The sequence below is a fragment of the Stutzerimonas kunmingensis genome, assembly GCF_002929225.1.
Taxonomy (GTDB): Bacteria; Pseudomonadota; Gammaproteobacteria; order Pseudomonadales; family Pseudomonadaceae; genus Stutzerimonas.
The window spans coordinates 56,041-110,311 of record NZ_PISM01000022.1; the positions used below are offsets into that span (position 1 = coordinate 56,041).

At 65.1% G+C, this 54,271-nt stretch carries 59 protein-coding genes (2 of these 59 running past the window's edge); 22 read left to right on the forward strand and 37 right to left on the reverse strand.

All coding sequences use genetic code 11. From position 1 onward, the window contains the following. From CW305_RS19540 to CW305_RS19550, 4 genes are all read left to right on the forward strand, one after another. Positions 1-20, forward strand: the final stretch of a protein-coding gene (locus CW305_RS19540) for a LysR family transcriptional regulator (RefSeq protein WP_104098696.1). It extends 883 nt beyond the left edge of the window; the window shows 20 of its 903 coding nt (coding positions 884-903); the start codon falls outside the window, past its left edge; it ends in the stop codon at positions 18-20. A gap of 300 nt (positions 21-320) precedes the next feature. Next, a complete protein-coding gene (locus CW305_RS23810) occupies positions 321-896 on the forward strand; it encodes a S8 family serine peptidase (RefSeq protein ID WP_245891010.1) in 576 nt (191 codons plus the stop codon). Continuing rightward, positions 877-1,707, forward strand: a complete 831-nt coding sequence (locus tag CW305_RS23815; RefSeq protein WP_245891011.1) for a S8 family peptidase — start codon at positions 877-879, stop codon at positions 1,705-1,707. Before CW305_RS23810 ends, CW305_RS23815 begins: the two co-directional genes overlap by 20 nt. 170 nt (positions 1,708-1,877) lie before the next feature. Continuing rightward, on the forward strand, positions 1,878-2,378 hold the full coding sequence (locus CW305_RS19550) for a DUF3060 domain-containing protein (RefSeq protein WP_104098697.1): 501 nt from the start codon (positions 1,878-1,880) through the stop codon (positions 2,376-2,378). Positions 2,379-2,408: 30 nt separating this feature from the next. Here the strand turns inward: CW305_RS19550 and galE are convergent, their stop codons facing one another. Continuing rightward, positions 2,409-3,470, reverse strand: coding sequence for a UDP-glucose 4-epimerase GalE (galE, locus tag CW305_RS19555; protein WP_104098698.1), 1,062 nt, complete (start codon positions 3,468-3,470; stop codon positions 2,409-2,411). 420 nt (positions 3,471-3,890) lie between these two features. On the opposite strand from galE, the gene CW305_RS19560 reads away from it, so the two are divergent. The 6 genes from CW305_RS19560 to CW305_RS19585 all read left to right on the forward strand — a co-directional run bounded on the left by CW305_RS19560 (position 3,891) and on the right by CW305_RS19585 (position 9,933). Next, positions 3,891-5,075, forward strand: a complete 1,185-nt coding sequence (locus CW305_RS19560; protein ID WP_104098699.1) for a glycosyltransferase family 1 protein — start codon at positions 3,891-3,893, stop codon at positions 5,073-5,075. Further along, positions 5,063-6,289 carry a UDP-galactopyranose mutase gene (gene glf, locus CW305_RS19565; protein ID WP_104098700.1) on the forward strand — a complete coding sequence of 409 codons (1,227 nt, stop codon included), beginning with the start codon at positions 5,063-5,065 and terminating at the stop codon, positions 6,287-6,289. The genes CW305_RS19560 and glf overlap by 13 nt, the downstream gene beginning before the upstream one ends. A gap of 89 nt (positions 6,290-6,378) precedes the next feature. Continuing rightward, a complete protein-coding gene (locus CW305_RS19570) occupies positions 6,379-7,533 on the forward strand; it encodes a glycoside hydrolase family 1 protein (RefSeq protein WP_104098701.1) in 1,155 nt (384 codons plus the stop codon). Next, positions 7,530-9,335 (forward strand): ABC transporter ATP-binding protein, encoded by a 1,806-nt coding sequence (locus tag CW305_RS19575; RefSeq protein ID WP_104098702.1) that lies wholly within the window; start codon positions 7,530-7,532, stop codon positions 9,333-9,335. The genes CW305_RS19570 and CW305_RS19575 overlap by 4 nt, the downstream gene beginning before the upstream one ends. Further along, a complete protein-coding gene (locus tag CW305_RS19580; protein ID WP_041013851.1) occupies positions 9,332-9,547 on the forward strand; it encodes a KTSC domain-containing protein in 216 nt (71 codons plus the stop codon). Before CW305_RS19575 ends, CW305_RS19580 begins: the two co-directional genes overlap by 4 nt. Before the next feature lie 170 nt (positions 9,548-9,717). Then, the gene (locus CW305_RS19585; RefSeq protein WP_014818555.1) at positions 9,718-9,933 is read left to right on the forward strand and encodes a dodecin; all 216 of its coding nucleotides are present in this window, start codon (positions 9,718-9,720) and stop codon (positions 9,931-9,933) included. 20 nt (positions 9,934-9,953) lie between these two features. Here CW305_RS19585 and CW305_RS19590 read toward each other — a convergent pair whose 3' ends face one another. The 4 genes from CW305_RS19590 to CW305_RS19605 all read right to left on the reverse strand — a co-directional run bounded on the left by CW305_RS19590 (position 9,954) and on the right by CW305_RS19605 (position 13,406). Then, positions 9,954-11,306: a cation:proton antiporter gene (locus tag CW305_RS19590; RefSeq protein WP_104098703.1), complete on the reverse strand. Its 1,353-nt coding sequence runs from the start codon at positions 11,304-11,306 to the stop codon at positions 9,954-9,956. A gap of 125 nt (positions 11,307-11,431) precedes the next feature. Beyond that, on the reverse strand, positions 11,432-12,430 hold the full coding sequence (locus CW305_RS19595) for an LLM class flavin-dependent oxidoreductase (RefSeq protein WP_041013852.1): 999 nt from the start codon (positions 12,428-12,430) through the stop codon (positions 11,432-11,434). 40 nt (positions 12,431-12,470) lie between these two features. Then, complete coding sequence (locus CW305_RS19600; RefSeq protein ID WP_104098704.1) at positions 12,471-12,887, reverse strand: PA0061/PA0062 family lipoprotein; 417 nt, start codon at positions 12,885-12,887, stop codon at positions 12,471-12,473. A gap of 93 nt (positions 12,888-12,980) precedes the next feature. Beyond that, positions 12,981-13,406, reverse strand: a complete 426-nt coding sequence (locus CW305_RS19605) for a PA0061/PA0062 family lipoprotein (RefSeq protein WP_104098705.1) — start codon at positions 13,404-13,406, stop codon at positions 12,981-12,983. Positions 13,407-13,551: 145 nt separating this feature from the next. Between CW305_RS19605 and CW305_RS19610 the strand changes: the two genes are divergently transcribed. From CW305_RS19610 to CW305_RS19620, 3 genes are all read left to right on the forward strand, one after another. After that, entirely contained in the window at positions 13,552-14,610 is a 1,059-nt protein-coding gene (locus CW305_RS19610) for an aminopeptidase (RefSeq protein ID WP_104098706.1), read from the forward strand. Positions 14,611-14,827: 217 nt separating this feature from the next. Then, complete coding sequence (locus CW305_RS19615; protein ID WP_104098707.1) at positions 14,828-15,997, forward strand: hypothetical protein; 1,170 nt, start codon at positions 14,828-14,830, stop codon at positions 15,995-15,997. Between the two features lie 10 nt (positions 15,998-16,007). Then, positions 16,008-16,727 (forward strand): ferritin-like domain-containing protein, encoded by a 720-nt coding sequence (locus CW305_RS19620; RefSeq protein WP_104098708.1) that lies wholly within the window; start codon positions 16,008-16,010, stop codon positions 16,725-16,727. Positions 16,728-17,675: 948 nt separating this feature from the next. Here CW305_RS19620 and CW305_RS19625 read toward each other — a convergent pair. The 3 genes from CW305_RS19625 to CW305_RS19635 all read right to left on the reverse strand — a co-directional run bounded on the left by CW305_RS19625 (position 17,676) and on the right by CW305_RS19635 (position 21,198). After that, on the reverse strand, positions 17,676-18,083 hold the full coding sequence (locus CW305_RS19625; RefSeq protein WP_014818563.1) for a DUF1850 domain-containing protein: 408 nt from the start codon (positions 18,081-18,083) through the stop codon (positions 17,676-17,678). Next, entirely contained in the window at positions 18,080-20,107 is a 2,028-nt protein-coding gene (locus CW305_RS19630) for a TRAP transporter permease (protein ID WP_104098709.1), read from the reverse strand. Before CW305_RS19630 ends, CW305_RS19625 begins: the two co-directional genes overlap by 4 nt. A gap of 137 nt (positions 20,108-20,244) precedes the next feature. Beyond that, entirely contained in the window at positions 20,245-21,198 is a 954-nt protein-coding gene (locus CW305_RS19635) for a TAXI family TRAP transporter solute-binding subunit (protein ID WP_104098710.1), read from the reverse strand. 352 nt (positions 21,199-21,550) lie between these two features. Between CW305_RS19635 and CW305_RS19640 the strand changes: the two genes are divergently transcribed. Both CW305_RS19640 and CW305_RS19645 read left to right on the forward strand, forming a co-directional pair. Next, on the forward strand, positions 21,551-21,979 hold the full coding sequence (locus CW305_RS19640) for a DNA methylase (protein ID WP_104098711.1): 429 nt from the start codon (positions 21,551-21,553) through the stop codon (positions 21,977-21,979). Positions 21,980-22,050: 71 nt separating this feature from the next. After that, the gene (locus CW305_RS19645; protein ID WP_104098712.1) at positions 22,051-22,293 is read left to right on the forward strand and encodes a hypothetical protein; all 243 of its coding nucleotides are present in this window, start codon (positions 22,051-22,053) and stop codon (positions 22,291-22,293) included. A 255-nt stretch (positions 22,294-22,548) separates the two neighbouring features. On the opposite strand, the gene phnP is transcribed toward CW305_RS19645, so the two are convergent. The 13 genes from phnP to phnC all read right to left on the reverse strand — a co-directional run bounded on the left by phnP (position 22,549) and on the right by phnC (position 33,134). Then, positions 22,549-23,298, reverse strand: a complete 750-nt coding sequence (phnP, locus tag CW305_RS19650) for a phosphonate metabolism protein PhnP (RefSeq protein ID WP_104098713.1) — start codon at positions 23,296-23,298, stop codon at positions 22,549-22,551. After that, complete coding sequence (phnN, locus tag CW305_RS19655; protein ID WP_104098714.1) at positions 23,289-23,852, reverse strand: phosphonate metabolism protein/1,5-bisphosphokinase (PRPP-forming) PhnN; 564 nt, start codon at positions 23,850-23,852, stop codon at positions 23,289-23,291. Before phnN ends, phnP begins: the two co-directional genes overlap by 10 nt. 98 nt (positions 23,853-23,950) lie before the next feature. Further along, a complete protein-coding gene (locus tag CW305_RS19660) occupies positions 23,951-25,096 on the reverse strand; it encodes an alpha-D-ribose 1-methylphosphonate 5-triphosphate diphosphatase (RefSeq protein ID WP_104098715.1) in 1,146 nt (381 codons plus the stop codon). Next, positions 25,086-25,790 (reverse strand): phosphonate C-P lyase system protein PhnL, encoded by a 705-nt coding sequence (gene phnL, locus CW305_RS19665; RefSeq protein WP_104098716.1) that lies wholly within the window; start codon positions 25,788-25,790, stop codon positions 25,086-25,088. The genes CW305_RS19660 and phnL overlap by 11 nt, the downstream gene beginning before the upstream one ends. An 11-nt stretch (positions 25,791-25,801) precedes the next feature. Beyond that, a complete protein-coding gene (phnK, locus tag CW305_RS19670; protein WP_104098717.1) occupies positions 25,802-26,614 on the reverse strand; it encodes a phosphonate C-P lyase system protein PhnK in 813 nt (270 codons plus the stop codon). Beyond that, complete coding sequence (locus CW305_RS19675; protein WP_104098718.1) at positions 26,611-27,480, reverse strand: alpha-D-ribose 1-methylphosphonate 5-phosphate C-P-lyase PhnJ; 870 nt, start codon at positions 27,478-27,480, stop codon at positions 26,611-26,613. The genes phnK and CW305_RS19675 overlap by 4 nt, the downstream gene beginning before the upstream one ends. Next, positions 27,477-28,586 (reverse strand): carbon-phosphorus lyase complex subunit, encoded by a 1,110-nt coding sequence (locus tag CW305_RS19680; RefSeq protein ID WP_104098719.1) that lies wholly within the window; start codon positions 28,584-28,586, stop codon positions 27,477-27,479. The genes CW305_RS19675 and CW305_RS19680 overlap by 4 nt, the downstream gene beginning before the upstream one ends. Further along, entirely contained in the window at positions 28,586-29,194 is a 609-nt protein-coding gene (gene phnH / locus CW305_RS19685; RefSeq protein WP_104098720.1) for a phosphonate C-P lyase system protein PhnH, read from the reverse strand. Before phnH ends, CW305_RS19680 begins: the two co-directional genes overlap by 1 nt. Further along, on the reverse strand, positions 29,194-29,640 hold the full coding sequence (phnG, locus tag CW305_RS19690) for a phosphonate C-P lyase system protein PhnG (protein ID WP_104098721.1): 447 nt from the start codon (positions 29,638-29,640) through the stop codon (positions 29,194-29,196). Before phnG ends, phnH begins: the two co-directional genes overlap by 1 nt. Positions 29,641-29,651: 11 nt before the next feature. Beyond that, entirely contained in the window at positions 29,652-30,359 is a 708-nt protein-coding gene (gene phnF / locus CW305_RS19695; RefSeq protein WP_104098722.1) for a phosphonate metabolism transcriptional regulator PhnF, read from the reverse strand. A gap of 34 nt (positions 30,360-30,393) precedes the next feature. Further along, entirely contained in the window at positions 30,394-31,188 is a 795-nt protein-coding gene (gene phnE, locus CW305_RS19700; protein ID WP_104098723.1) for a phosphonate ABC transporter, permease protein PhnE, read from the reverse strand. A gap of 63 nt (positions 31,189-31,251) precedes the next feature. Beyond that, positions 31,252-32,256, reverse strand: a complete 1,005-nt coding sequence (gene phnD / locus CW305_RS19705; RefSeq protein WP_104098724.1) for a phosphonate ABC transporter substrate-binding protein — start codon at positions 32,254-32,256, stop codon at positions 31,252-31,254. Positions 32,257-32,303: 47 nt separating this feature from the next. Next, a complete protein-coding gene (gene phnC / locus CW305_RS19710) occupies positions 32,304-33,134 on the reverse strand; it encodes a phosphonate ABC transporter ATP-binding protein (protein WP_014818580.1) in 831 nt (276 codons plus the stop codon). 266 nt (positions 33,135-33,400) lie between these two features. Here phnC and CW305_RS19715 point away from each other — a divergent pair, with 266 nt between their 5' ends. Next, a complete protein-coding gene (locus CW305_RS19715) occupies positions 33,401-34,165 on the forward strand; it encodes an SDR family NAD(P)-dependent oxidoreductase (protein ID WP_104098725.1) in 765 nt (254 codons plus the stop codon). A 121-nt stretch (positions 34,166-34,286) separates the two neighbouring features. Here the strand turns inward: CW305_RS19715 and CW305_RS19720 are convergent, their stop codons facing one another. From CW305_RS19720 to dmpK, 16 genes are all read right to left on the reverse strand, one after another. Continuing rightward, complete coding sequence (locus CW305_RS19720) at positions 34,287-34,724, reverse strand: GlcG/HbpS family heme-binding protein (RefSeq protein WP_104098726.1); 438 nt, start codon at positions 34,722-34,724, stop codon at positions 34,287-34,289. Continuing rightward, entirely contained in the window at positions 34,721-34,954 is a 234-nt protein-coding gene (locus CW305_RS19725; RefSeq protein WP_268939442.1) for a 2-hydroxymuconate tautomerase, read from the reverse strand. Before CW305_RS19725 ends, CW305_RS19720 begins: the two co-directional genes overlap by 4 nt. A gap of 1 nt (position 34,955) precedes the next feature. Next, positions 34,956-35,750: a 2-oxo-3-hexenedioate decarboxylase gene (gene dmpH / locus CW305_RS19730; RefSeq protein ID WP_104098728.1), complete on the reverse strand. Its 795-nt coding sequence runs from the start codon at positions 35,748-35,750 to the stop codon at positions 34,956-34,958. Then, entirely contained in the window at positions 35,747-36,784 is a 1,038-nt protein-coding gene (gene dmpG / locus CW305_RS19735) for a 4-hydroxy-2-oxovalerate aldolase (RefSeq protein WP_004574815.1), read from the reverse strand. Before dmpG ends, dmpH begins: the two co-directional genes overlap by 4 nt. Before the next feature lie 10 nt (positions 36,785-36,794). Continuing rightward, the gene (locus tag CW305_RS19740) at positions 36,795-37,733 is read right to left on the reverse strand and encodes an acetaldehyde dehydrogenase (acetylating) (RefSeq protein ID WP_104098729.1); all 939 of its coding nucleotides are present in this window, start codon (positions 37,731-37,733) and stop codon (positions 36,795-36,797) included. Between the two features lie 14 nt (positions 37,734-37,747). Beyond that, positions 37,748-38,533, reverse strand: coding sequence for a 2-oxopent-4-enoate hydratase (dmpE, locus tag CW305_RS19745; RefSeq protein WP_104098730.1), 786 nt, complete (start codon positions 38,531-38,533; stop codon positions 37,748-37,750). Between the two features lie 11 nt (positions 38,534-38,544). Next, a complete protein-coding gene (locus CW305_RS19750) occupies positions 38,545-39,393 on the reverse strand; it encodes an alpha/beta fold hydrolase (protein WP_104098731.1) in 849 nt (282 codons plus the stop codon). 7 nt (positions 39,394-39,400) lie between these two features. Further along, positions 39,401-40,861 (reverse strand): 2-hydroxymuconic semialdehyde dehydrogenase, encoded by a 1,461-nt coding sequence (locus CW305_RS19755; protein WP_104098732.1) that lies wholly within the window; start codon positions 40,859-40,861, stop codon positions 39,401-39,403. Positions 40,862-40,895: 34 nt separating this feature from the next. Continuing rightward, entirely contained in the window at positions 40,896-41,819 is a 924-nt protein-coding gene (locus CW305_RS19760) for a catechol 2,3-dioxygenase (RefSeq protein WP_104098733.1), read from the reverse strand. A 27-nt stretch (positions 41,820-41,846) separates the two neighbouring features. Further along, entirely contained in the window at positions 41,847-42,152 is a 306-nt protein-coding gene (locus CW305_RS19765; protein ID WP_096425583.1) for a 2Fe-2S iron-sulfur cluster binding domain-containing protein, read from the reverse strand. A gap of 8 nt (positions 42,153-42,160) precedes the next feature. Continuing rightward, the gene (gene dmpP, locus CW305_RS19770; protein WP_104098734.1) at positions 42,161-43,222 is read right to left on the reverse strand and encodes a phenol 2-monooxygenase reductase component DmpP; all 1,062 of its coding nucleotides are present in this window, start codon (positions 43,220-43,222) and stop codon (positions 42,161-42,163) included. Positions 43,223-43,232: 10 nt separating this feature from the next. Further along, positions 43,233-43,592 carry a phenol 2-monooxygenase oxygenase component DmpO gene (dmpO, locus tag CW305_RS19775; RefSeq protein WP_033045113.1) on the reverse strand — a complete coding sequence of 120 codons (360 nt, stop codon included), beginning with the start codon at positions 43,590-43,592 and terminating at the stop codon, positions 43,233-43,235. Between the two features lie 67 nt (positions 43,593-43,659). Beyond that, positions 43,660-45,213 carry a phenol 2-monooxygenase oxygenase component DmpN gene (gene dmpN / locus CW305_RS19780; RefSeq protein WP_060489526.1) on the reverse strand — a complete coding sequence of 518 codons (1,554 nt, stop codon included), beginning with the start codon at positions 45,211-45,213 and terminating at the stop codon, positions 43,660-43,662. 11 nt (positions 45,214-45,224) lie between these two features. After that, on the reverse strand, positions 45,225-45,497 hold the full coding sequence (gene dmpM / locus CW305_RS19785) for a phenol 2-monooxygenase stimulatory component DmpM (protein WP_060489530.1): 273 nt from the start codon (positions 45,495-45,497) through the stop codon (positions 45,225-45,227). A gap of 3 nt (positions 45,498-45,500) precedes the next feature. Next, complete coding sequence (gene dmpL / locus CW305_RS19790; protein ID WP_023086561.1) at positions 45,501-46,496, reverse strand: phenol 2-monooxygenase oxygenase component DmpL; 996 nt, start codon at positions 46,494-46,496, stop codon at positions 45,501-45,503. 52 nt (positions 46,497-46,548) lie between these two features. Beyond that, complete coding sequence (dmpK, locus tag CW305_RS19795) at positions 46,549-46,827, reverse strand: phenol 2-monooxygenase auxiliary component DmpK (RefSeq protein WP_062381239.1); 279 nt, start codon at positions 46,825-46,827, stop codon at positions 46,549-46,551. Between the two features lie 405 nt (positions 46,828-47,232). Here dmpK and CW305_RS19805 point away from each other — a divergent pair, with 405 nt between their 5' ends. The 6 genes from CW305_RS19805 to CW305_RS19820 form a co-directional block, all read left to right on the forward strand. After that, positions 47,233-48,924 (forward strand): sigma-54-dependent Fis family transcriptional regulator, encoded by a 1,692-nt coding sequence (locus tag CW305_RS19805; RefSeq protein ID WP_104098735.1) that lies wholly within the window; start codon positions 47,233-47,235, stop codon positions 48,922-48,924. Positions 48,925-49,161: 237 nt separating this feature from the next. Further along, positions 49,162-49,416: a hypothetical protein gene (locus tag CW305_RS23595; protein ID WP_197708358.1), complete on the forward strand. Its 255-nt coding sequence runs from the start codon at positions 49,162-49,164 to the stop codon at positions 49,414-49,416. Between the two features lie 159 nt (positions 49,417-49,575). After that, positions 49,576-50,178: a WD40/YVTN/BNR-like repeat-containing protein gene (locus tag CW305_RS19810; protein ID WP_205350791.1), complete on the forward strand. Its 603-nt coding sequence runs from the start codon at positions 49,576-49,578 to the stop codon at positions 50,176-50,178. A 17-nt stretch (positions 50,179-50,195) separates the two neighbouring features. After that, the gene (locus CW305_RS23600; protein WP_197708355.1) at positions 50,196-51,014 is read left to right on the forward strand and encodes an RND transporter family protein; all 819 of its coding nucleotides are present in this window, start codon (positions 50,196-50,198) and stop codon (positions 51,012-51,014) included. Between the two features lie 65 nt (positions 51,015-51,079). Continuing rightward, positions 51,080-52,453: an efflux RND transporter permease subunit gene (locus CW305_RS23605; RefSeq protein ID WP_197080540.1), complete on the forward strand. Its 1,374-nt coding sequence runs from the start codon at positions 51,080-51,082 to the stop codon at positions 52,451-52,453. A gap of 41 nt (positions 52,454-52,494) precedes the next feature. Further along, on the forward strand, positions 52,495-54,271 hold the 5' portion of the coding sequence (locus tag CW305_RS19820; protein ID WP_104098736.1) for a DUF1302 family protein. It continues 119 nt past the right edge of the window; the window shows 1,777 of its 1,896 coding nt (coding positions 1-1,777); its start codon is at positions 52,495-52,497; its stop codon lies beyond the right edge, outside the window.

Here is a 54,271-nt window from a genome sequence, read left to right on the forward strand (position 1 = left end):
GTGCGGAGAAGCCCGGATAAAGAGCCAGGCGGAAAGCATCGGCGTGGCCTGATTCACGATCTAGAGTGCTCCCGCGGCAAGGATGCAGCAGAAGGGATGACCCGCTGACATCGCCCATGGCAAGGGTACCGGGGATTGCGCTGGTCGCTCCATTCCACGCCCCGACGCCACCGTCCCCGGAGCAGGCAAGCGACGAGCGGGCGCGCCGTTTGTCTGGCGCCACTAAATCGACAGCATTCTTGTCGATACATTCACATCACCCCAGAGCGGTCCGGCGTGTTGGCGCGGGGACTGTCTGCAGTCGTTCGAGGAGAACAGTGATGGTCAACAAGAAGCGTGTCGCGCTGATCGTGTTCGTTTTGCTTGCTACCGGAGCGGAGCAGGTCGTTGCCAAGCCCAACCCGGCGGTCGAAGCCTCCCTGAAGACCGGGCGGCCCTTCGTAGCAGGCCAGCTGCTGGTGCAATTCAAGCCAGGTGCATCGGAAGCGGCGAAAAATGCGGCGTTGAGCAGGCAGGGCGCCAAGGCCATGCAGAAGTTGCTGGCCAAGGCTGCACGCAAGGACGCCAAGGGCGACCTGGTGCAGGCGCAGCTGGGCAAGGGCAAGAAGCTTGATGCCGCACTACTGGCGCGGCTTGCCGCCGATCCGGCGGTGGAGTTCGTCGAGCCGAATTGGATCTATCGTTCTCAAGTAGCCAACCCGAGGGACCCGGGTATCAATCTGCTCTGGGGCATGCAGGGCGCCACTACTTCACCCACTTCGGCTTATGGCAGCGGTGCTCTCGCTGCCTGGAATGCGGGCATGCTGTGCTCGAACAAGATACATGTGGGCATCGTCGATGAAGGCGTGATGTTCACCCACGGCGATCTGCGCCAATATGTGGATCAATCCGGGTGAAGGCACGCGGGCTGACCGCAAGGACAACGATCGTAACGGTTTGATCGACGATATCCGTGGCTGGGACTTCGCGGCCAACAACGCTAGCGTCTACGACGGGCCGGCGGATGATCACGGCACGCACGTTGCTGGAACCGTCGCAGCGGTCGCGAATAACGGCGCAGGTGTCTTTGGCGTCTGCCCGAGCGCCAAGCTGATCACTGCCAAGTTTCTTGGTGTTAAAGGTGGTACCACAGCGGGTGCGGTGAAGGCGATCAACTATCTGACGCAACTGAAGCGGATGAAGAAGATCAACCTTGTCGCGACCAATAACTCCTGGGGTGGCGGAGGCTATTCGCAGGCGCTGTACGATGCCATTCGGGCTGCCGGCAACGCCAATATCCTGTTCGTTGCGGCTGCGGGTAACAGCGGGATAAACCTGGATAAGACCCCGAGCTATCCGGCGAGCTACAAACTGCCCAACGTGATTGCAGTTGCGGCAATCGCCCCAAATGGAAAGCGAGCAAGTTTTTCGAATTACGGTGTGAAAAGCGTGCATATCGCTGCGCCCGGCGTAAATATCGTTTCTACGGTGCCCTCCAAATCGAATGGCTCCAGCTATGCCTACATGAGCGGCACGTCCATGGCCGCGCCGCATGTTGCAGGCGCCGCAGCCTTGTACGCCTCGCTCAACCCATGCGCGACGGCGGCGCAGATCCGCGAGGCTCTGCTACGGCTGGCGGTACGCGACCCACAGCTGACCGGTGTGGTGCAGCTGAACCGCCGTTTGAATGTCTCGAAGATCCGCCGCGAGCTGGCCTGCGGCACCTGATATCACTGCGCGGCCTCCGGCGTCCGGTTGGCTGCGCTACTCATTCGCAGCGCCGGTGGCCGCCTGAACTCGGTCGTCGCCATCGAGTCCTACGCCGCACGGCAGCGGAGCGATCAATGATCGCAGCGGTTTTCTCCGATGCCTTCTTCTGCCTCGAAAGGACTTAGCGAATGAATGCTTGCGCTTCTGCTGCGATGCTCGCGGCCGGCCTGCTGTTGACGGCGGCTGCCCATGCTCAACCGATCGAACTGGATGGCATCGAGCTGTCACGGGATGTGCCCTGCCTTGGCAAGGACGTGAACATCTCCGGTAATGCCAACAAGATCAGCCTCACCGGGGACTGTGGCGTGGTGCAGGTCTACGGGACAGACCATGAGATCAGCCTGGAGAAGGCGTCTGCGCTGGAAGTGTCCGGCATCGGAAACAGCGTAACGGCGGAGTCCGTCGACCGTCTGACCGTGGACACCAACAAGAACCAGATCCGCTCCACCATCCTTGGCCGAGGTCAGACGGCAATCGTTGAGGTATTAGGCGCTGATCACGAGCTGGAACTGGTGTTCGACGGCCCGGCGCAGGTCACTGTGGCTGGCATCGACAACCGCTTGCAGTGGAGCGGGGATGAGCCGGCGATGTCCTTGTCTGGCGCTGGTCATCAGATCGACCGGCAATAGGGCGGCCTTCGCCGTCCGGGCACCCGGGGCTCAGCTGGCCAGGGCGGTCTGCGAAGCGACCTCTGCGGCGGCGACTTTTTCCTCGGCGTAACCGCGCGGGTTGCGGCTCTGCCAGCGCCAGGCATCGGCGAGCATGGTGGTCAGGTCTTTCTCGGCACGCCAGCCGAGTTCCAGTTCTGCCTTGGTAGGGTCCGACCAGCATTGGGCGATGTCGCCACTGCGGCGCGGCTTGATCACGTGGGGCAGGGAGCGCCCGGTGACTTCCTCGAAGGCGGTGATCATCTCGCGTACCGAATGGCCCTTGCCGGTGCCGAGGTTCCACGTGGAAACACCATGAATCAGCTGCAGTCGCTCCAGCGCTTTGAAGTGACCCTTGGCCAGATCGACAACGTGAATGTAGTCGCGCACGCCGGTGCCGTCCGGGGTCGGGTAGTCGTTGCCATAGACGTTCAGCTGCTTTCTACGGCCCACTGCCACCTGCAGCATGTAGGGCAGCAGGTTGTTCGGTACGCCGTTGGGGTCTTCGCCGATCAGCCCTGACTCGTGGGCGCCGATGGGGTTGAAGTAGCGCAGCAAGCCGATCGACCAGCGCGGATCGGAAGCGGCCAGACCCTTGAGCACATTTTCGGCCATCAGCTTCGACTGGCCGTAGGGATTGGTCGGCACGCCAGTAGGGCGGTCCTCGGTGATCGGCATCACCGGCGATTCACCGTAGACCGTCGCTGAGGAGCTGAACACCAGTCTGAACACGCCGGCTTCGGCCATCGCCTGGCACAGCGCGATGCTGCCGCCGACGTTGGTTTCGTAGTAGCGCAGCGGCTCGCGCACGCTTTCGCCAACCGCCTTGAGGCCAGCGAAGTGCATCACCGCGTTGATCGGGTAAGCGGCGAACAGTGCCTTGAGCAGCGAGTGATTGCGCACGTCGCCTCTGACGAACTGCAGCGGTCGCCCGGCGAGCTGCTCGACGCGGTCCAGAGCGGCCTGCGAACTGTTGCACAGATTGTCCAGCACCAGCACTTCATGCCCGGTCTGCAGCAGTTCGAGCACCGCGTGTGAGCCGATGTAGCCGGCTCCTCCTGTTACCAGAATCATCTGTCTACCTCCGCATTCGCTGTCTTTTCGACACGCTCGGGACACTGCGGCTGGCCATTGAGTGGCGCTGCATGAGTGTCCGCAATCTGGGATCGGCGAAACGGAACGGGACGGCGATGACGAAGCTGCGCGCGTGGTTTCCGGTGCCGGTGTTAAGGCGTCCTGTTGATACGGACGGGGCAAGCTTCTGGCGAGTTCCATCCAGCCGCCGGACGGCCGACGGGCTGCGCTATCGGATGATTGGCGGGAACCCGAACCGCCGATTGCCGTCCACTACCGGCGGACGACGCGGGTTGCAGGCCATCTGACGGCTCGTAGTCGTGGCGCGATGACACGCCTTACGCAGGGCAGCGCTGGCATCGACGTGGCATGGTGAGTGGGCAGGAACGCCCGGGCACGGCTACCGAAATGAGGTGCTACATGAGTTGGGCCGGCCCGTTCCAGTACGACATCGGTAAATCCCGCAACGCGCAGCAGGCGCCGGCCGAAGTGGTCTTCGACGACCAGATCCCGACGCTGCTGTGCCTCTCGCATCTGCGCTGGAGCTTCGTCTACCAGCGCCCGCAGCACCTGATGTCGCGCTTCGCCCGCGACTACAACGTGCTCTTCCACGAAGAACCCATTCCCACAGAAGACGCCGAACCCTGGCTGGAAGTGCGACCCGAAGAGAACGGCGTGCAGGTGCTGATCCCGCGGCTGCCCGCCGGTTGCGAGGGGGAGGATGCAACCCGCGTGCAGCGCCAGTTGCTCGATGGCTACCTGGAGAAGCTCGGCGTCAGCGAGCTGATGCTCTGGTACTACACACCGATGAGCCTGGCGTTCTCCGATCATCTGGCACCGAACCTGATCGTCTACGACTGCATGGACGAACTCTCGGCCTTTCGCGGTGCACCACCGCAGCTGATCGAGCGCGAAGTGGAGTTGATGTGTCGCGCCAATCTGGTCTTTACCGGCGGCTACAGCCTCTACGAGGCCAAGCGCCAGCGCCACGACAATGCGCATCCGTTCCCCAGCAGCGTGGATGTCGAGCACTTCGCCGCCGCGCGCCGGCCGCAGCATGACCCGGACGACCAGGCGGAAATCCCCCATCCGCGCCTGGGCTTCTACGGCGTGATCGACGAGCGTCTCGATCTCGAGCTGATCGAGCAGGTGGCGCGGATGAAGCCGGAATGGCAGATCGTGCTGATCGGCCCGGTGGTCAAGATCGACCCAGCCGAGCTGCCGCGCCGCGACAACATCCACTACCTCGGCGGCAAGACCTACGACGAGCTGCCGCAATACCTGTCGGGCTGGGACGTGGCGATCATGCCGTTCGCGCTAAACGAGTCGACCCGCTTCATCAGCCCGACCAAGACCCCCGAATACCTCGCCGGCGGTTGCCCGGTGGTGTCCACGCCGATCACCGACGTGGTGTGTACATACGGTGACACCGGCATCGTGCGTATCGCCGACAGTGCCGAGGCGTTCGTCGCCGCCACCGAAGCTGCGCTGGCCGATGCCGAAGACCGCGATGCGCTGTTGGCCAAGGCCGATAAGATCCTCGGCGATATGTCCTGGGATCACACCTGGGCACTGATGAAGGAGAAGATGCAATGCGCGATATGAGCCCGCAGGACAGCAACCCGGAACGTCTCGGCGCAGGCTCCGGCTCTGGCGACCAGCCGCAGGCGCGCAGGCGCGGCTTCGACTATCTGATCGTTGGCGCCGGTTTCGCCGGCAGCGTGCTCGCCGAACGGCTGGCCAGGGGCTTGAACAAGCGCGTGCTGGTGGTCGACCGGCGCCCGCACATCGCCGGCAACGCTTACGACTATCACGACGAATCCGGCGTGCTGATCCATCGCTACGGCCCGCACATCTTCCACACCAACGCCCAGCGCATCGTCGATTACCTCTCGCAGTTCACCGAGTGGCGCCCCTACGAGCATCGCGTGCTGGCCCAAGTGGACGGGCAGGAAGTACCGATCCCGATCAACATGACCACGCTGAACAGGCTCTACGGTCTGAACATGACCACCGAAGAGGAAGCTGCGGATTTCCTCGCCAGCCGTGCCGAGCCGGTGGAGAACATCCAGACCAGCGAAGACGTGGTGATCAACGGCATTGGCCGCGAGCTGTACCAGAAGTTTTTCCGCGGCTACACCCGCAAGCAGTGGGGGCTGGACCCCTCGCAGCTGGACAAGTCGGTCACTTCGCGCATCCCGACGCGCACCAACACCGACGACCGCTATTTCACCGACAGCTTCCAGCAGATGCCAAAGCACGGCTACACCAGGATGTTCGAGAAGATGCTGGCGCATCCGAACATCAAGGTCATGCTCAACACCGACTACCGCGAGATCCGCGACGAGGTGCAGTACGACCACCTGATCTTCTGCGGCCCGATCGACGAGTACTTCGACTACCGTTTCGGCAAGCTGCCGTACCGCTCGCTGAAATTCGAGCACAAGCAGCTCGAGCAGGCGCAGTTCCAGGCGGTCGGTACGGTCAACTACCCGAGCGAGGATGTGCCCTACACGCGCATCAGCGAGTACAAGCACCTCACCGGGCATGTGCACCCGAAGACCAGCATCACCTACGAGTACCCCTCGGCCGAGGGCGACCCCTACTACCCGATCCCGCGGCCGGAGAACGCCGAGCTGTACAAGCGCTATCAGCAGCTGGCGGACCAGACGCCCGGCGTGACCTTCGTCGGCCGCCTCGGCACTTACAAGTACTACAACATGGATCAGGTAGTCGGGCAGGCGCTGGCGCTGTACAAGCGCATCGAGGAAGCCGAGCTGGCAACGCAGCCGCAAGCGGTGCCCGAGCAACTAGGCTGAAGCGCAGCGGCGGCTATGCCTGAGGCTCGCCGCGCGCCGGCGAGTCTTCGGCCACGCGGGCAGCCACCGAGTCATCCATGAGGTAGACGATGCACCATCCCTCCCTGTTCAAGAGTTTTTTCCTTGGCGGTTTCGAGTGTTCCAACCACCGACGTAGCGACGGTCGACGTCTCGATCTGATTGCCGCGACCGGCCATGACCGCTGGGCCGCCCACGACTACGCCGAGCTGCACCGCCACGGCCTGCACAGCGTGCGCGACGGTCTGCGCTGGCACCTGATCGAGCGCCAGCCGGGGCAGTACGACTGGTCGAGCTTCCTACCCATGCTGCAGGCGGCGCAGCGCCAAGGTACCCAGGTGATCTGGGATCTGTGCCATTACGGCTGGCCGGACGACATCGACATCTGGCGGCCGCAGTTCGTCGAGCGCTTCGCCCGCTATGCCGCGGCGGCCGCGCAGCTGATCAAGGACGAGACCGGCGAGGTGCCGTTCTATGCGCCGCTCAACGAAATCTCCTTCTGGGCCTGGGCCGGTGGCGACGAGGCCTATTTCAATCCGATGGCCCGCGGCCGTGGCTTCGAGCTCAAGCACCAACTGGTGCGCGCCACCATCGCCGCGATGCAGGCGATCCGCGCGGTCGAGCCACGGGCGCGCTTCGTCCAGGTCGATCCGGCCATCCATGTGGTCGCGGGCAACGACCGGCCCGGCCCACAGCGCGACGCCGAGCGCTTCCGCCAATCGCAGTTCGAGGCCTGGGACATGCTATGCGGCGAGCAATGGCCGGGGCTTGGCGGCGCGCCGGAGTACCTCGACGTGCTGGGCATCAACTACTACTCGAACAACCAGTGGTACCACGGTGATGGCCGTACCATCGAGCGCGACAACCCGGACTACCGACCATTCAAGGGCATCCTGCGGGAAATCCATCAGCGTTATGGGAGGCCGTTGCTGATTGCCGAAACCGGCGCCGAAGGCGACGTGCGCGGCGACTGGCTGCGCTATGTCAGCGAGCAGGCGGGTCTGGCGATGCAGGCCGGGGTGCCGGTGGAGGGCATCTGCCTGTATCCGGTGCTGGATTACCCGGGCTGGACCGACGAGCGGCACTGCCCGGTCGGGCTGTTCGGCTTTCCCGACGAAAACGGCAAGCGCTGCGTGCATGAAGGGCTGGCCGACGAACTGCGGCTGCAGCAGATGCGTTTAAGCCACTCCAGCCCGACTCTACAGCTAGCCGAAGCCACGCCATGAACCAGGCGGCCGCCGTGCCTCAGGCCAAGCCGGACGAGCTGCCGCTACCCAGCCGCCCGGTGGCCTTTCTCTGGCATTATATCTGCGCCCGGCCCTGGCATTTCGGTGGCTTGCTGGCGCTGATCATCGGTGCCGCCAGCTGCGCGGTGGCGGTGCAGTACGGCATGAAGTTATTGGTCGATGCCATGGCCCAGGGCACGGCGGATCGCGGTGCCGCCAACGTCTGGTGGCCGCTGGGGCTGTTCCTCGGCCTGATCGTCACCGAGAACGTGTTCTGGCGCCTGGGTGGCTGGCTCGGCTGCCGCACCGTGGTGGCCAGCGTGGTGGATATCCGCGTCGACCTGTTCAAGCACCTGACCGGCCACCCGATGCGTTATTTCACCGAGCATTTCGCCGGCTCGCTGGGCAATCGCATCTCTGCCGTTGGCCAGGCGGCTGGCGCCATTTACGGCGGGCTGGCCTGGAAGATCGTGCCGCCGATCGTCGACTTTCTCGGCGCCGTGGTGGTGTTGCTCACGGTGGACGTGCGCATGGCCGTGGCGCTGATCATCTTCGTCGCCATCGTCGCCGTGCTGATCACCGGGTTCGGTATTCGTGGTCGCTACAAGCATCAGTGCTTCGCCGCGCAATCGGCACGGGTCGGCGGCGAGCTGGTGGATGCAGTCTCCAACGTCTGGACCATCAAGGCCTTCTCCGCCCGTGATCGCGAGGCCGAACGCCTGGCCCACGAGATCGGCTTCGAGGCCCGCGCCCAGCGGCGCAGCTGGATGTACCTGGAAAAGGCGCGGGTGATGCACGACATCTGCCTGTCGGTGATGGCCGGCGGCATGCTGATCTGGGCGATCCAGCTGTGGGTAGGTGGCGAGGTCACGGCCGGCGACGTGGTGCTGGTCAGCGCGCTGACCTTTCGCATCCTGCATGGCTCACGGGATCTGGCGCTGGCGCTGGTGGACGCCACGCAGCAGACCGGCGCCATCGACGATACCCTGCGCATCATCGTCCAGCCCCACGGCCTGGAAGATACCGACAACCAGCTGATGCTCGCCGAAGGCGACATCACCTTCGAGCGCATCAGCTTCAGCTACCCGGATCGCGGCGCCGTGTTCGAGGGGTTGGACCTGCACATTCCGGCGGGGCAGAAGGTCGGTGTGGTGGGCTCGTCCGGGGCCGGCAAGTCGACCCTGATCAACCTGATCCAGCGCCTCGACGATGTGCAGGACGGCCGCATTCTCATCGACGGCCAGGACATCCGCAGCGTCAGCCAGGACAGCCTGCGCGAGAAGATCGCCGTGGTGCCGCAGGAAACCGCACTGTTCAACCGCAGCATCCGCGAGAACATCCGCTACGGGCGCCCGGACGCCAGCGACGAGGAGGTGGTCGCGGCCGCGCGCAGCGCCTTCTGCGACGGCTTCATCCGCGAACTGCCGCAGGGTTACGACACCCTGGTCGGCGAGCGCGGCGTGATGCTTTCCGGCGGCCAGCGCCAGCGCCTGGGTATCGCCCGCGCATTCCTCAAGGACACACCGATCCTGATCCTCGACGAGGCGACCTCGGCGCTGGATACCCAGTCCGAGGGCGAGATCCAGGCGGCACTCAACCTGCTGGTGCACAACCGCACCGTGGTCGCGGTGGCGCACCGCTTGTCCACCCTGGCGAGCTTCGACCGCATCATCGTGCTGCGTGACGGCCGCATCGTCGAAGATGGCCCGCCGCAGGAGCTGCGCCGCCACGGCGGTGAGTTCGATGCGCTGTGGCGCATGCAGGCCGACGGCTTCGCCCAGCAAGCCGATCCCAGCGCATGAAACGCGCAGCGGTGACCTCGCGCAGCCTGCGCTCGCTTGGCTACGACCCGGAGCAGCAAGTGCTGGAAGTGGAATTCAGCAGCGGCGCGCTGTACCGCTATGAAGAGGTCCCGCCCGAAGCGGTGCAGGCCTTGCTCGAAGCCGACTCGCTGGGTCGGCATTTCAATCAGGTGTTCAAGCCGCAGCATTACCGCTATCGGCGCGTGGAGTGATCGTGCCGGGAACCGCGTGGATAAGCTGCGCGTTATCCACCAGAGTGATTCGCCGCCCGCCATCGGCGGATCGACCGTTCCGCTGAACTTCCGGGGCGCTCTGCGGGCCTCAATCAACAGGACGCGTCATTACCGAGCGGAGGCTCTTCAGACCAGAAGGGGATTGTTCAATGTCGGATCATCACACGTACAAGAAGATTGAAATCGTCGGCTCCTCGCGCAACAGCGTCGACGAAGCGATTCAAAACGGCATCGCCGAAGCCAGCAGCAAGCTGCAGAACGTCGAGTGGTTCGAGGTTGGCGAGATTCGCGGCCACGTCGAGAACGGCAAGGTCGGGCACTTCCAGGTGACCATGAAGGTCGGCTTCCGCCTCGAGAACAGCTGATCGCCACGCGCGGCCGCCGGTCAGTCGGCGGCGCCGCGGCTGCGTTCGTAGCGACGCAGCAAAGGCTGGGTGCTGAGCCCGTGCAGCACGATGCTCAGCGCTACCACCGATAACACCAGGCCGATGATGGTCTGCGCTTCGTCCGGCAGCAGGCCGTGGGTCACCGCGTAGCTCAGGTAATACAGGCTGCCGATGCCTCGTATGCCGAACCAGCCCGCTGTCAGGCACTGACCGCGGTCGAGGTAGCGCCGCGGCATCAGCAGCATCACGCTCAGCGGCCGAATCAGCAGGAACAGCGCCAGGCCGAGCGGCACTGCACGCCAGTCCCAGTGCACCGAGACCAGCACCCCGAGCATGGTCACCAGCAACACTTCCAGGCTGCGTTCCAGCTGCCCGCCGAAAGCCAGCACATCGCCCATCAGCACGCCCGCGGCGACCCGCGGTTGTCCGAGCTGTCGGTCATCCAGTGACAGCGCGCGCGGCGCTAGACCCCCTTCGGCAAGATGCGGCACGGCATCGTTGATCAGCTCTTCGGACGGCGTCTCCGAATCATCGGCGGCGGCGATTTCCGCGTGGCGCAGGCCGAGGCCCGCGGCGAACACGGCGAGAAAGCCCCAGGCGCCGGCCAGCTCGGCGCCGACGTAGGCCAGCGCGATCAGCGCCAGGGCCAGCGAGTCGTTGGGCGACATGGCGGTATCGGTATGCCGTGCGCGCAGGTAGATGGCCACTCGGCCGACCAGTTTGCCCAGCAGGAAGCCGATCAGCAGCCCCGCCGGCACCGCCCACAGCAGCCTGTGCAGCGCCCATTCGCCGACCCAGTCGGCCTCCAGCTGGCCCTGGGCGATGAGCATCAGACCAAACACCACGAAGGGAAACGCGGTGCCATCGTTGAAGCCCGCTTCACCGGACAGGCCGTAGCGCAGGCGGTCGCTGTCGCGGGCATCGTTGACCTGCACCAGGCTCGCCAGCACTGGATCGGTGGGCGCCAGAATCGCTCCGATCAGCACCGCGACACCCCAGCTCAGGCCGAACACGTAGTGGCAGAGCAAGGTGACGCCACCGATGCAGGCGAGCATCACCGGCCCGGCCAGTACATAGGCGCTCTTCCACGCCGGATGCCGCAGCGGCATGCGCAATTTGAGGCCGCTGACGAACAGCGACACCAGCACGGCGACTTCGGTGAGATGTTCCATCCAACCGGCGATATGCAGGAATTCCATCTCCCACAGGCCGATGCCGAGCTGGCCGATGAGCACGCCGAAACCGAGGTAGATCAGGGACGTGGTGATTGGCAGCCAGCGCAGGAAGGCCGAGGCGAGGGCGAGGATCAGCAGCAGGACGCCGAGCACGGCCATCCATTCGAGAAAATTCATGCGTGTTCCGATGGCGGGGCGCGGTGTTGCGCCCAGGGGTGTGTGCCATTGGAACGGTGGCCGGCGGCAGGGTTCGCCGACAGGGCCGAGGTAGGCCGCCGCCGGCCAGGGCAGCGGCCGGCTTTCTACTGGCGCAGCTCGGCGACGATCTCGAAGGCGCGATGGCGGTCGGCGGTTTCGTAGAGGTCGCAGGTGAAGATCAGCTCATCGGCCTGGGTTTGCTCGAGCAGTACGTCGAGACGCGCACGAACCTTCTCCGGGCCGCCGATCAGCGCCAGGCCGAGGAAGTCGCCCACAGCCTGCTGCTCATGCGGCAGCCACAGGCCCTGCATGCTTTGCACCGGCGGGCGCAGGACCAGGCTCTGGCCGCGGATCAGCGAGAGGATGCGCTGGTAGACGCTGGTCACCAGGTACTCGGCCTGCTCGTCGCTGTCGGCGGCGATCAGCGGTACGCCGAGCATCACGTAGGGCTTGTCGAGCACCGCCGAAGGCTTGAAGTTGTCGCGATAGAGCTTGATCGCCTGGTGCATGTAGCGCGGCGCGAAGTGCGAGGCGAAGGCGTAGGGCAGGCCCTTGGCCGCGGCCAGCTGGGCGCTGAACAGGCTGGAGCCGAGTAGCCAGATCGGTATGTTGCTGTTCACTCCCGGCATGGCGATGACGCGCTGATTGGGCTGGCGCGGACCGAGCAGCAGCTCCAGCTCCTCGACGTCCTGCGGGAAATCGTCGGCGCTGCCCATGCGGTCGCGGCGCAGCGCATGGGCAGTGAACTGATCGGCACCGGGGGCGCGACCGAGCCCGAGGTCGATGCGGCCCGGGTAGAGCGCTTCCAGGGTGCCGAACTGCTCGGCGATCACCAGTGGCGCGTGGTTCGGCAGCATCACCCCGCCGGCACCGAGACGGATGCGCGTGGTATTGGCGGCCAGGTAGCCGAGCAATACCGCGGTGGCGGCACTGGCGATGCCGTCCATGTTGTGGTGCTCGGCCACCCAGAAGCGCTGGAAGCCGAGCCCCTCGACGTGACGCGCCAGGGCCAGCGCATTGTGCAGCGCCTGGGCCGGCGTGCCGTCGTCGCGGATCGGCGCCAGGTCGAGAGCGGAAAAGCGGGTGTTTGCAATGCGGGACATCGTTTACCTCATGACGTAAGGCGGTCGGGTGCGAGCGGGCTCAGCGGCAATGTTCGGCCTCGGCCTCGACCAGCACGTTGCGCTGTTCGTCGCGCAACCAGCCTTGTGGGGTGAAACCCAGCGAGCGGGCCTGGAACAGGTAGCGCTGGCCGGGTTGGAAGTCGTCGTAGCGGATCACCAGGGTGCAGCGAATGGTGTGGGTTTCGCCGAACAGGCCGAAGTCGCCCCCTGTCACTTCGAATTCGTAGCGCGCTTCGAGTTCATGGGCGCCCGGTGGGACCTGGAAATAGCGGCCGTCGGGGGTGCGTTTGCCGTCCAGCTGGTCGGACATGAAGATGTCGCTGGGCTGCGCGGTCATGTCGACCCAGGCCATGTTCGGGTCGGGTTGAGGCAATGGCCCGGCGCAGCCGGCCAGGACGAGAAGGGCGGGCAGGACGAGGGGGAGTGCGCGACGCATGGCTGGATCCTCGGCGAATGGCGGGGTGAGACGCGCTGCACCTCACCGATGCCGCCGAGGGTGCGCCAGATGACGGCGCATTTCAACGCGAACTCAGCGGCCGGCGAGGTCGCCGCAGCCCTTTTCCTCGGCGCGCGCCAGCACGTACTGGTGCTGGTCGTAGAGCTTGGCCCAGGGCCTGAAGCCATAGCCGCCGGCCACCAGGCGATAGCGCGCGCCGGCGGTGAACTTGTCGTATTCCAGGGTCAGCTTGCAGTCGCGCGGCAGCGGGTTGCTGCCGGGGCCGACATTGGCGCCATTGACCTCGAAGCGGTAGCGCATCTCCAGCTTGCGGCTGCCAGGCTGAACCTGGAAATAGCGATCGTCCTCCAGCGTCTTGCCGTCCACGGCGACCGCCTGCAGCTGGGTCTCGCCGTTCGGGTTGAGCTCGACCCAGGCCTGCTCGGGATCGGGCTTGGGCATCCACATGGAGCAGCCGGCCAGGCTGGCGAGCAGGGTGACGATAAGGAAACCGCGCATGTACAAGGCTCCAGCCGGTGATCAGTGGCCGGCAAGGGTTCGATTGAGGACGTCATGGGCTGCCGCAGGTTGCAATCGGCAGCACGGCCTTTGTAGGGTGCGCTACGCGCGCCGGCGCCAGCCCGGCCACTGAGTGGTACACCCGATGCCCAAGCCCAACGCCGCCTCCATCGACAGCCGCAGCCTGCGCTGGGTTCCCCTGTTGCTTGCCGTCTGTCTGAATGGTTGCAGCTATTACGGCCAGCTCGCCGCTGGCCAGCTTGATCTGCTGCGCCAACGCGAACCCATCGAAGCGCTGCTCGCCGATGAATCGCGCGATGCGGCGTTGCGTCGACGGTTGGGCGAGGTACTCCAGGCGCGTCGCTTCGCCAGCCAGGCGCTGGCGCTGCCGGACAACGACAGCTATCGGCTCTACGCCGAACTGGACCGGCCCTATGTGGTGTGGAACTTGTTCGCCACCGAGGCGTTCTCGGTCAAACCGCTGGAGCATTGCTTTCCCATCGCCGGTTGCGTCGCCTATCGCGGTTATTTCCGCCAGGGAGCCGCCCGCGGCGAGGCAGCGCGGTTGCGCTTGAGCGGGCTGGATACCCATGTGGCAGGTGTCGAAGCCTATTCGACGCTCGGCTGGTTCGCCGATCCGCTACTCAGCTCGATGCTGCGGCGCAACGACGAGCAGCTGGCGGCGCTGATCTTCCACGAACTGGCCCATCAGCAGCTGTATCTGCCCGGCGACACCGCCTTCAACGAGTCCTACGCCACCTTTGTCGAGCGCGAGGGCTTGCGCCAGTGGCGTGCCAGCCGCGGGCTGCCGCAGCGGGATGAACAGGCGCGGGTGCACTATCGGCAACTGGTTGAGCTGCTGCTAGATACCCGCCAGCGCCTCGACCAGCTGTATGCCTCGGGTCGCTCGACAACCGAGTTGCGCGCGCTGAAGCAGGCCGAGTTCGCGACGCTGCGCCAGCGCTATCGACACTTGCGTGACAGCCAGTGGAACGGCGATAGGCGCTTCGATCGCTGGTTCGCCCAGCCACTGAACAACGCCACGCTCTTGCCGTTCGGCCTGTATGACCGCTGGGTGCCGAGCTTTGCCGCGTTGTTCGAGCGGTGCGAGCGGGACTGGGCGCGCTTTCACCAGGCGGTTGCGGCACTCACGGATCTGCCTGCCGACGAGCGGGAAGCCAGGCTTTTGGAGCTGGCCGACTGAACAGGCGAAACGGTAGGGCCTGTTGCCGTGGGCGTTACGCGCCGTTATGCCTCTTGCGTCGAAAATCCCCGAACTGCCGTTCATCGGCAGCGATACGCCTGTCCGCTGAACGGTGCGAATCGTTTTCCGAACCCTCCGGTCCTCTTTACTAGGTCGCCGATTTCATACGGCGGCGATCCACCTATGCCTGATATCCACGCATAACAACGGAGGCTCCATGGAGACCATTTCCGGAATTTTCGACAACAAAGGCACGCCACTGGAGAAGCAGAAGTTCACCTGGAAGGAGATGGCCGGCAAGCCGATCAGCAAGCTCGATGACGATGCCTTTACCCGTGTCCGCATCATCCTCATGAACGGCGTGGAGACCGACGCCCTGCGCCTGAGCCACGGTATCGCCCGCTTCAACAAGGAACTGCGCCTGCCGCTGGCGCAGATCCGGCGTACCGAGCAGCACCAGGCGACGATGGTCAACTGGCTGATCGGCGCCGACCATTCGCCGCTGGAGACCACGGTCGCCTACGAACAGGTGGCGATCGAGGTGACCGCCGCAGTGGCACAGAACGAGCCCGATCCCTACCAGGCGCAGACCTATCGCTTCGGCCTGCTGGAAGACTTCGACCACCTGTACCGCTACGCGGCGATGCTCGATCGCCTCGAGGGCAAGGACGCCAACAACATCCTGCAGGGCTATACCGACCTCGTTCCGGGCCGGCCGACTTCCGAGCATCACCGCCATCCGGAGAACGACATCCGCGACAATTACGAGAAGAACAGCGCGGCGCTGATCACCAAGATCCACGCGGCGCTGATCACCGGCGCGGAATACCAGACCCACGACTACTACCAGAACATCGGCCCGCTGTTCGCCGATCCGCTGGCGCGCCAGCTGTACGCCGAGATCGCCTCGGTCGAAGAGCAGCACGTGACCCAGTACGGCTCGTTGTCGGACCCCAGCGAGAGCCATATCGAGAAGTGGTTGGTGCACGAGGCGATGGAGGTATACATGTATGCCAGCTGCGCCGAGCAGGAGAGCAACCCGCGCATCAAGGCGATGTGGGAGCGTTTCCTCGACTACGAGCTGGGCCACCTCAACGTTGCCTGCGAGTGGTTCAAGAAGATCGAGGGCCGCGATCCGGCCGAGATCCTCGCCGGCCCGCTGCCGAAGATGGTCGAGTTCAAGAGCCAGCGTGACTTCGTGCGCCAGGTGCTGGCCGCCGAGGTCAACCTGCGCACCGCCGGCCCGGCCTACGTGGACAAGGCCAAGGAGCCGCAATCGTCGCTGGATTACCGCAACCATCTCGCCTCGCAAGGGCTCGCCTCGGACATCGTCTCGGCGGGTTACCAGTGGGCACCGGGTGGTGAACTGATGCGCAAGGCTTCCTGAGGAGACTGACATGGCTACTGCAGCGAAAGTGGGTACCAATTACACCGGCGTGCAGATGTCCCCGAAGGACACCAAGCGCCTGCTCGAAGCGGTCAACGAGATTCACCCCGACGTGCCGGGTGATGAGCGCGGCATGCTCGTCGAACGCACCGAGCGTGCGGCCGAGGCCGACCGAATCGGATCGGTGCCGGTGCCGGGTTCGGCCAAGGGCATGCTCAAGACCGGCTTCGACATGATGAAAGGCAAAAGCCCCGAGGTGTTCATCGACAAGCTCGGCGAGCGCCTGGCCTTCGAACGCAACGGCGTGCGCCTGTACGAGGCGATGATCGCCAAGGCGCGCAACCTGGACTCGGGCAACGACCTGGTGGGCGTGCTGCAGCACATCCGCGACGAAGAGTTCGAGCACATGATGCTGGTGCATGCGGCGATGGAAAAACTCGGTGCCGACCCCACCGCGCAGACGCCCAGCGCGGATGTCGCCGGGGTCATGGCGATGGGCATCATGCAGGTGCTGACCGATCCGCGGACCAACGTCGCGCAGTGCATGAACGCACTGCTGACGGCTGAGTTGGCGGACAACGCCGCCTGGGAACTGCTGATCGAACTGGCGCAGGCGGCCGGTCATCCGAACATCGCCGATAGCTTCGTTCATGCCAAGACTCAGGAAGACGACCATCTGGTGAAGATCAAGACGCTGATGCGTCGGGATCTGATCATGCAGACCAAGTAACAGCGTGCGAGCGGGACGCTTTGGCGCACATCACTGAAAGGGATGTGCGTCTTTTTTATGGGCTCGGGAAAGGTGATGCGGAGTTAGGGGCATTATCGGCTTTTTTTAGTGGCCGATTTCCGAGCTGCTTGGCGGCTTGGTTTCGCCCTGCTGGGCGACTCACTTTTTTCAGTCGCGAAAAAAGTAAGCAAAAACGCTTTGCCCCTGCCATCCGGGTCTCGCTGCGCTCGACTTCCCTCGTTCCATCGTCGCTCCGGGGGCCGGCGTACAAGGGCCATCCATGGCCCTTTACGCCTCTCGCGGCATCCATGCCGCTTGCTCCCCTCCGCAACGATTCCACTCGGCCTCCTGAAAGGGGCGAATGGCATCGCCTGATAGCGTGTGCACAGGAAACCAGTAAAGCGGACGATGGTGGCCACGCTCCTGCCTGAGCATGCCGTAGAGATGTTAGCGCCCTTGATGCAAGTACGAGGGATGAGCCCGCGCATATGAACGTGGAGCTTTGGGCCATAAGTGAACATCTGAACGCCGGGTAAATCGGTCCATCTGTTCATCTTGCACAGCCTACCAGGCGACTCCAAACGCCCCTTCAGGAGGGTGAACGGAGCCGTCGTGCAGAGGGGCGAGCCGCAGGGATGCGGCGAGAGCCGTAAAGGGCCATGGATGGCCCTTGTACGGCGACCCTCGGAGCGGCGGCGTAGTGAACGAACCCGGAGCGAAGCGCAGGGCCGGATGCAGGGGCAAAGCGTTTTTGGTTACTTTTTCCGCGTCTGGAAAAAGTGACTCGCCCAGCAGGGCGAAACCAAGTCTTCAGGCAACTCGCCAACGGCCATGAAGCAAAACGTTCATCCAACGCGCCCAAGTCCCTTGAATTCCGAATGACCAAAAGAAAGAAAAAGGGGTGCCGCCTGCGCGAACACCCCTCTTCGACGATAACCGGCGAGCCGGTCAATCGTCCCCGACACTCGCCGTTTGCACGGTACAGCCCCAGACTTCCAGCGCCGGCTGGTCCGCTTGTGGCGGGCCTAGCCATTCGCTCATCGCGTGGCAACGCTGGTCAAAACACAGTTGGTAATCCCCTGCCTCGGGGGTTCGCCCCAGGCGCAGGAGTGGCAACGCAGGCATCTGGCGCTGGTAGTGCCAGGCCCCGTCGCGCAGTTCGGCGTCATCCGGGATTTCCATCCCGGCACCAGAACCCTTGACCCGCGCTTCGCCGAGCAGCAGCCCGTCCGGCGTCACGCGGTAATCCTCTTCCCAGCGGATCTTCTCGATCGTGTGGTTCCACGCCAGGGTGAAGGCGGGGGCGGGCACTTCGGCCCACACCACGCCTGCCAACCCCAGGCACAGACCGATCATGCAGCCGCCAGACGCTCGGCGCGGCGGGCGCGCCAGATGTGCTGAGCGAGGAAGATCGCGCCGAGGGCGAAGCCGACCTCGTCACTCATCGGCGTGGCGAGGATCATCGCCGCACCGGCGACGAAGCCCAGCAGCTTCTCCCACAGTGCCATGGGCCGCTGCAGGTAGCCGGTGAACACCGCGCCCCACAGGCCGATGGCGAAGGCGGCCTTGAACAGCATGTACAGCGTGGCGCCCCAGTCCCCGCCCTGCATCATCAGCGCCGGGTTGTACACCGCCATGAACGGCACGATGAAACCGGCGATGGCGATGCGGATGGCCCACATGCTGATCTTCAGGCCCTTCTCCTTGGCGATCGGCGCGGCGGCGAAGCAGGCCAGCGCCACCGGCGGGGTGAGGTCGGCCATGATGCCGAAGTAGAAGACGAACATGTGCGAGACGATCAGCGGCACGCCCAGGTCGAGCAGCGCGGGTGCGGCGATCGAGCTGGTGATGATGTAGTTGGGGATGGTCGGGATGCCCATGCCCAGCACCAGGCAGGTCAGCATGGTCAGGATGAGCGAAAGGAACAGGTTGTTCTCGCCGACCGCGAGGATGTACCCCGCGAAGGTCGAGGCCACGCCAGTCAGCGAAACGATGCCGATGATCACCCCGACCAAGGCGCAGGCGATACCCACCGGCACCGCATGGCGCGCGCCTTCGACCAGCGCGTGCAGGCAGATGACCAGGGTGTCGCGGCCGCCCTTGATGAACCAGCAGACCACCACCAGCGCGGCGATGACCGCGAAGATCACCCCGATGCCGAGCTGGAAGAAACCGGCGCAGAGCAGGCCGAGGGCTATCCAGAAGGCGATGCGCAGGCCGAACGACGACACCTTGAGGATGATTGCCGAACCGAGGATGACGATCGCCGTTAGCGCCAGGCCGATGGTGCCGGCGAACATCGGTGTGCGTCCGGAGAACAGCAGCCAGACCAGCACCAGCAGCGGAATCAGCAGGTACCAGCGTTCCTTCACTGCGGCCCAGGCACTCGGGCACTCGTCCTTCGGCAGGCCCTTGAGGCCGGCGCGCTTGGCTTCCAGATGGACCATCCAGAACACCGAGCCGAAGTACAGCAGGGCCGGAATCAGCGCGGCCTTGGCGATCTCGACGAAGGGCACGTTGATGGTCTCGGCCATGATGAAGGCCACCGCGCCCATCACCGGCGGCATGATCTGGCTGCCCATCGACGAGGTGGCCTCGACGCCACCGGCGAAGGCCGGGCGATAGCCGAAGCGCTTCATCAGCGGAATGGTGAACTGGCCGGTGGTGACCACGTTGGCCACGCCGGAGCCGGTGATGGTGCCCATCAATGCCGAGGACACCACCGACACCTTGGCCGGGCCGCCGAGCTTGTGGCCGAACAGGCCCATGGCGAAGTCGGTGAACAGCTTGATCATCCCCGCCTGCTCGAGGAACGAGCCGAACAGGATGAACAGGAAGATGTAGGTCGCCGAAACGTAGGTCGGCGTGCCGTACAGGCCTTCGGTGCCGAACGACAGCTGGTTGACGATCTGGTCCAGGTAATAGCCACGGTGGGCGAGATCACCGGGCAGGTATTCGCCGAGCAGGCCGTAGGCGAGGAACAGCCCGCAGATGATCGGCAGGGCGATGCCCATCACCCGGCGAGCGGCCTCGAAGACCAGCACGATCAGCGTCAGGCCGACCACCATGTCGGTGGTGGTCATGTCGCCGGAGCGCTGGATCAGGTCCGCCTCGAAATACCACTGGTAGAAAAAGGTCGCGAAACCGGCCAAGCCAAGCAGCCAGGCCACTGGCTGGAACGGCTTGCCGTTGCCGCGGGCCGGATAGCAGAGGAACACCAGCAGCAACAGGAAACCGACGTGACCGGCACGCAGCACCTGGCTGGACACCGGGTGAAAGGCGGCGGTGACGATCTGATAGATGGAGAACAGCAGGGCGACGTAGAACAGCGCCCTCGGCCATTCGCTGGGGCTGGCGTGCAGCCCTTGGCTTTCGCTCATGGGAATCACTCTCTCACTGCAAGGTGGGGCCTGTAGAAGCAGGCTTGCCAACGAGGCAACGCGGGCAAGCCTGCTGCTACAAGGATGCGGGCTGGAGCAGGCCGCAGGGCCCGCTCCGCCCGTCTGTCAGCGCTGGGTTACTTGAGAACCCCGGCTTCCTTGTAGAAGCGCTCGGCACCCGGGTGCAGCGGAATCGGCAGGTTCTTGGTGGCGTTTTCCAGCTTGATGTCCTTGGCGGCGGAGTGGGCGTTGCCCAGGGACGACAGGTTGTCGAACATCAGTTTGGTCATCTGGTAGGCCACTTCATCGGAGACCTTCTCGTGGCTGACCAGGATGTTGGTGATGGCCACGGTCGGAACGTCGGCATCCTGACCGTCGTAGGTGCCGGCCGGAATCACGCCGGCCTGGTAGGCGTCGCTCTCGATCTTCTCGACCACGGCGGCCGGAATCTCGACGAAGGTTACCGGCATGGTGCTGGCAAGGTCGCGGATGGCGGCCATGCCCAGGCCCGAGGACTGCAGGGTGGCGTCCAGCTGGCGGTTCTTGATCAGCTCGACCGACTCGGCGTAGGGCAGGAACTCGACGCGGCCCATGTCCTCGTAGCTCAGGCCGGCGGCCTTGAAGATCGCGCGGGCGTTCAGCTCGGTGCCGGACTTCGGCGCGCCGACGGAGATGCGCTTGCCCTTGAGGTCTTCCAGGGTCTTGATGCCGGACTCTTCGCTGGCAACGATCTGGATGTAGTTGTTGTAGGTACCGGCGATGGCGCGCAGGCGCTTGAGCGGAGCCTTGAAGCCGGCGTCCTCGACACCGTTCCAGGCGTCGGCAACCGAGTCACCCAGGGAGAAGGCCAGTTCGCCACGGCCGGCCTGCAGCAGGTTGAGGTTTTCCACCGAAGCCTTGGTGGCCTGCACGGAAGTCTTGGCGCCATCGATCTTGTTGTACTGCTGCGACAGGGCCACGCCGATCGGGTAGTACACACCGCTGGTGCCGCCGGTGAGGATGTTGATGAAGGTCGGCGCAGCGACGGCCGCGGTGCTGGCAGTGAAGGCCGCAGCGGCAGCGAGCAGGCCCAGGCGTTTGGTCAGTCTCATGGTGGATCTCCGTTTCGTTTTTATTGGTTGACGCAGCATGTTGACGATAGACGATGCCGCGTTCGGGAACGCGCCAGACGAACAAGCAGAGGGGCGATGACACCGGAGAGTCCGGAGGATGGATATCGCTGGTAGCTCTTCTTGTCGTTGGAATCGCATCGAGCACATTGCCATTAGCAGAAGCCGTGCCAGTCCGTCGCGACGCTCTGGATAGGCCTTTGCCGGCATCCTTGGATGGGTCATCGGCAAGAATCCGCCTATTGTTGTCGGGGTGTGGGCGGAAAACCGCTCATTGCTGTGCGAACCCCTGTCCGTCGCGGCCTTCGAATGAGTGAGCGAACGCGGAGGCGGTATGACTGCAGAAATAGGCGCAGAGGATCTGGGCATCGACGTGACCCGCGGCGAGGCGGAGCTGTTCAAGTGGTTCGTCGCCAGCTTTCTGTTCGGCAAGCGCATCCAGCGCGACATCGCCGCCGAGGCGTACCGGGTACTGGTGGAGCGCAACCGGCTCGACACGCCGCGCAAGCTGCGTGACTGTGGCCCGCGCGGGTTGGTCCAGCTGCTCGGCCAGGCGCGCTACGTGCGCTACGACGAGTCCACTGCCGCGCGCCTGCTGAAGCTCGGCGACAAGCTGCTGACCGAGTACGACGGCAGGCTGGGTCGCCTGCGTGAACTGGGTGTGACGCGCGACGGGGTGGAGAAGCGGCTGCTGGCGTTCGAGGGCGTCGGGCCGAAGACCGTGGAGATCTTCCTGCGCGAGGCGGCGCGGGTCTGGTTCTGAGCGCGCCGGACGGCGCTTGCCAAGGCCAGCCGAAGGGTTAGAGTGGCGCCATCGCACCGCCGAAGTCCGCCATGCGCATTTTCCTGCTCGCCCTCAGTCTGTTCCTGCCCATCGCCGCCAGCGCCGCGCCGGCGCCCTATTACCAATGGCAGAGCAAGCTCGACGGCACCATCATCTGCCGCCAGACCTCGCCGGGCGAGGGCTGGCAGAAGCTCGACGGCCGCCCGTTCCGTGACCTCAATTGCAGCATGCCGGCCGCGCGGGTCGAACGCCCGGGCAGCGTGCCGGATTTCCGTCCGCAGCCGGGGCGTTAGAGCCGACGTCAGCCCGGAATCCGCTCCATGCTTCATGGCGCGTCGGAGGCCCTGCCCGACGTTTCGCCATGCAACGGACCCATGGTGGATAAGCTTCGCGTTATCCACCCTACGATCCCATCGCCATCGCCATCGCCATCGCCATCGGTAGGGTGGAAGACCGCGCAGCGTTTTCCAGGTGTTGCGAGCAGGCGGCTCGGTGTTTCGTCCGCTGCTGGACGATGGGAGCCGCAAGCTCGGTTTCTCTCCTAAGCGCTAGAGCGTCATCCCGTCGTATGCCAGGCATACGTTGTCCGGCAGTTCCCGTGACGCCTGCATGAACCAGGCATCCAGCTCGTGGCCGATATGGGTCAGCACGGCCTGCGTCGGTTGCAGCTCCTCGATGCTCTGCAATGCGCGGGTCAGGTCGTTGTGGTTACGCGGTGGCGTATCGCGCGGTGGTGTCGAGCAGTCCAGCACCAGCACGTCCAGCGCGGTGTCCTGCAGCAGTTCGCGCGTGCTGTCCGGCAGGCCGCCGGTGTCGGTGAGGTAGGCGATGCAGCGGCTGTGACCTTCCAGCAGGTAACCGAAGGTGGGTTTCGAGTGCACCAGGGGCAGCGCGGTGACGCGCAGCGTGCCGAGCATGCGTTGTTCGAAGGCGGCGAATGGTTCGCTGAAATCGAGGATGCCGGGGTGTTTGTAGAGGTCGGCGAGGCCCTCTGTGTCGTCCGGGCCGAGCACCGGAATGTGCAGCCCGGTGCCCCAGCGCAGTTGCAGCAGGCCCTGGGCATGATCGGCGTGGTAATGGGTCTGCAGGATGCCGCTGAAGCTGCCCGGGGCGAAGCGCTCGCAGAGGTCCGGCAGGCCGCTGTCGAGCAGCCAGCGCTGGCCGCCACAGTCCACCAGCGCCGAGCAGGCACGGCGGCGGCGACTCGGGTCGAGCTGCGCGGCACGGCAGGCCGGACAGGCGCAGTTGTACACCGGCACCTGCGCGGCACCGCCGGTGCCGAGCAGGGTCAGCCGCATTGGCGGTGCTCGTCGAGCAGCTGCAGCAGGCGCTCGACGCTGCGCTCCAGCGAGGCGGAATTGTCCAGGCGGATGTAGTCGTCCAGCTCGCCGCTGAACAGCGCGTTGCGCGCCAGGCGCGCCTCGATCTGCTCGGGCGTCTCCCGGCCGCGGGTCAGCAGGCGCTCGCGCAGCACGTCCTGTTCGACGGTCAGCAGCACCGCCAGCAGATCCGGGTAGCGCCTGCGCGCCTCGGGCAGATAACCACGCGAACCATTGACCAGCACATCCTCGCCGGCCGTCAGCCAGGCGTCGATTTCGGCGGGGATGCCATAGGCCAGCCCGTTGGCGCGCCAGCTGAGGGCAAAGGCCTGCTCGGCCTCCATGCGTTCGAACTGCTCGGCGCTCACCGAATGCGCGGCTTCACCGATGGCCTCGGCGGAGCGGGTGATGACCCGCCGGGCGATGCGCACGCCGCGCACGCCGCGCTCGGCGAGCGCGGCGCGTGCGGCGTCGAGCAGACTGTCCTTGCCGGCGCCGGATGGCCCGGTCAGGTAGATCAAACGGCCTTGCATGGGGTTACTCCCGATCATCGAAGCCAGCGCAGTGGCAGGCAGTATAGAGCCAGCCGCGCTACCCGCTGGCGCCTTGTCAGCTTTGCCGAAATACGCCATCAGAACACCCGCCGGCCCTGGCGCCAGACCTGGCCGATCACCGGCTGGCCCTTGTGCACCTGCGCCTGGACCAGGTCGGCGCGCAGCCCGACGGCGATCTCGCCGCGATCATCCAGCCCGGCCGCGCGTGCCGGCGCCAGGCTGATGGTGGCGATGGCGCGCGGCAGGTCGTAGCCGTTGTCCTGCTCGGCCAGGCCCAGCGCGGCTTGCAGCAGGCTGGCCGGGTAATAGTCGCTGGAAAGGATGTCCAGCACGCCGCGCTGGGCCAGATCGGCGGCGGCGATGTTGCCCGAGTGCGAGCCGCCGCGAACGATGTTCGGCGCGCCCATCAGCACCTTCAGCCCGCGCGCATGGCTGGCCTCGGCGGCCTCGAAGGTGGTCGGGAACTCGGCGATGGCCATGCCGTAGCCGGCCGATTCCTCGACGTGATCGAGCGTCGCATCGTCATGGCTGGCCAGCGCCAGCTCGCGGCTGCGGCAGATGTCGACGATGGCGGCGCGCTGCTGGTCGCTGTGCCGCGCCGAGTTGGCCAGCTGCTCGCTGACAAAGGTATCCATCTCCGCCGGGCTCAGGTGGTACTTGCCCATGTAGTACTCGCGGTACTTCTCCATGCGCGCGAACTGGCGCTGGCCCGGCGCGTGGTCCATCACCGAGACCAGCTGCACCAGCGGCTGCTCGACCAGCTCGCGGAACAGCGCCAGGCACTGCGGGTGGCTGACTTCGCAGCGCAGGTGCAGGCGGTGCTCGGCGCGGGTCTGCCCGGCCGCCTCGGCCTCGGCGATGGCCTCGAGCATCACCCCGAGCTGCTGCATGCGCTTGCCCTTGGGGTTGATGTCGCCGATCGACAGCGCATCGAACACCGTGGTGATGCCGGCGGCGACGATCTGCGCGTCATGGGTCAGCACCGCCGAGGCGGACGGCCAGTCAACGCCCGGGCGCGGACTCATGTGCTTTTCCAGGTTGTCGGTGTGCAGTTCGATCAGCCCCGGCAGCAGCAGTGCGCCGTCCAGGTCCTGCGCCTGTGTCAGGCTGCTGGTGCCTGCGGCGATGTCGGCGATGACGCCGTCGCGGATCAGCAGGCTGCCGTGGATCACCTGATCGGCCAGCACCAGTCGGGCGTTGCTGAGTATCTGTTCAGCTGGCATGGGCCAGGTCCTCCTGCGTCATGTCCAGATAACGGTCGGCGACTGCCTCGCGGATCGCGCGGTCGTGGAAGATGCCGATCAGCGCGCTGCCGGCGGCCTTGGCCTCGTCGATCAGTTCCAGCACCACGCGGGCGTTGGCTTCGTCCAGCGAGGCGGTGGGCTCGTCGAGCAGCATCACCGGCCAGCTCACCATGAAGCCGCGCGCCAGGTTGACCCGCTGCTGCTCGCCGCCGGAAAAGGTGCCGGGGGCCAGCTGCCAGAGCCGTTCGGGAATGTTCAGCCGGGTCAGCAGCGCCTTGGCCCGCGCCTCGGCGTCGGCACGGCTCCAGCCACGCGCCAGCGCCGGTTCCATCACCACCTCGAGCGCCGGCACTCGCGGGATCACCCGCAGGAACTGGCTGACATAGCCCAGCGTCTGCCGGCGCACGGCGAGGACCTGGCGCGGCTCGGCACCGACCAGCTCCAGCCAGTCACCGGCATGGCGGATACGGATGCTGCCGCTGGCCGGCAGGTAGTTGCCGTACAGCGTGCGCAGCAGCGTCGACTTGCCGGCACCGGACTGGCCGTGCAGCACCAGGCACTCGCCGGCGGCGACGGTGAAGTTCAGCCCGCGCAGCACCTGCAGGCTGACGCCGTGCTGCTGGTGCAGGGTGAAGGTCTTGGCGAGGTCGCGGACCTCGATCAGGTTCGTCATGACGGATTCCTTCATGGCTGCAGCACCGAGGACACCAGCAGCTGCGTATAGGGGTGCTGCGGGTCGTCGAGGATCTGGTCGGTCAGGCCCGACTCCACCACCCGCGAGCGGCGCATCACCATCAGCCGGTCGGCCAGCAGGCGCGCCACGGCGAGGTCGTGGGTGACGATCACCACCGCCAGGTCCAGCTCGCGCACCAGCCCGCGCAAGAGGTCGAGCAGACGTGCCTGCACCGACACGTCGAGGCCGCCGGTGGGTTCGTCCATGAACACCAGCTTCGGGCTGGAAACCAGGTTGCGGGCGATCTGCAGGCGCTGCTGCATGCCGCCGGAGAAGGTCCGCGGCAGGTCGTCGATGCGCGCCGGGTCGATCTCCACCTGTTGCAGCCAGTCCAGCCCGGCGGCGCGCAGCTGGCCGTAATGCCTGACGCCCTGGGCCATCAGCCGCTCGCCGATGTTGGCGCCAGCGGAAACCCCCATGCGCAGGCAGTCGCGCGGGTTCTGCTCGACGAAGCCCCATTCGGTACGCAGCAGCGTGCGCCGCTCGGCCTCGCTGGCGGCGTAGAGGTCGAGCCAGTCGCCGGCGCCATCGCGGTACTGCACGCTGCCGCGATCCGGCGGGCAGCGGCCGCAGAGCAGCGAGAGCAGGGTGGACTTGCCCGAGCCGGACTCGCCGACGATGCCCAGCACTTCGCCGGGGTAGAGCTCGAAGGAAACGCCTTGGCAGCCCTTGTCCGGGCCGTACAGGCGGGTCAGGTCGCGCACCGCGAACAGCGGCTCGGTGCCGACGCTCGTGGCGGGCAGCAGTTGTTCGGCGGCGCTCATGGGCGGCTCTCCTGTTGCTGGGCGCGCTGCGCGCAATAGTCGGTATCCGAGCAGACGAACTGCTTGCTGCCGGCGTCGTCGACGATCAGTTCGTCGAGGTAGGAATCACCGCTGCCACAGATGGCGCAGCACTGCTCCCACTGCTGGATCTGAAACGGGTGATCCTCGAAATCCAGGCTGACCACGCGGGTGTACGGCGGCACGGCGTAGAGGCGCTTCTCGCGGCCGGCGCCGAACAGCATCAGCGCCGGGCTGCGGTCCAGCTTGGGGTTGTCGAATTTGGGAATGGGCGAGGGGTCCATCACGTAGCGCTCGTCCACCGTCACCGGGTAGGCGTAGCTGGTGGCGATGTGGCCGAAGGTGGCGATGTCCTCGTAGAGCTTCACGTGCATCACGCCGTAGTCGCCCAGCGCGTGCATGGTGCGCGTCTCGGTTTCCGACGGCTCGATGAAGCGCAGCGGCTCGGGGATCGGCACCTGATAGACCATGATCTGCCCGGCGGCGAGCGGGGTTTCCGGGATGCGGTGGCGGGTCTGGATCACCGTCGCCGCGGGTGTGCGTTCGGTGGTGGCGACCCCGGCGGTGCGGGCGAAGAAGCGGCGGATCGACACCGCGTTAGTGGTGTCGTCGGCGCCCTGGTCGATCACCTTGAGTACGTCGTCGGCGCCGAGAATGGCAGCGGTCAGCTGCATGCCGCCGGTGCCCCAGCCATAGGGCAGCGGCATCTCGCGGCCGCCGAAGGGCACCTGATAGCCGGGTATGGCGATCGCCTTGAGCAGTGCGCGGCGGATCATGCGCTTGGTCTGCTCGTCGAGATAGGCGAAGTTGTAGCCCGCCTCGCTGGCGGGAATGGCCTGGGCATTCATGCGCGTTTCTCCTTCGCTGGCGTCTCGGCGTCGGCTTCGGTCTGCTCGGCCTGCGGCTGGCGCAGCTTGCGGATCAGCTCCAGCTCGGATTGGAAGTCGACGTAGTGCGGCAACTTCAGGTGCGAGACGAAACCGGCGGCTTCGACGTTGTCGCAGTGCATCAGGACGAATTCCTCCTGCTGCGCCGGGCCCTGCACTTCCTCGCCGTACTCGCCTGCACGCAGCGCGCGGTCGACCAGCGCCATGCCCATCGCCTTGCGCTCGGCATAACCGAAGGCCAGGCCGTAGCCGCGGGTGAACTGCGCCTGCTCGGCGCTCTCGCCGACGAACTGGTTGACCATCTCGCACTCGGTCAGCTCGATCTCGCCGAGGCAGACCGGGAAGCCCAGCTCCTGCGGCTCGATCCAGACCTCGGCGGTGCCGATGCGAATCTCGCCGGCGAACGGGTGGTTGCGGCCGTAGCCGCGCTGGGTCGAATAGCCCAGCGCCAGGAGAAAGCCCTCGTCGCCACGCGCCAGCGCCTGCAGGCGTTCGGCGCGGCTCGTCGGCAGCTCCAGTGGCTCGCGGGTGAGGTCCGGCACCGGCTCGCCGCGGTCGATTTCCGGGGTCATCAGGCCTTCCTCGCCGAGCAGGCCGAGTACCCGCGGGCAGTTGCCCAGCGTGGCGCTTTCATCCACCGGCGGGCCGGCGCGTTCGCCTTCGGCGAGCAGGGCGAAATCGAGCAGGCGATGGGTGTAGTCGAAGGTCGGACCGAGCAGCTGGCCGCCGGGCACGTCCTTGAAGGTCGCCGAGATGCGTCGGCTGAGCTGCATGGCGCCGGTGTCCAGCGGCAGGCTTTCGGCGAAGCGCGGCAGCGTGGTGCGGTAGGCGCGCAGGAGGAAGATCGCCTCGACCAGATCGCCGGCGGCCTGCTTGATCGCCAGCGCGGCGAGATCTTCGTCATACAGCGAGCCTTCGCTCATCACCCGCGCCACGGCGAGCGGCAGCTGCTGGCGGATCTGCTCGACGCCGAGTTCGGCGATGCCGGTATCGCCGCGGCGCTTCTTCGCCAGCAGCGCGTGGGCGTTGTCGATGGCCTGTTCGCCACCCTTGACCGCGACGTACATCAGGCCACCTCCTGCAGCGAATCGCCGATGCGCGTGCTGCGCGGCAGGCCGAGCACTTCGCCGTCAGCGCAGAACAGTGCGTCGAGCCCACGCGGGAAGTCGTTGCGTGCGGCGCGCTGCTGCCAGAACGCCGGTTTCAGCGGCAGGCCGACCAGGCGGCTGCCGTCGATGCCCGGGCCCTGCCAGCTCAGCGCCGGGCCGCGGTCGAGACGGTCGAGCTGGATCAGCAGCGTGCAGGACTGGTCCGGGTAGCGCTCGCTGCCGGCGTAGAAGCCGGAGAGGTCGTCCAGCGCGGCGGCATCGAGCAGGGCGAACATCGCCTCCTCGCGTGCCTCGACGATTGGGCAGCCACAGTGGAAGGCCAGGTTGGCGCGGATCGCCGGGGTGTCGAAGGCCGGCGCCAGCCACAGCGGTGTGTCGTTATCCAGCAGGCTCAGGCACAGCGCGTAGCCGGCGGCCTGCAGCGGCTCGATGGCGGCGACGCTGACCAGCGGCTGGCGCGTGCCCGGCTCGGACAAGGCCTTGAGCGCGGCGCGGAAGCACTTTTGCGCGTCCAGCACCGGGTCGGCGAAGGCGGCCTGCAACAGGTCGGATGGGGCGCGATTCATCAGTCTTCTCCTCGCAGCAGCGTGAAGAACTCCACGCGGGTAGTGGCGGTTTCGGCAGCCTTTTGCGCGGCGCGTCGGGCCTGCGCGGCGGCCAGCGGTTCGATCAGTTCATTCAGCCAGCGGCTCTGCTGCGGCCCTTGCAGATGGGCATCGGCGAGGGCGGCGAGCTCGGCCTGGCGCTTGTCACGGCCGGCGCGGTAGCTGTAGCCGGTGCTGCCGTCGGCCAGGCGCACCACGCAGCGGGTGACGCTCATCTCGCCGAGGTTGAACGGCGCGCCGGTGCCGCCCATGCGGCCGCGCACCAGGGTCATGCCGATTTCCGCGGGACGGATCAACTGGTAGGTGCAGTCGCGCAGGGCGCTCTCGAAAGGCGCCAGTTCGGCAGCGCTGGCGCCGGCCAGTACAGCCATCCAGCGCTGGCGGGGGGATTGTTCGCGGGTGTGCATGGGGTTCTCCATCAGGTGGCGACCTGGTACTGGAAACGGTCGGAACGGCTGGCCGAAAGGGCGATCTCCACCGGTTGCCCGGTGGCATCGCAGGACAGGGTGAACACCGACAGCAGTGGCATGCGCAGGGGCATCAGCAGCTGTGCGGCCTCGTCGCGATCGGCCAGGCGTGCACCGATCAGGCTGAAACGGCGCGTCAGCGGCAGGCCGCGTTCGCCGAGGTAGCGGCGCAGCGAGCCGCCCTGGTAGTCGGCGAGCCGTTCGGCGTGGCTGGCGCAGTAGCGGTGGCGGATCAGGCTGACCGGCTCGCCGTCGAGCAGGCGCAGGGTGCTCAGCTCGATCAGCGCGGCGCCTTCGGCCAGTTGCAGGTGACGTGCTTCCTCGGCGCTGGCGCTGAGCTGGCGCCGCTCGAGCAGGCGCGCCTCGGTACGCAAGCCGAGGGCGGCCAGCGATTCGCTGTAGGCGCTGTCGGCCTGCAGCGGATATACCAGCGGGCGTTGCAACACCTGGGTGCCCTTGCCCTGGCGGCGCAACAGGCGGCCTTCGTTGATCAGCTCGTCGACGGCACGGCGCAGGGTGTGGCGGTTGACGGCGAAGCGCCGCGCCAGCTGCATCTCGCCGGGGAGAAAGTCGCCGATGCGGTAGTGGCGCAACTCGCCGCGCAGCACCTGGGCCAGTTCGAGGTAGAGCGGTTCGCTGGGTTGTCTAGACAACTGCATGGTTTTTTCGAGAGGCGCACGGGGCCTCACTCCGTCAGATGAAGCGCTTGCGCAGGCGCTGGGAGAGCAGGTCGATCAGGCTCACCACGGCGATGATGATCAGCAGCAGGGCGGCGGTCTGGCCGAACTGGAAACCGCGGATGGCTTCCCAGAGGATCACGCCGATGCCGCCGGCGCCGACCATGCCGACCACCGTGGCCGAGCGCACGTTGGATTCGAAGCGGTACAACGAGTAGGAAATCCACAGCGGCAGCACCTGCGGAATCACCCCGAAGATGACTTCCTGCAGCGCACTGGCGCCGGTGGCACGCACGCCTTCCACCGGGCCCGGCTCGATGGCTTCCACCGCTTCGGCGAACAGCTTGGCGAGCACGCCGGTGGTGCTGATCCACAGCGCCAGCACGCCGGCGAAGGGTCCGAGGCCGACGGCGACGACGAAGAGCATGGCGAAGACCATCTCGTTGATCGACCGGCAGGCGTCCATCAGCCGGCGCACCGGCTGGTAGACCCACCAGGGCACGATGTTCTCGGAGCTGAGAATGCCCAGCGGGATGGCGCAGACGATCGCCAGCAGGGTGCCCCAGAGGGCGATGTGCACCGTGGTGATCATCTCCCTGAGGTACAGCTGCCAGTTGCTGAAGTCCGGCGGGAAGAAGTCGGCGGCAAAGGTCGCCATGTTGGCGCTGTCGCGGATCAGCAGCAGCGGATTCATCTCCGCGCCCTGCCAGGACCAGGCCAGCACGGCCAGACACAGGCCCCAGCCGAGCAGGCGCAGCCAGCTGCGCTTGTCGTTGCCCGCCAGAGGCGGTGTGGTGCTCAGAGTGGTCATGTTCGGTTCTCAAAAAACGGCGCGGACGGGAGCGTGGCGCCAGCGCGCCACGCCCGGCGTTGCTCAGCTGGCCTTGGCGGCGGCGTTCTTCTGCTCGCGCTCGGCCATGCGCTGCTCCAGCTTGGCCAGCTCCTGGTCGATGCCCTGCAGCTGCGCCTGGCGGTCGCTGTCGGAGAGCTTGCTGTCGGCGGCGACTTCGCTGCGCTTCTTGAACAGTTCCAGCTGGCGGATCGGTAGCAGCTGGTCGTTGTCGGAGGCGCGGAACGGTGCCCACTGCAGGCCGGCGAGGATTTCCTTCTCGGCCGGCTTGGCGCCGTAGCTCATGAAGAACTCGCGCAGCCTGTTCTTCTGCTCGTCGCTCAGGCTCTTGCGCCACACCAGCGGGTCGGCCGGGATCAGCGGCGAGGTCCAGACGATCTTCAGTTGCGCGGCCTTGTCCGGCGCGGTGATCTCAAGACGCTCCATGCCTTCGCTGTTGAAGGTGCCGACATCGACCTGCTTGTTCGCCACCGACAGCGCGTTCACTTCGTGGCTGCCGTTGAGGCTGCGCTTGAAGGCCTGGCCGGCGTCGACCTTGTTCTTGGCGAACACGTAGTAGCCGGGCACCAGGTAGCCGGAGGTGGAGTTCGGGTCGCCGTTGGCGAAGGTCAGGCTCTTGGCATTCTTCAGCACGTCCTCGACGGAGTTCAGGGCGCTGTCCTTGTGCACGATCAGATGGCTGTAGTAGCCCGGGCTGCCGTTGGCGGCGACGGTCTGGGCGAAGATTTCGCCGCCGGCGCGATCCACCGCTTCCATCGCCGACTTGTTGCCGTACCAGGCCAGATCGACCTTGTCGAAGCGCATGCCCTGGATGACCCCGGCGTAATCGGGGGCGAAGAAGGCCTTCACCTCGTAGCCGGTCTGCTTGCTCATGTCGGCGAGGAAGGGGTCCCAGACGCTGCGCAGGTTCTGCGAGGACTCGGTGGAAATGATGCCGAAGGTGATGGTCTCGGCGGCTTGAGCGGTGCCGGCGAGGGCACCGGCCAGCAGCGTGGAAGCGGCGAGAGCGCGGCTGAAGCGTTTCAACATGGAGGTCACTCCTTGGGTGTGGCGTTGGTTGTCGGGTGGCGTGGGGCTCAGCCGTTGACCAGCTGCAACGACCGCGGCTCGGCATTGCGGGCGCGGTCGGAGAACAGCAGGCTGGCGTCCAGATCAGCGCCGTAGAGGTCGTTGAGCAGGCGGTCACTGAGCGCCGCCGAGGGACCGTCGTAATGGATGCGCCCGCCCTTGAGCGCCACGGCGCGGGAGCAGTAGCGCAGGGCGTAATCGACCTGATGCAGGGTCACCACCACGGTCTTGCCGTCCTGGCGGTTGATGTCGGCGAGGATTTCCATGACCTTGCGCGCCGACTCCGGGTCGAGCGAGGCGATGGGTTCGTCGGCGAGGATCACCTCGGCCTGCTGGGTCAGCGCACGGGCGATCGCCACCCGCTGCTGCTGGCCGCCGGAGAGCGTCGAGGCGCGCTGCGCGGCGCGCTCGGCGAGGCCGACGCGCTCCAGTGCGGCCATGGCCTGGCGCTTCTGCTCGTCGCTGAACATGCCCAGCGATCCGCGCCAGCGCGGCATGCGCCCGAGAAAGCCAAGCAGGACGTTGTCCAGCACGCTGAGGCGGGTGACCAGGTTGAACTGCTGGAAGATGTAGCCGATGTCGGCGCGCAGGCGGCGCACCTCGCCATGCAGGCGGCCGGTGGCCTGTACCTCGCGGCCGAGCACTTCGATGCGCCCGCCGGCGGAGCGGTCGCAGCAGGCCAGCCCGGCCAGGTGGCGCAGCAGCGTGGACTTGCCGGAACCGGACGCGCCGATCAGCGCCACCATCTCGCCTGGCTGTATCGCCAGGCCCAGGTCGAACAGCGCCTGCTTGCCGGCGAAGGTCTTGTTCAGTCGCTCGACTCGAATAGCCGCATTCATCGTCTTGCCCTCTCGTCTGTGCGGCCGGGGGAGTCGGCCAACTTGTCTAGACGAGAAGGTAGTCAGCGACTGTTGCAGTCCGGCGAAGCGTCGATGAAGCTGCGATGACGATTCAGTGAAGCTTTCACCGGCGGCGCGGACGGTCCTGAGTGTTAAGCACGAAGCGCTTTGCCCCGGCGGCCAGGGCCCCTAAGCTGGACGCCGTCACAGCGCCTTATGCCGCGTCGCCTACACGACGGTCAGGCATTTCAGAGAAGAGGAAGAGCATGAAACAGAAGATCGTATTCATCACCGGCGCCACCTCCGGCTTCGGCCGCGCCACCGCCCGTCGCTTCGCCGAGGCCAGCTGGGCGCTGGTGCTCACCGGCCGGCGCAGCGAGCGCCTGGAAGCGTTGAAGGGCGAACTGTCGGCCAAGGTGCCGGTGCATGTCGCCACCCTCGACGTGCGCCACGCCGGCGCGGTGCAGGAGGCGGTCGCGCAGCTGCCCGCCGCGTTCCGCCAGATCGACTGCCTGGTCAACAACGCAGGCCTGGCGCTGGCCCCGCAGCCGGCGCAGCAGGTCGATCTCGCCGACTGGCACACCATGATCGACACCAACATCACCGGCCTGGTCAACGTCACTCATGCGCTGCTGCCGACCCTGATCGAGACCGGCAAGGGCGCCAGCATCGTCAACATCGGCTCGGTGGCCGGGCACTGGCCCTATCCGGGTGGCCACGTCTACGGCGCGACCAAGGCGTTCGTCGAACAGTTCGGCTACAACCTGCGCTGCGACCTGCTGGGCACCGGCGTGCGCGTCACCGACATCGCCCCGGGCATGGCCGAGACCGAGTTCACCCTGGTCCGCACCAAGGGCAACCAGGCCGCCAGCGACGCGCTGTACCGCGGCACCACGCCGCTGACCGCCGAGGACATCGCCGAGCAGATCTACTACGTCGCCACCCTGCCGGATCACATCAACATCAACCGCCTGGAAGTGATGCCGACGCGCCAGGCCTGGTCGCCGTTCAATATCGATCGGGACAAGTAGGCAGCGGCTTATCTGAAGTAGGGTGGGCTTCAGCCCACCGACAGGGCCGGGCTTGGTGGGCTAAAGCCCACCCTACGGTGCGGTGAGGAGAGGCGTAGGGTGGGCCGGGCGGCGTTCCGCTTTAGCCCCCCGGTGCTGCGGCGTCAAGAGCCTCCAGGCCTGCCTTGGCGCAGGCCTCGTCCTGCTCCTCGGAACCGCCGGAGACGCCGATGCCGCCCAGGCAGCGGCCATCGAGCAGGATCGGCAAGCCGCCGCCGAACACGACCAGCCGTTCGCGCGACGGCAGGCCGATACGCAGCCGCGGGTTCTCGCCGAGCACCTCCAGCCAGTCGCGGGTGGGAAAGCCGAAGCTGGCGGCGGTGTAAGCCTTGTCCACGGCGATGCCTTCGGAATGCAGGAAGGCGCCGTTCATACGCAGATACGCGAGAGTGCGCCCGGCGCGGTCGACCACCGCGACATGGATGCGGATGTCCAGCGCGCAGGCATGGGCCATGGCGGCCTCGGCGGCGCGCTGGGCGGCCTGCCAGTGCAGGTCGGGCTCGACGAACTGGAGATTCATGGCTTGACCTTGCTGGCCGGTTCGCCGCCGATGCCGAAGTGAGCCTTGGGCATCTCGCTGATGATCACCCGCACGCTGGCCAGCGGTGCGTCCAACGAGCGCGAGATCGCCTCGCTGACCTCGCGGATGAGGGTTTCCTTCTGCGCGTCGCTGCGGCCTTCAAGAATGTGGATCTGGGCAATGGGCATATCGGACTTCCTTGAGAAAAGGCCGGCCGGAGCCGGCCGCAGGTCAGACGAAACGGGCGGACACGCTGCCCAGCCCCTGGTAGCGCACGCAGATGTTGTCGCCCGGCGCCACCGCCACGGCGGCGGTGATGCCGCCGGTCATGATGAAGGTGCCAGCCGGGATATGCTCGCCGCGCTCGGCCAGCAGATTCGCCAGCATCGCCACGCTGGACAGGGGATGACCGAGCACCGCGGCACCGGCGCCGAGCTCCACCACCTCGCCGTTCTTCTCCATCACCACGCCGAGGGTGCGCAGGTCGACCTCCTCGAGGCTGGCCATGCGGCCGCCGGTGATGAAGCGCGTCGAGGAAGCGTTGTCCGCCACCACGCTGATCAGGTCGAACTTGAAGTTCTCGTAGCGTGAATCGATCACCTCGACGGTCGGGATCACGTAGTCGACCGCCGCGATGACGTCGCCGATATGGCAGCCCGGGCCTGTCAGCGGCGCCTTGGTGACCACCGAGATTTCCGCCTCGATCTTCGGGTGGATCAGCTTCGAGCAATCCACGGTGCCGCCGTCCGGCACGCTGAAGTAGTCGGCCAGGAAGCCATAGATGGGCGTTTCCACGCCCATCTGCGCCATCTTCGCCCAGGAGGTCAGGCCCATCTTCAGGCCGACGATCCGGTTGCCGCGCGCCTCCTTGCGCCGGCGGATTTCCCACTGGATGTCGTAGGCGTCGGCGAAGGTCATCTGCGGATAGTCGTTGGTGACCTTGTGGATGTCGTGGGCCTGCAGCTCGGCGTTTTCCACGTGCTCGGCCAAGGCCAGCACCTGTTCGCGGGTCAATGTACGGTTCATGCGTGTTGCTCCTTGCGAGTTGCCAGCAGGTCGAGCGCGACGTCGACGATCATGTCTTCCTGGCCGCCGACCATGCGGCGCCTGCCCAGTTCTACGAGGATGTCGAGCGTCTTCAGTCCATACTTCGCGGCCGCCACCTCGGCGTGGCGCAGGAAGCTGGAGTAGACCCCGGCATAACCCAGGCCGAGGGTCTCGCGATCGACCCTCACCGGACGGTCCTGCAACGGCCGGACGATATCGTCGGCGGCGTCCATCAGGGCGTACAGGTCGGTGCCGTGGTTCCAGCCCATGCGCTCGGCCGCCGCGATGAATACTTCCAGCGGCGCGTTGCCGGCGCCGGCGCCCATGCCGGCCAGCGAGGCGTCGATGCGATCGCAGCCCTCCTCCACCGCGATGATGGAGTTGGCCACGCCGAGACTGAGGTTGTGATGCGCATGCATGCCGGTTTGGGTTTCCGGATTCAGCGCCGCCTTGAAGGCGCGCATGCGGTCGCGGATGTCGTTCATGTTCATCGCGCCGCCGGAATCGGCCATGTAGATGCACTGTGCGCCGTAGCTTTCCATCAGCTTGCCCTGCGCCGCCAGCTGCTCGGCAGGGATCATGTGGCTCATCATCAGGAAGCCGACGGTGTCCATGCCCAGTTCACGGGCATACTCGATGTGCTGCCGCGAGACATCCGCCTCGGTGCAGTGGGTGGCCACGCGCACCGAGCGGGCGCCGGCGTCATAGGCGGCTTTCAGGTCATGCACGGTGCCGATGCCGGGTAGCAGCAGCACGGTGATCCGGGCGTGCTGGATCACATCGGCGGCGGCCTCGATCCACTCCAGGTCGCTGTGCGCACCGAAACCGTAGTTGAAGCTGGAACCCTGCAGGCCATCGCCGTGGGTCACCTCGATGGAGTCGACGCGGGCCTTGTCCAGCGCGCGGGCAATGTCCTGGACGTTCTGGATCGAATACTGGTGGCGGATCGCATGGCTGCCGTCGCGCAGGGTCACGTCGGAGATATAGAGTTTCTTGCCGGGGTTGAAGGTCATGGCTCGGTCCTCAGGCGTTCAGCAGCGACTGCGCCATGCGTTCGGCGGTAGCCAGCGCGGCGGAGGTCATGATGTCGAGGTTGCCGGCGTAGGCCGGCAAGTAGTGGGCGGCACCTTCGACTTCGAGATAGATCGAGGTTTTCAGGCCACTGAATGTGCCGAGCCCAGGGATATGCAGCGGCGCGGATGCGGGAATCATGTCGAACTGCACCTTCTGCTTGAGGCGGTAGCCCGGCACGTAGGCCTGCACGGCGCTGGCCATCTCCTCGATGCTGGCCTCGACCTGTGCCTGGTCGACGGCATCGGACAGCACGAACACCGTGTCACGCATGATCAACGGCGGCTCGGCCGGGTTCATGATGATGATCGCCTTGCCCTTGGCGGCGCCGCCGATCACTTCGATGGCCTTGCTGGTAGTCTCGGTGAACTCGTCGATGTTGGCGCGGGTCCCGGGGCCGGCGGATTTGCTGGCGATGGAGGCGACGATCTCGGCGTAATGGACCTTGGCCACGCGCGACACCGCGGCCACCATCGGGATGGTGGCCTGGCCGCCGCAGGTCACCATGTTGACGTTGAGCTTGGCGAGGTGCTCTTCCAGATTCACCACTGGCACGCAGTAGGGGCCGATGGCCGCCGGGGTCAGGTCGATCAAGCGGATGCCGGGTTTGGCACGACGCAGCAAGGCATCGTTCCGTACGTGGGCAGAGGCGCTGGTGGCATCGAAGACGAAATCGATGTCGGCGAATTCGGGCAGGTTGATCAATCCTTCGACACCTTCGTGGGTGGTCGCCACACCCATGCGCTGGGCGCGGGCCAGGCCATCGGAGGCCGGGTCGATGCCCACCATCGCGCCCATTTCCAGATGCTCTGCGTTGCGCATCACCTTGATCATCAGATCCGTACCGATGTTGCCCGGGCCGATGATCGCTACTTTGAGTTTCTTGCTCATCAGGCTGTCCTCGATCAGATGAAGCGCACGCTGGCGCTGCCGATGCCGCCGATCTCGACGCGCATGAAATCGCCTGCCTTGACCGGCTCCAGCGGAACCAGCGAGCCGGACAGGATCACCTCGCCGGCCTTCAGGGCGATGCCGAACCGGCCGAGGGTGTTGGCCAGCCAGGCCACGCAGTTGACCGGCGAGCCGAGCGCCGCGGCGCCGGCACCGGTCGAGAGCAGCTGGCCGTTCTTTTCCACCAGCATGCCGCAGGTGACCAGATCGACCTGGCGCGGCGACACGGCCTGGTCACCGAGCACGAACAGGCCGCAGGAGGCGTTGTCCGCCACGGTGTCCTGGATCTTGATTTTCCAGTCGCGGATGCGCGAATCGACGATCTCGAAACACGGCATCACGCACTCGGTGGCGGCCAGTACGTCGGCGTTGGTCACGCCGGGGCCGATCAGGTCCTTCTTGAGGATGAAGGCGATCTCGCCCTCGGCTTTGGGCTGCATCAGTCGCTGGCTGATCGGCACCGCTTCGCCGCTGTTGAACACCATGGCGTCGGTCAGGTAACCGAAGTCCGGCTGGTGCACGCCCAGCATGTTTTGCACCGCCTTGCTGGTCACGCCGATCTTCTTGCCGATGATCTTCTCGCCGGCCGCCAGGCGTCGTTCGAGCAGGCGCAGGGAGATATGGTAGGCGTCGTCGACGCTGATGTCGAAGCCACGCTCGGTCAGCGGGCTGATCGCCTCGCGGTTGAGCATGGCCTGGTACAGCTCGTCGCCGAGCTCGTTGATCATTATCTGGTCCATGTCGGTCTCTCTCAGGAATGGCGGGCGTCGGCTTCGGCGAGGAAATCCCCGACCAGGCGCGCGAAGCGGGTGGCGTGTTCGATCTGTGTCCAGTGGCCGCACTGGCCGAACACGTGCAATTGCGCGCGAACGATCCACTCGGCCAGGGTCAGCGAAGCGGCCAGGGGGATCACCTGATCCTCGCGGCCATGGATCACCAGGGTTTCGTGGGGCAAGGCGCGGATCTGCGCCTCGCTGCTGGCCAGGCCATCGACCCAGCGCTGGCGCGGTGCGGGGAACATCTGCGCGAACGACTCCTGAAAACCGGGGCGGATGCTGGCCTGGTAACGCAGCTCGGCCAACTCGTCGGTGACCAGGCTGCGGTCGTAGGCGAAGGTGTCCATCAGCCGGCGCATGGTGGCGAAGGACGGCTCATAGCCCCACACATCATCCAGGCCCGGGGTGATCGGAAAGCTCACCCCGGCGCTGCCCATCAGCACCAGCCGGCGCACGCGCTCGGGGTGGCGGATGGCCAGGGCCAGGGCCAGGCCGCCGCCGAAGGAGTTACCGACCAGATCGGCCTGTTCGATGCCCAGGGCATCCAGCACGCCAAGCGCGTGTTCGACCCAGCGCTGTTGGTGGTACTGACCATCGGCCGGGCGTTCGCTGTAGCCGAAGCCCAGCATGTCCGGGGCGATCACCCGGCGGCGCTTGGCCAGCTCGGGCATCACCAGGCGCCAGTTGGCCCAGGCGGTAACGCCGGGTCCGGAGCCGTGGATCATCATCAGCGGGAAGCCTTCGCCGCTGTCGTGCAGGTTGGTGCGATAGCCGGCGGCGAGGATTTCGCGGCCGATTTCCGGGCTGTTCTGGGGTGCGTTCATCACGGCCTCACAACTTCACGCAGATGTTTTTCAGTTCGGTGTAGAACTCCAGCGAGTGCACACCCCCTTCCCGACCGATCCCGGATTGCTTGCTGCCGCCGAAGGCGGTACGCAGATCGCGCAGGAACCAACTGTTGACCCAGACGATGCCGGCCTCCAACTGCCCGGCGACGCGGTGCGCGCGGCTGACGTTGTCGCTCCAGAGGGTGGCGGACAGGCCATAGGGCAGGCTGTTGGCCAGAGCGACGGCTTCGGCTTCGCTGTCGAACGGACGGATATGGCAGCACGGCCCGAAGATTTCCTCGGTGACCACCGCCGAGTCGTCGGCCAAGCCGGTCCAGATGGTCGGCTGTACCCAGGCGCCGCCCGCCAAGGCGTCCGGCATCTGCGGCACGCCGCCGCCGGTGACCACGGTGGCGCCGTCGGCGACGGCTTGCTGGTAGTAGGACAGCACCTTCTCGCGGTGCTTGAGGCTAACCAGCGGGCCGAAGTTGCTCGTCGGGTCGTCCGGCGGGCCGATCACCAGGCTCTCGGCACCGGCCTTCAGACGGGAGACAAACTCCTCGAAAATCGAGCGCTCGACATACAGCCGCTCGGTGCCGAGGCACACCTGACCGCAGTTGGCGAAGGCCGAGCGCAGAGTGCCTTCGATGGCCTTATCCATGTCGCAGTCGGCGAAGACGATGCCGGCGTTCTTGCCGCCCAGCTCTAGCGAGACCTGGCGCACGCCTTTGGCGGCGGCGCGCATGATCAACTCGCCGGTGCCGGTTTCGCCAGTGAAGGTGAAGGCATCGACATCCGCGTGCTCGGTGAGGAAGGCCCCGGCGGAATCGCCACCGAAACCATGCACCACGTTGTACACCCCGGCCGGCACGCCGGCCGCCTGCATCACCTCGCCGAGCAGCGCGGTAGTCAGCGGGGTTTCCTCCGAGGGCTTGACCACCACGGTGTTGCCGCAGGCCAGGGCCGGGCCGACCTTCCAGGTCATCAGCAGTAGCGGCAGGTTCCACGGGCTGATCACCCCGATCACCCCCTTGGGGCGGCGCACCGCGTAGTTGATCGCGCCACTACCATCCGGCGTGGCCATCTCGAAGGCTTCGGTGGCGACGTTCTTCAGTAGGTCGGCGAAGACCTTGAAGTTGGCCGCACCGCGCGGGATGTCGATATGGCTGGCGAGCGACTTGGGCTTGCCGGTATCCAGGCATTCCGCTTCGAGGAACTCGTCGAAACGTGCGGTGATGCCGTCGGCCACGCGGTGCAGGATCTCCGCCCGCTCGCTCACGCTCATCTTGCCCCAGGGGCCTTTCAGCGCGGCGCGTGCGGCCTGCACCGCTGCGTCGACTTCGGCGCGACCAGCTTCGTGAACACGGGCAATCACCTGGCCATTAGCGGGGTTGACGTCCTCGAAGGTGCGGCCGCTAGCCGAGCCGACGAAGGCGCCGTTAATGAAGTGCTTGATCTCTTTCATCTGCGCAATCTCTGCAAAAAGGCGAGCCGGGCTTTCAGGTCAGCACGGTCATGAAGCGTTCGTTGAGCACACGGTCGTGGTAGAAGATCGCCTTGCCCAGATCCTTGGCCAGCCAGGTCACCGGGCGATGGTCCTGGTAGTTGTAATCACCACCACAGAACACCTCGTTGCGGTTGCCCGAGGGGTCGAAGAAGTAGATGGTCTTGCCGTGAGTCAGGCCGTGGCGGGTCGGGCCTATGTCGATGGAGGTATCGGTCATGGAGATCAGGTCGGCTGCGCGCAGCACGTCCTCCCAGGTTTCCAGGAAGAACGACACATGGTGGAACTTGCCCTTCTCCGGGCAATGGATGAAGGCCACGTCGTGCGCCTTGGTCGACAGGCTGAGGAACTGCGCGACGCGGGTGCCGTCGTCGTCGATCACCTGCTCGGCCAGGTAGAAACCGAGCACTTCGGTGAACAAGGCATAGGTGGCTTGCAACTCGTCGCCGTACAGCAGGCAATGGTCGAAGCGCACCGCACGCATGCCTTTGAGGTTGCGCGGCCAGGCCTCCGGGTTGACCTCGGCCAAGCCCCATTTGCCGGTGTACTCCTTGTCCGCATAGAGCTCGAAGAAGTGCCCGGAAGGCGCCTGGAAGCGCACCCGCCGACCGCAGTCCTTGAGCTCGCCGGCGGCGATCAGCTCGACCAGGCAGCCGTAGCGGATCAGGTCGTCGGTGAGGCTGCTCAGGGTGGCGTCGTCGAGCACCTTGAAGGCCATGAAATCCATGCCCGGCTCGGCGGCCTCGCGTAGCACCACGGAGAACTTGTCCACCTCGGTCCAGGCCTTCAGGTAGATACGTCCCTGCTCGTCGCGATCCGTCTCGATCAGGCCGAGCAGGTCGCGGTAATGCGTTAGCGCAGACTCCAGATTCAACACGCGAAGCTGGACGTGTCCAGGGCGCATAACTCCTTTTTTCATGACGACACCTCTTAATGTTTCTTGTTGTCAGGGATTGCTTCGCACTTGGCGAAGGCATTCGATGTACAGGTCAGCGCGTGGATACAGTTGGCAGGCCAAGGCCAGGCCCTGCTTCGCGGCCTCCGGTGGAACCTGACTGCAGCTCATCCTGCCGCACTGGTAGTCGCCGCTGAGCACGCGCACCTTGCACAACCCACAGCCACCACCACGGCAACCGACCGGCACGCAACGCTTGCCCTGCTCCTCCATGGCCCGCAGGACCGACTGATCCGGGCGGCAGACAAAAGACTGGCCGCTGTTGGTTTCGTGCACCTGAAACGGGGGGCTGCTCATGATGCACCTCAGATGCGCTTGAACAAGGCCGAACGGGTGCTGTCCTCAGCCCCATCGGCGGCGGTGAAGAAGCGCTCCATGAAGATGTCCCGCTCGAACAGCCGACCCTGCATCAGGGTGGTGATGGCCGCGTCGATCATCGGCGGCGGACCGCAGAGATAGGCCTTGTGGCCACTGAAACGACCGTCGAAGTGGGCCTTGGCGGCGTCGTGGACAAAGCCTTTGAAGCCCTGCCACTCCGGGTCGTCGTGGGCCTGGTTGAGTGCCGGCACGTAGCTGAAGTTGGAGTGGCGCGCGGCCAGTTCCTCAAACAGCTCGCGGTTGTAAAGCTCGGCGCGATTGCGCGCGCCCTGGAACAGGGTGATCCGCCGCGTGTCGCCCTGCGCCAGCAGGTCGAGGATCATCGACTGCGGGCTGGACAGGCCAGAGCCGCCGGCGATGAAGATCAGGTCGCCGGCCTGCGAGCCACGGACGAAGAACTGCCCGTAGGGGCCGGACAGCTCGACCGCATCGCCGACCTTCAGTTGCCGATGGATGAAGCCGGTGGCCGCGCCGCCCTCGACCAGGCGGATATGCAACTCCACCTCGTCGGCCTGGCTCGGCGGGTTGGCCAGGGAGAAGGCGCGTGATCCTTCAACGCCCGGCAGGGTCAGGTTGATGTATTGCCCGGCCTGGAAGGTCATCGGCCGATCGAGCTTGATGTGCACACCCTTGATGGTCGGCGACAGGTCGACCAGGGCGCTGACCACCCCGCGGTAGTCCTCGACTTGATGGCCGGCGAAATCCGGATCGACGTCGATATCCGCCTCTATCACCATATCGCTCATGGGCATGGCGCAGCAGGCCAGGACCTTGCCCTCGTCACGCTCCATGTCCATCAGGGCAAAGGGTGAGGCGGCGCCGTGGTCGGCCTCGCCTTCGACTACCTGCACCTTGCAGGTGGCGCAGGTACCATGGCCGCAGGCGAATGGCAGCCAGACGCCCTGGCGCAAGGCCGCTTGCAGGATGGTCTGGCCCTCCTCGACCTCGATGATTTCACCGGTAGGCTCGATGGTGACGTTGTAAGTCATGACACACCTCTCAGCTGCAGGAACCCTGGATGCCGTTCAGGCCCGGGGTGTTCAGACGCAGCATGCTTTTGTGGTCGATGCCGTTGGCTTCCAGGCTGGCGGCGTAGTCCGGGGTGAACGGCTGGTCGTTCAGCTGCCAGAGCGCCTGGCTGAAATCGATCTTCGCGCTGTCCGGATGGGCGTGGATCGCGGGCTTGAGCACCTGCTCGAGGAACTCGGCAAAGGGCATGCCGGGGGCTACCAAGAACGCGAGCGCGGAGCAGTACATCAGGTGCTCTTCCCAGTAGAGGTAGAGCAGTTGCATGCCGTTGAAGTTGGCCTGCACATCCCGTGGCGTGGCGGTGTATTCGCCGATTGAGTTGACAGTCATGATCGAAACCTCTTGTTCTTGGAATGGCTCAGGGGCGGTGCTTCACCCCTGAGCGGCTGGCGCTGCCTCAGGCGGCGCCCAGGCTCTTGTCCGCCGGGGCGGCAGTTGGTGGGGTCTGACCTTTCAGGGCCAGCCAGCGCTGGTGCTCGGGCGAGCCCAGGTACTCCAAATTGTCCACGCCGCTTTTGATGTGGTAGTACTTCTGCACCACCGTTTCGACATCCCCGCCTTCGCAGTTGCCCTGGTAGATCTGGTGCACCGGCAGCCAGGCCTGGATGTACTTCACCGGCTCGTTCTTGAAGATGTCGCAGCAGCCATCCGAGCAGAATTGATAGCGCTCCCCCTCGTGCACCAGGCTGCGCAGGCTGAGCTTGGTCGGATCGTCCGGCTCGGTGAAAATCACCGGTAACTGGCACACCTGGCAGAGGTGCGGCAGGGTGTCGTTGTAGAAGCGCTCACCCTTGGCCTGCTGCTCACGCCAGAACTCGAAGCGCGGGCGGTAGTATTTGTCGAAGGTGTCCGGGTATTTCTCCGACAGCCAGTTTAGTTCCTCGTCGCCGGGTATCCAGGTATGGAAGCTGGTGGCCTTGCTGTATTGATATAAGGCCCCCCACACCTGGTGGGTGATGTGCTCCTTGCCGATGGTGGTCTGCTCGACGTATTTCGGCGGCCGGATGCCATAGCGCTCCAGATCCTTGAACAGCGCGCCACCGGCCTGCTCGAAGTAGACCCCCCAGGCCTCAGACCAGGACATCACTTTGTTCGGCAGCATGTAGTCCATCATCATGCCGATCAGGGTCAGCAGGCGGTAACCGCGCCAGAACCACTTATCGATCCAGCGCTGGATGATGGGCACGTTGTCTTCATGCTGTTCGAGCATGAACTTGATCACTTCCAGACCCAGGGTCATGTGCCGCGCCTCGTCCGACTGCGCGGAGAAACCGAAGGTGACCGTGGCCATATCGCCGTTGTAGGCGGCACCGGACATGAAGGGTACGAACAACAGGTTGGTCAGCACGTACTCGAAGGAGAACGAGACGGCGGTGAGGAACTCGAACGGACCGGCGGTCCGCGCATCGTCCATATAGGACTTGGGTACCGAGAGGTACCAGACCCGGTCGTACATGTGGGCGAAGTCATGCAAACCATCGAAGTGCTTGTTGTAATGGCTCATGGCGTGGACTTGCGTCTGCACATGGCGCAGCTCGTCGATCGCCTGCATCTGACAGGCGACCCGCGCACCGGCGCCACTGAACTGCCGGCCAACCCGCGAGAAGCCCTGGAAGGCCTGGTATTCCAGCGGTGAAACGGCGGTGAGGAACAGCTTCAGGGCGTTGACGTAGCGCGCATCGGAAATGTTCTGATGACCATTGTTCTGGGCAAAGGCGTCGAAGATCGCGTAGAGCTTCTTCTCTTTCTCCGCCTGGTATTTCCAGTAGGTGTCCATGGTCAGGCGGAAGGGGTCTTCCCACTTGTCCCAGTCGGTGATCTTGATGCCCTCGAAGTGCTCCAGCGGGAACACGTCTTCTTTCTTCTGGTAGGTCGTTTCCCAGGCCAGATCGCGGGTCAGGTAGCGGTATTTGTCTTTCAGGTTGAGGCGTTTCTTGTTGTGGGTAGCCATGAGCTTGTCTCCTAGTTCTTCCACTCGAGGACGAAGCGGTCATCGTCCTCGTCGACGTTGCCGCCGATGGTGATTACGTCCACCAGCATTTCCTGGACGTCCCAGGCGCGGCCGAGGTTCTCTTCCACGGTTTCCCTGCGGATCTCCAGGCGCTTCTCGGCCTCGATACGGATCATCGCCGGGTGGTGCTGGACGACGGCGTGGGGGTTGTCCTGGATGATCGCTTCCACCACGTAACGCGCGTTGTCGTTATCCTGGAAGGCGATGTAGACGAGTGATGACATGCTTTATTCCTCGCGGCTTTTCAGGCCGATTTTCTGCAGGCGAGTAGCGAAGGCGCTGCGGACTTCATCCAGCGCGGCGATACCGGTGGCTTCCTCGGCCAGGGGCAACAATGCCTCGTAGGCACGCGGCTCCCAGACCTCCAGCCAGGCCTGCACCTGCTCACGGTTAGCGTCATTTTCGGCAAGCACGGTCTTGAACATGGCGTCGACCCAGCGCGTGCTTTCGCCGTACCAGTCGCGCATGAACTCGGTGAGCATGGCCACATCGCTGCCACCGTTCTCTGTGAGCCATTGGTCGAAGCGCTGGTACATCAGCGGCTGCAGCAAGCCGTCGAGCACCAGGTTCTGCGCCAGGCCCAACTCGAACCAGTCGCGGATCACGAAGCTGTCTTCGACGTAGCGACGCAGGCCCTGCCAGATCGGGTCGTCGAGCCAATAGGCCTTGGCTTGATCCAACGCCTCGCCGGTGCCGCCATCGAGCAGCAGGCCGATGCGCGAGAGGTACTGGCCCATGCCCAGGCGGTCCATCGCCTGGTAGATGTGCATCTGGGTCACGGTGGCGGCGATGCTGTCGCCGGCGATGCTGCTGTTATTCATGTTGGCGCCCAGCTCGGCATGCCGCAGCGGCACCAGGCAGCGCAGCAGCTTGGCCTGCAACTCGGCCGGCAGACGGCTCAGCAGCTCACGCTTTTCGCAGAAGCCATAGGCGTGTTCGGTGGCTTCCTGCATCCGCGCGCGGGTCTGCACATAGGCGCCGTAGTAGAATTGGCGGGGGTCGGTGACCTTGTGCCAATCGGTCATGCGGATCGCCGTGCGGGTCGGATCGTGCAGCTCGTGCTGCGGGTCCCACAGCGGGCGATAGTGAAAGTTGGTGACCGCTTCGATGTCGTAGCTGGCTTCCTGATAACGGCTAGCCGGCTTGTCGCCGAAGCGCCGTTGCAGGTTGCCGTAGGTCTGGCGGATCGGATCCACCGTATTGGTCTTTATCTCTACGCTCATATCAACCGTACCCTCTTGTTGTTGGATGCCCATCTGCCTGTCGGCAGGGTTCTCAGCCCGGGTCTTTCAGCAGGCGGCGACCGACATCGCCGAAGCGCCACTTGACCATGTCGTCGTCCACCGCCTTGGCCATCGCTTCGTCCATTGCCACCACGCGGTTGTGCTGGCAAAACTTCACGAAGGCGTCTTGCGGCAGCACCAACTCGACGAACAACTCAGGGTGGCCAAGGGCAAAATCGAACTCGACGAACTTGGCTTCTGGTTCGCTGCGCACACGGATGTAACGAGTGAGCTGATCGAAAGTCGGTGTGGGGGTATTGGTCACGGCCATCTCCAGGTTGGCGGATTGCGCAGGATAAAGTGCAACAGCTGTGCCAAGGTCTGAAAACCGACTTCAAGGTATTGTTTTTCAATGTGTTTCTAATTTTTAGAATGATCGGAGCGAGCGAAATTAAGCCGCGCTTGCGCAGGCTTTTTAAGCATTTGATCAATTGCCCAAGGCCGCTTGAGCAAATGCTCATGGCGCAGCTGAACGCTGATCTCTAGTACTAAAATCACTGCCGTCGATTGATCATTTGGTTGACTTTTGCCAGATACTGAGGCCGGCTATAGGGAGCTGGCGCAGGTGAAAAAACTGCCGATTTTCCCCATGACCCCATCTGGAATCGCCGCCTGCCTTGCGCTATAGCGGCGACCCTGATTTCCCCATCTAAAAATAAATAGGGGCCTCGCTTACATGCCGATCAAGTACAAGCCTGAAATCCAGCACTCCGATTTCAAGGACCTGACCAACCTGATCCACTTCCAGAGCATGGAAGGCAAGATCTGGCTTGGCGAACAGCACATGCTGTTGCTGCACGTTTCAGCGATGGCCAGCTTTCGCCGGGAGATGGTCAACACCCTGGGCATCGAACGCGCCAAGGGCTTCTTCCTGCGCCAGGGTTACCAGTCCGGCCTGAAGGATGCCGAACTGGGCAGGAAGCTGAGACCGAATGCCAGCGAAGTCGGCATGTTCCTCGCTGGGCCGCAGCTGCATTCACTCAAGGGCCTGGTCAAGGCCCGCCCCACCGAGGTGGACATCGACAAGGAAAGCGGCCGCTTCTACGTCGAGGTCGAGTGGATCGACTCTTTCGAAGTGGAAATCAGCCAGAGAGAACTCGGGCCGATGGACGAGCCAGTCTGCTGGATGCTGCTCGGCTACGCCTGCAGCTATTCCTCCGCCTTCATGGGTCGGGAAATCATCTACAAGGAAATCAGCTGCCGCGGCTGTGGCGGCGACAAGTGCCGGGTCATCGGCAAGCCCGCCGAGGAATGGGAAGACGCCGAAGCCTTCAAGCAGTACTTCAAGAGCGATCCGATCATCGAGGAGCTGTACGAACTGCAATCACAGGTGGCCTCGCTGCGCACCAGCCTGCACAAGCAGGAAGGGCAGTATTACGGCATCGGCCAGTCAGCGGCCTACCAGCATGTACGGCAGATGATGGACAAGGCCGCGCAGGGCAAGGTCTCGGTGCTGCTGCTCGGTGAAACCGGGGTCGGCAAGGAGGTGATCGCCCGCAGCGTGCACTTGCGCAGCAAGCGCGCCAACGAGCCCTTCGTAGCGGTCAACTGTGCGGCGATTCCGCCTGACCTGATCGAGTCCGAGCTGTTCGGCGTGGAAAAGGGTGCCTTTACCGGCGCCACCCAGTCACGCATGGGCCGTTTCGAGCGGGCCAACCAGGGCACCATCTTCCTCGATGAGGTGATCGAGCTCAGTCCTCGTGCCCAGGCGACCTTGCTGCGGGTGCTGCAGGAGGGCGAGCTGGAGCGGGTCGGCGACAACCGCACGCGGCAAATCGACGTGCGGGTCATCGCCGCGACCCACGAGGACCTGGCCCAGGCGGTCAAGGACGGGCGTTTCCGGGCCGACCTCTACTACCGGCTGAACGTGTTCCCGGTGGCGATCCCGGCGCTGCGCGAACGCCGCGAGGACATCCCGCTGCTGACGGAGCATTTCATCAAGCGCTTCCACGAGGAGTACGGCAAGAAGACCCTGGGCCTCTCCGACAAGGCGATGCAGGCCTGCATGCACTACAGCTGGCCGGGCAATATCCGCGAGCTGGAGAACGCCATCGAACGCGGCATCATCCTCACCGAGCACAACGAGAGCATCAGCGTGCAGGCGCTGTTCCCGCAGTTGCCAGAGGGCAGCCAGGGCAACAGTGATCGGGTCTCGGCCGAAGGCATGCTGGTCCATCCGCAAGGCGATGCCGGCGGCTGGGTGCCACAGGTCCTGGCCAGCGGGCTCAGCCTCGACGAGATCGAAGAGACCCTGATGCGTGAAGCCATGCAACAGGCCAATCAGAATGTCTCCGGGGCCGCTCGTTTACTGGGTCTGACGCGTCCCGCGCTGGCTTATCGGCTCAAGAAAATCGGAGTGGATATCTGAGCCTTTCCAGGCGTTTGATCAAATGAATAAACGCCTGGAAGATTTGATTATTTGCTGAACCCAGCCTGTCCGGACGGAGCGCCCTGCTCCGTCGCAACACCCCGCCCGCACTATTAGAAAACCTTTTCTATCAATCAGTTGAAATAATTTAACGGTCACCACTAGCGGCCTGGCACAGGCGTTGCTCAAGCGTTATCAACCGCTCCAGACAACAACAATCACAAGTGGTGACACGTGATGAACGATAAACGCCTGTCTTACGGCCGCCGGCCGTTTGCTCTGAATGGCCGAGCACGATCGACGCTCTGCACACTTCTACTGCCTTGCGCACTCGTCGGCTGCGAAGCCGACCTCAATCTGGCCGGGGTCGCCAAAGAAGCCGCCCAAGCCAGCCATCGAACCGACTTCTATCAGGCCATGGCCAGCACCCCCCAGGCCACCCTGCTGGCCGGCAACAGCGGGGTCATGCTAGTCAGCCGTGACCAGGGTTAAAGCTGGTCGCGCCAGGTCATTGCCGACGGCCGCAGCCTGATCGACCTGGATGCCTGTGCGGATGGCAGCTTTATCGCCCTCAGCTTCGACAACCACCTCTGGCACAGCAGCGATCTCGGCCTGACCTGGAGCGAGTTCGTTCTGCCTACCGAGGAACAGATGCTGACCGCAGCCTGCGCGCCGAATGGCAGTTGGTGGGTGGCTGGCGGCCTGACCACCCTACTCGGCAGCCATGACCAGGGCGCCAACTGGACGGAAAACAGCCTGGGCGAGGACGCCATGCTGACCAACCTGCAGTTCATCGATGACGAGCATGCGGTGGCCACCGGCGAGTTCGGTTTGCTCTTCGCCAGCCAGGACGGCGGCGCCCACTGGCAGCTGGCCGGCACCCTGCCGGACGAGTTCTACCCGCACGCCAGCTACTTCCGCAGCCCCGAGGAGGGCTGGGTCGGTGGCCTCAACGGCTTCATCTACCACACCACGGATGCCGGGCAGAGCTGGCAACGCCAGAGCACGCCGAGCAGCGCACCGATCTTCGGCTTTCTAGCGAGCGACAACGGCCTGTTCGCCGTCGGCGACCACAGCAGCGTGCTGCAACTGGCCGGGGAACAGTGGCAAACGCTGCCGACGCCCGATGCGCCGGTCTACTTGCGCGCCATCACCGCGGATACCGCGCAACGCCTGATCGTTGCCGGTGGCCGCGGCCTGCTGCTGACCCTCGACACCGCGCCCAGCGCTTGGCCTGAGCCAGCTTATGGCTAAACGGATGCAGTATCGGCATGGTGACGGGTCTCAGTCGGTCGTGGTCGCAACGGCGGGCCAAGGTCTGGTTGTTCGACCACCCGCGCACCGTGCTGGCGATCATCGCGGTGCTGACCCTGTTCTTCGCCCTGCGGATTCCCGGGCTGAAGGTCTACACCGACTTCTCCGACCTGCTGCCACAGGAACACCCGTACATCCAGCTGCACAACAGCATCAAGGACAGCTTCGGCGGCGCCAACGTGCTGGTCATCGGCGTGGCCTTCGACAACGGCGACCTGTTCAGCAACGAGCGCCTGGCATTGATCGATCGGGTCACCCAGGCGGTGGACAGCCTACCCGGAGTCAACCACAACCTGGTCAGCAGCCTGACCCACCGCAACTCGCGCAAGGTCTGGCTGACCGAGGTCGGCAGCATCAACTCCGAGCCTTACTACCAACCCGAATTCGGCCAGCTCTCCGCTGCGCAGTTGGCGGCGATGAAAGCCGACGTGGTGGCCAACCCGCGGGTCTATGGCCCGTTGGTGTCGCCGGACCTGCAAGTGGCGTTGGTCAAGGCGCAACTGATCGAAGGCCAGCTCGACTACGCCAAGACCTTCGCGCAGATCCAGGCGCTACGCGACGCCGAGAAGATCGACGGGGTGACCCTCTACGCCACCGGGCAACCGGTACTGGTGGGCTGGGCCTACACCTACATGAGCCAGATTTTGCAGATCTTCATCTGCACCGTGCTGATCATGCTGGCGCTGCTGGTGATGCACTTCCGCAAGGCCTATGGCACAGCCTGTTCCGCCCCGGCACCCTGGGCATCGTCTCGGACGCCATCGGCCTGCTGCTGATCGCCATCGGCTCGATCGCCCTGAACACCAAGCTGGGCATCTACGCCTCGCTGTGGGCGACCACGGTGATCTTCAGCGTGCTGATCGGCGTGCCGCTGCTGCTGTCGATCCTGCCCAAGCCGAAGAACCCGGAGATGCGCGAGACCGCGCTGCGCCACATCGGCGCGATCTGTGCGCGGACGGTGGCCAACCCGACCGCCGCGCGCAAGGCGCTGGGCTTGGCCGCGCTGGCCATCCTCGCCAGCCTGTGGGCCTCCTCCCAGGTGCGCATCGGCGACTCCGAGCCCGGTTCGCCGATCCTCTACCCGGAACACGATTACAACGTCTCGTCCAAGGAGATCAACCAGCGCTTCCCCGGCTCGGAAGAGCTGTACATCGTCGCCGAACATGCGGAGAAAGGCGGAATCAAGAAACCCGAGGTGCTGCGCGCGCTGCAAGCGCTGCAAAACCACATGCTCAGCGACCCCTCGGTCGGCGGCAGAAAGGGCTTGCCGGACCTGATCACCCAGGTCAACCGGCTGATGCACAACGACGATCCGCGCTGGCTGCAGATTCCCCACGACGCCAATTACGTCGGCGGGCTGATGTTCACCTACATGGCCTCCAGCCCGATCCCCGGCGCGCTCAACGAGTTCACCGACACCGACGACCGCGTCGCCAACCTGGTGTTCTATTACAAGGATCGTCAGGGCGAGACCATCCGCCGCGCCATGCACATGGCCAAGCAGTGGATCGAGCAGCACGGCGATGCAGTGCCGGGGCTGAGCATCCGCCTGGCTGGCGGTACCCTCGGCGTGGCCGCGGCGATGAACGAGTCGGCATTCGAGACAAACCTAGTGGTGCTGCCGCTGGTGTTCCTGCTGATCTTCGTCTTCGTCATGCTGTTCTACACCTCCTGGCATGCCGGCTTGATGATGCTCCTGGCGATGGCCTTCGCCAGCGCGCTGACCTACGCCTATATGGGCCTGGCCGGCATGGGTATCGACATCAACACGGTGCCGGTGATCGCCGTCGGCATTGGCGTGGGCATCGACTACTCGATCTACATGATGGATCGCATCCGCGAGGAAATGGCCAAGTTTGGCCGTCTCACCGACGCGGTGCGCCAGGCCATCGCCACCACCGGCATCGCCATCAGCTTCACCGCACTGACCCTGATGGCCGGGATCATCATGTGGGTGATCCTCTCGGACCTGCGTTTCCAGTCCGATGCCGCCCTGCTGCTGTGCGTGATGATCGTCATCAACGCCATCGCCGCCATGTTGCTGGTACCCGCCTGGGTGCTGGTGTTCAAACCGAAGTTCATCACCGGGGCCTATGCCGACGAAGACGGCATTCTGCACGCCGACGCTGCCGTGCCCGCCTCTGCCGAATCCCTGCCGGTCGCGCCCCGCGTGGCGACCGGCGGGCTGCCGCAAGGGGAACGCCATCCGGCCTGAACCGGATGCCTTCCCACACTTAAACCGCACGAGGACCTGTCATGCCGACAACAACAAAAATGGGCCTGCGACACTGGAGTCTGGCCCTGCTGGGCGGCTCAAGCCTTGCTCTGACGCCACTGACTTCGGTCATGGCCGAGGAAGAAATGCAGTTCACCGGTTACTACGAGAATGCCACCTTCGTTCGCGATAGCGCCGGATTGTCGAAATTCCGCAACACCGTGCAGGTCAACGCGGACAAGAAATTCGGCACCCTGGGCCAGCTGAACTTCAACAACGTGGCCTTCCACGGCACATTCCGCGGCACCTACGACGGGGTCTACGACCTCAACAGCAGCGAGTACGGCAGTGGCGCCGGCGGCGCGGTCAATCTGGAGAACAACATCGCCGGCGCGGGCTCGACTGTGCCGCACGGCGGTGGCATCCGTCCGCCAGGCACCTTCTTCGGCTTCAACGACGCGCGCAACCCCAACGAGGGGATGATCGTGCTCGGCGAAAACCTGCACAAAACCCGTGGCGGCGTGGCCTTCGGCGTGCCGGTACGGCCCTGCGACAAGGACAGCCGCGGCTGCATCGACGACTACCTGGACTACAGCAGCAACGACCTGCGTTTCCCCGAGTTCAACGAACGCCTGGACTTCATCCGCGAGCTCTACGTCGACTTCGACAACGAGCTGCCCAACGGCGACATCCTTAGCTGGCGCCTGGGCAAGCAGCAGGTGATCTGGGGCCGCACGGTGTTCCGCGTGCTCGACGTGATCAACCCGGTCGACTACTCGCGTAACAACATCTATGACGAGCTGGAAGACATCCGCATCCCGATGTGGATTGCCAAGGCCGACTGGCGGATGGGTGCCAACGAGGTATTCGACGACCTCAACCTGTCGTTCGTGTGGAACTTCGACAAGTTCCGCCCGCACAACCTTGGCCAGTGCGGCCAGCCCAACTCGATCCTCGACGCTGGCTGCTTCTTCCGCGGAATGAACAACCTGTGGGAAAACGGCGGCACCGTGGCCAACTTCGCCGGCGGCAACATCGCCACCGACTTCGGCCCCGGCCAGATCGGTATCCGCAAGGCGCACATGCCGTCCTGGAGCCTGTCCAACAGCCAGTTCGGCATCAAGCTGGAAGGCGTCTATGGCGATTTCGGCTTCTCGCTGAACGCCCTGACCTACCGCTCGCAACTGCCCTCGCTGCGTGGCGGCATCCCGGCTCTGAACCCCTTCACCGGCGAGGTCGCGGTGTGGCCGAGCCTGATCGCCTTCGACATCCATTTCCCGCGGGTCAACCTGGTCGGCGGCTCGATGGACTACTACTCGCAGGCGATCGATACGGTGTTCCGCTTCGAGGTGGCCCACACCGAGGGCGAGGAGTTCGCCAACACCCTGCAGTCGCGGTTGTTTTCCGAATCCAACGTCACCCGCTACGTGATAGGTGCGGACAAGAACATCTTCATCCCCTTCCTCAACCCGGGCCGCGCGTTCCTCTTCTCCGGCCAGCTGTTCGGCCAGCACATCCACGAGCACCAGCTTGAGGATCGTCCGCTGGGCAAGGTCGGCATGCCGGACTGGGAACAGAACTGGATCGGCACCCTGCTGGTCAAGGGCTGGTGGATGAACGACCGGCTGAGCCCGCAGGTGCTAGTGGCCCACGACCTCAAGGCCCATGCCACGGCCATCGCGCCGAGCGTGGAGTACCTGTTCAGCGACAACCTGAAGATCATCGCCGGCGCCAACTTCAAGGTCGGCCGTGGTGCTCGCGAGTTCGACGACTGCCGTAGCTGCAACCCCTGGGACCCCTTCACCAGCTTTGGCCTGC

What these genes read in the sequence shown, in the direction of transcription:
- CW305_RS23810 (WP_245891010.1), top strand. Translation starts at nt 321, where the DNA reads ATGGTCAACAAGAAGCGTGTCGCGCTGATCGTGTTCGTTTTGCTTGCT.
- CW305_RS23815 (WP_245891011.1), top strand. Translation starts at nt 877, where the DNA reads ATGTGGATCAATCCGGGTGAAGGCACGCGGGCTGACCGCAAGGACAAC.
- CW305_RS19550 (WP_104098697.1), top strand. Translation starts at nt 1,878, where the DNA reads ATGAATGCTTGCGCTTCTGCTGCGATGCTCGCGGCCGGCCTGCTGTTG.
- galE (WP_104098698.1), bottom strand. Translation starts at nt 3,470, where the DNA reads ATGATTCTGGTAACAGGAGGAGCCGGCTACATCGGCTCACACGCGGTG.
- CW305_RS19560 (WP_104098699.1), top strand. Translation starts at nt 3,891, where the DNA reads ATGAGTTGGGCCGGCCCGTTCCAGTACGACATCGGTAAATCCCGCAAC.
- glf (WP_104098700.1), top strand. Translation starts at nt 5,063, where the DNA reads ATGCGCGATATGAGCCCGCAGGACAGCAACCCGGAACGTCTCGGCGCA.
- CW305_RS19570 (WP_104098701.1), top strand. Translation starts at nt 6,379, where the DNA reads ATGCACCATCCCTCCCTGTTCAAGAGTTTTTTCCTTGGCGGTTTCGAG.
- CW305_RS19575 (WP_104098702.1), top strand. Translation starts at nt 7,530, where the DNA reads ATGAACCAGGCGGCCGCCGTGCCTCAGGCCAAGCCGGACGAGCTGCCG.
- CW305_RS19580 (WP_041013851.1), top strand. Translation starts at nt 9,332, where the DNA reads ATGAAACGCGCAGCGGTGACCTCGCGCAGCCTGCGCTCGCTTGGCTAC.
- CW305_RS19585 (WP_014818555.1), top strand. Translation starts at nt 9,718, where the DNA reads ATGTCGGATCATCACACGTACAAGAAGATTGAAATCGTCGGCTCCTCG.
- CW305_RS19590 (WP_104098703.1), bottom strand. Translation starts at nt 11,306, where the DNA reads ATGAATTTTCTCGAATGGATGGCCGTGCTCGGCGTCCTGCTGCTGATC.
- CW305_RS19595 (WP_041013852.1), bottom strand. Translation starts at nt 12,430, where the DNA reads ATGTCCCGCATTGCAAACACCCGCTTTTCCGCTCTCGACCTGGCGCCG.
- CW305_RS19600 (WP_104098704.1), bottom strand. Translation starts at nt 12,887, where the DNA reads ATGCGTCGCGCACTCCCCCTCGTCCTGCCCGCCCTTCTCGTCCTGGCC.
- CW305_RS19605 (WP_104098705.1), bottom strand. Translation starts at nt 13,406, where the DNA reads ATGCGCGGTTTCCTTATCGTCACCCTGCTCGCCAGCCTGGCCGGCTGC.
- CW305_RS19610 (WP_104098706.1), top strand. Translation starts at nt 13,552, where the DNA reads ATGCCCAAGCCCAACGCCGCCTCCATCGACAGCCGCAGCCTGCGCTGG.
- CW305_RS19615 (WP_104098707.1), top strand. Translation starts at nt 14,828, where the DNA reads ATGGAGACCATTTCCGGAATTTTCGACAACAAAGGCACGCCACTGGAG.
- CW305_RS19620 (WP_104098708.1), top strand. Translation starts at nt 16,008, where the DNA reads ATGGCTACTGCAGCGAAAGTGGGTACCAATTACACCGGCGTGCAGATG.
- CW305_RS19625 (WP_014818563.1), bottom strand. Translation starts at nt 18,083, where the DNA reads ATGATCGGTCTGTGCCTGGGGTTGGCAGGCGTGGTGTGGGCCGAAGTG.
- CW305_RS19630 (WP_104098709.1), bottom strand. Translation starts at nt 20,107, where the DNA reads ATGAGCGAAAGCCAAGGGCTGCACGCCAGCCCCAGCGAATGGCCGAGG.
- CW305_RS19635 (WP_104098710.1), bottom strand. Translation starts at nt 21,198, where the DNA reads ATGAGACTGACCAAACGCCTGGGCCTGCTCGCTGCCGCTGCGGCCTTC.
- CW305_RS19640 (WP_104098711.1), top strand. Translation starts at nt 21,551, where the DNA reads ATGACTGCAGAAATAGGCGCAGAGGATCTGGGCATCGACGTGACCCGC.
- CW305_RS19645 (WP_104098712.1), top strand. Translation starts at nt 22,051, where the DNA reads ATGCGCATTTTCCTGCTCGCCCTCAGTCTGTTCCTGCCCATCGCCGCC.
- phnP (WP_104098713.1), bottom strand. Translation starts at nt 23,298, where the DNA reads ATGCGGCTGACCCTGCTCGGCACCGGCGGTGCCGCGCAGGTGCCGGTG.
- phnN (WP_104098714.1), bottom strand. Translation starts at nt 23,852, where the DNA reads ATGCAAGGCCGTTTGATCTACCTGACCGGGCCATCCGGCGCCGGCAAG.
- CW305_RS19660 (WP_104098715.1), bottom strand. Translation starts at nt 25,096, where the DNA reads ATGCCAGCTGAACAGATACTCAGCAACGCCCGACTGGTGCTGGCCGAT.
- phnL (WP_104098716.1), bottom strand. Translation starts at nt 25,790, where the DNA reads ATGACGAACCTGATCGAGGTCCGCGACCTCGCCAAGACCTTCACCCTG.
- phnK (WP_104098717.1), bottom strand. Translation starts at nt 26,614, where the DNA reads ATGAGCGCCGCCGAACAACTGCTGCCCGCCACGAGCGTCGGCACCGAG.
- CW305_RS19675 (WP_104098718.1), bottom strand. Translation starts at nt 27,480, where the DNA reads ATGAATGCCCAGGCCATTCCCGCCAGCGAGGCGGGCTACAACTTCGCC.
- CW305_RS19680 (WP_104098719.1), bottom strand. Translation starts at nt 28,586, where the DNA reads ATGTACGTCGCGGTCAAGGGTGGCGAACAGGCCATCGACAACGCCCAC.
- phnH (WP_104098720.1), bottom strand. Translation starts at nt 29,194, where the DNA reads ATGAATCGCGCCCCATCCGACCTGTTGCAGGCCGCCTTCGCCGACCCG.
- phnG (WP_104098721.1), bottom strand. Translation starts at nt 29,640, where the DNA reads ATGCACACCCGCGAACAATCCCCCCGCCAGCGCTGGATGGCTGTACTG.
- phnF (WP_104098722.1), bottom strand. Translation starts at nt 30,359, where the DNA reads ATGCAGTTGTCTAGACAACCCAGCGAACCGCTCTACCTCGAACTGGCC.
- phnE (WP_104098723.1), bottom strand. Translation starts at nt 31,188, where the DNA reads ATGACCACTCTGAGCACCACACCGCCTCTGGCGGGCAACGACAAGCGC.
- phnD (WP_104098724.1), bottom strand. Translation starts at nt 32,256, where the DNA reads ATGTTGAAACGCTTCAGCCGCGCTCTCGCCGCTTCCACGCTGCTGGCC.
- phnC (WP_014818580.1), bottom strand. Translation starts at nt 33,134, where the DNA reads ATGAATGCGGCTATTCGAGTCGAGCGACTGAACAAGACCTTCGCCGGC.
- CW305_RS19715 (WP_104098725.1), top strand. Translation starts at nt 33,401, where the DNA reads ATGAAACAGAAGATCGTATTCATCACCGGCGCCACCTCCGGCTTCGGC.
- CW305_RS19720 (WP_104098726.1), bottom strand. Translation starts at nt 34,724, where the DNA reads ATGAATCTCCAGTTCGTCGAGCCCGACCTGCACTGGCAGGCCGCCCAG.
- dmpH (WP_104098728.1), bottom strand. Translation starts at nt 35,750, where the DNA reads ATGAACCGTACATTGACCCGCGAACAGGTGCTGGCCTTGGCCGAGCAC.
- dmpG (WP_004574815.1), bottom strand. Translation starts at nt 36,784, where the DNA reads ATGACCTTCAACCCCGGCAAGAAACTCTATATCTCCGACGTGACCCTG.
- CW305_RS19740 (WP_104098729.1), bottom strand. Translation starts at nt 37,733, where the DNA reads ATGAGCAAGAAACTCAAAGTAGCGATCATCGGCCCGGGCAACATCGGT.
- dmpE (WP_104098730.1), bottom strand. Translation starts at nt 38,533, where the DNA reads ATGGACCAGATAATGATCAACGAGCTCGGCGACGAGCTGTACCAGGCC.
- CW305_RS19750 (WP_104098731.1), bottom strand. Translation starts at nt 39,393, where the DNA reads ATGAACGCACCCCAGAACAGCCCGGAAATCGGCCGCGAAATCCTCGCC.
- CW305_RS19755 (WP_104098732.1), bottom strand. Translation starts at nt 40,861, where the DNA reads ATGAAAGAGATCAAGCACTTCATTAACGGCGCCTTCGTCGGCTCGGCT.
- CW305_RS19760 (WP_104098733.1), bottom strand. Translation starts at nt 41,819, where the DNA reads ATGAAAAAAGGAGTTATGCGCCCTGGACACGTCCAGCTTCGCGTGTTG.
- CW305_RS19765 (WP_096425583.1), bottom strand. Translation starts at nt 42,152, where the DNA reads ATGAGCAGCCCCCCGTTTCAGGTGCACGAAACCAACAGCGGCCAGTCT.
- dmpP (WP_104098734.1), bottom strand. Translation starts at nt 43,222, where the DNA reads ATGACTTACAACGTCACCATCGAGCCTACCGGTGAAATCATCGAGGTC.
- dmpO (WP_033045113.1), bottom strand. Translation starts at nt 43,592, where the DNA reads ATGACTGTCAACTCAATCGGCGAATACACCGCCACGCCACGGGATGTG.
- dmpN (WP_060489526.1), bottom strand. Translation starts at nt 45,213, where the DNA reads ATGGCTACCCACAACAAGAAACGCCTCAACCTGAAAGACAAATACCGC.
- dmpM (WP_060489530.1), bottom strand. Translation starts at nt 45,497, where the DNA reads ATGTCATCACTCGTCTACATCGCCTTCCAGGATAACGACAACGCGCGT.
- dmpL (WP_023086561.1), bottom strand. Translation starts at nt 46,496, where the DNA reads ATGAGCGTAGAGATAAAGACCAATACGGTGGATCCGATCCGCCAGACC.
- dmpK (WP_062381239.1), bottom strand. Translation starts at nt 46,827, where the DNA reads ATGGCCGTGACCAATACCCCCACACCGACTTTCGATCAGCTCACTCGT.
- CW305_RS19805 (WP_104098735.1), top strand. Translation starts at nt 47,233, where the DNA reads ATGCCGATCAAGTACAAGCCTGAAATCCAGCACTCCGATTTCAAGGAC.
- CW305_RS23595 (WP_197708358.1), top strand. Translation starts at nt 49,162, where the DNA reads ATGAACGATAAACGCCTGTCTTACGGCCGCCGGCCGTTTGCTCTGAAT.
- CW305_RS19810 (WP_205350791.1), top strand. Translation starts at nt 49,576, where the DNA reads ATGCTGACCGCAGCCTGCGCGCCGAATGGCAGTTGGTGGGTGGCTGGC.
- CW305_RS23600 (WP_197708355.1), top strand. Translation starts at nt 50,196, where the DNA reads ATGGTGACGGGTCTCAGTCGGTCGTGGTCGCAACGGCGGGCCAAGGTC.